At 72.0% G+C, this 54,069-nt stretch carries 60 protein-coding genes (2 of these 60 cut by a window edge); 24 read left to right on the top strand and 36 right to left on the bottom strand.

The annotated features are described in order from the left end of the window. Positions 1-350, top strand: the end of a protein-coding gene (locus FDM97_RS02530; RefSeq protein WP_137988635.1) for an SAM-dependent methyltransferase. The gene continues 637 nt to the left of window position 1, outside the view; the window shows 350 of its 987 coding nt (coding positions 638-987); the start codon falls outside the window, past its left edge; the stop codon is at positions 348-350. Positions 351-444: 94 nt separating this feature from the next. Then, positions 445-1,587: an NADH-quinone oxidoreductase subunit D gene (locus tag FDM97_RS02525; protein WP_137988634.1), complete on the top strand. Its 1,143-nt coding sequence runs from the start codon at positions 445-447 to the stop codon at positions 1,585-1,587. 30 nt (positions 1,588-1,617) lie between these two features. Here the strand turns inward: FDM97_RS02525 and FDM97_RS02520 are convergent, their stop codons facing one another. From FDM97_RS02520 to FDM97_RS02500, 5 genes are all read right to left on the bottom strand, one after another. After that, a complete protein-coding gene (locus tag FDM97_RS02520) occupies positions 1,618-2,097 on the bottom strand; it encodes a GNAT family N-acetyltransferase (protein ID WP_137988633.1) in 480 nt (159 codons plus the stop codon). Further along, on the bottom strand, positions 2,094-3,098 hold the full coding sequence (locus FDM97_RS02515; protein WP_137988632.1) for a hypothetical protein: 1,005 nt from the start codon (positions 3,096-3,098) through the stop codon (positions 2,094-2,096). Before FDM97_RS02515 ends, FDM97_RS02520 begins: the two co-directional genes overlap by 4 nt. 119 nt (positions 3,099-3,217) lie before the next feature. Continuing rightward, positions 3,218-4,198, bottom strand: coding sequence for an ABC transporter substrate-binding protein (locus tag FDM97_RS02510; RefSeq protein WP_137988631.1), 981 nt, complete (start codon positions 4,196-4,198; stop codon positions 3,218-3,220). 21 nt (positions 4,199-4,219) lie between these two features. Next, positions 4,220-4,879 carry an ABC transporter permease gene (locus tag FDM97_RS02505; protein ID WP_137988630.1) on the bottom strand — a complete coding sequence of 220 codons (660 nt, stop codon included), beginning with the start codon at positions 4,877-4,879 and terminating at the stop codon, positions 4,220-4,222. A 30-nt stretch (positions 4,880-4,909) separates the two neighbouring features. Beyond that, positions 4,910-5,596, bottom strand: coding sequence for an ABC transporter permease (locus FDM97_RS02500; protein WP_137988629.1), 687 nt, complete (start codon positions 5,594-5,596; stop codon positions 4,910-4,912). A 142-nt stretch (positions 5,597-5,738) separates the two neighbouring features. Between FDM97_RS02500 and FDM97_RS02495 the strand changes: the two genes are divergently transcribed. Next, a complete protein-coding gene (locus tag FDM97_RS02495) occupies positions 5,739-6,821 on the top strand; it encodes an ABC transporter ATP-binding protein (RefSeq protein ID WP_137988628.1) in 1,083 nt (360 codons plus the stop codon). Here FDM97_RS02495 and FDM97_RS02490 read toward each other — a convergent pair. Further along, on the bottom strand, positions 6,808-7,920 hold the full coding sequence (locus tag FDM97_RS02490) for an alpha/beta hydrolase (RefSeq protein ID WP_137988627.1): 1,113 nt from the start codon (positions 7,918-7,920) through the stop codon (positions 6,808-6,810). The two genes, FDM97_RS02495 and FDM97_RS02490, sit on opposite strands and share 14 nt — an antisense overlap. Positions 7,921-8,084: 164 nt before the next feature. Between FDM97_RS02490 and FDM97_RS02485 the strand changes: the two genes are divergently transcribed. From FDM97_RS02485 to FDM97_RS02460, 6 genes are all read left to right on the top strand, one after another. Further along, entirely contained in the window at positions 8,085-9,917 is a 1,833-nt protein-coding gene (locus FDM97_RS02485; RefSeq protein WP_175439016.1) for a phosphatidylglycerol lysyltransferase domain-containing protein, read from the top strand. Positions 9,918-9,945: 28 nt separating this feature from the next. Continuing rightward, a complete protein-coding gene (gene folP, locus FDM97_RS02480) occupies positions 9,946-10,806 on the top strand; it encodes a dihydropteroate synthase (protein ID WP_137988625.1) in 861 nt (286 codons plus the stop codon). Then, positions 10,803-11,261 (top strand): nuclear transport factor 2 family protein, encoded by a 459-nt coding sequence (locus FDM97_RS02475; RefSeq protein ID WP_137988624.1) that lies wholly within the window; start codon positions 10,803-10,805, stop codon positions 11,259-11,261. The genes folP and FDM97_RS02475 overlap by 4 nt, the downstream gene beginning before the upstream one ends. 201 nt (positions 11,262-11,462) lie before the next feature. Continuing rightward, positions 11,463-11,822 (top strand): dihydroneopterin aldolase, encoded by a 360-nt coding sequence (gene folB, locus FDM97_RS02470; RefSeq protein ID WP_137988623.1) that lies wholly within the window; start codon positions 11,463-11,465, stop codon positions 11,820-11,822. Next, entirely contained in the window at positions 11,819-12,418 is a 600-nt protein-coding gene (gene folK / locus FDM97_RS02465) for a 2-amino-4-hydroxy-6-hydroxymethyldihydropteridine diphosphokinase (RefSeq protein ID WP_137988622.1), read from the top strand. The genes folB and folK overlap by 4 nt, the downstream gene beginning before the upstream one ends. A gap of 50 nt (positions 12,419-12,468) precedes the next feature. Continuing rightward, positions 12,469-12,954, top strand: coding sequence for a DUF3180 domain-containing protein (locus FDM97_RS02460; protein ID WP_137988621.1), 486 nt, complete (start codon positions 12,469-12,471; stop codon positions 12,952-12,954). A gap of 19 nt (positions 12,955-12,973) precedes the next feature. Here FDM97_RS02460 and folE read toward each other — a convergent pair whose 3' ends face one another. The 6 genes from folE to dacB all read right to left on the bottom strand — a co-directional run bounded on the left by folE (position 12,974) and on the right by dacB (position 20,310). Continuing rightward, entirely contained in the window at positions 12,974-13,579 is a 606-nt protein-coding gene (gene folE, locus FDM97_RS02455; protein ID WP_137988620.1) for a GTP cyclohydrolase I FolE, read from the bottom strand. Positions 13,580-13,676: 97 nt separating this feature from the next. After that, positions 13,677-15,710, bottom strand: a complete 2,034-nt coding sequence (gene ftsH, locus FDM97_RS02450) for an ATP-dependent zinc metalloprotease FtsH (protein WP_137988619.1) — start codon at positions 15,708-15,710, stop codon at positions 13,677-13,679. 162 nt (positions 15,711-15,872) lie between these two features. Beyond that, positions 15,873-16,412: a hypoxanthine phosphoribosyltransferase gene (gene hpt / locus FDM97_RS02445; RefSeq protein WP_132917781.1), complete on the bottom strand. Its 540-nt coding sequence runs from the start codon at positions 16,410-16,412 to the stop codon at positions 15,873-15,875. A 41-nt stretch (positions 16,413-16,453) separates the two neighbouring features. Then, positions 16,454-17,521, bottom strand: coding sequence for a tRNA lysidine(34) synthetase TilS (tilS, locus tag FDM97_RS02440; protein WP_137988618.1), 1,068 nt, complete (start codon positions 17,519-17,521; stop codon positions 16,454-16,456). A 196-nt stretch (positions 17,522-17,717) separates the two neighbouring features. Next, the gene (locus tag FDM97_RS02435; protein WP_137988617.1) at positions 17,718-18,848 is read right to left on the bottom strand and encodes a zinc-dependent metalloprotease; all 1,131 of its coding nucleotides are present in this window, start codon (positions 18,846-18,848) and stop codon (positions 17,718-17,720) included. 49 nt (positions 18,849-18,897) lie between these two features. Then, the gene (gene dacB / locus FDM97_RS02430; protein WP_137988616.1) at positions 18,898-20,310 is read right to left on the bottom strand and encodes a D-alanyl-D-alanine carboxypeptidase/D-alanyl-D-alanine endopeptidase; all 1,413 of its coding nucleotides are present in this window, start codon (positions 20,308-20,310) and stop codon (positions 18,898-18,900) included. Between the two features lie 102 nt (positions 20,311-20,412). Here dacB and FDM97_RS02425 point away from each other — a divergent pair, with 102 nt between their 5' ends. Both FDM97_RS02425 and FDM97_RS02420 read left to right on the top strand, forming a co-directional pair. Next, positions 20,413-20,907, top strand: coding sequence for an inorganic diphosphatase (locus FDM97_RS02425; protein WP_019888410.1), 495 nt, complete (start codon positions 20,413-20,415; stop codon positions 20,905-20,907). Between the two features lie 119 nt (positions 20,908-21,026). Continuing rightward, positions 21,027-22,679 (top strand): threonine/serine exporter family protein, encoded by a 1,653-nt coding sequence (locus FDM97_RS02420; RefSeq protein WP_137994616.1) that lies wholly within the window; start codon positions 21,027-21,029, stop codon positions 22,677-22,679. Here the strand turns inward: FDM97_RS02420 and FDM97_RS02415 are convergent. Next, positions 22,676-23,410 (bottom strand): DedA family protein, encoded by a 735-nt coding sequence (locus FDM97_RS02415; RefSeq protein WP_137988615.1) that lies wholly within the window; start codon positions 23,408-23,410, stop codon positions 22,676-22,678. The genes FDM97_RS02420 and FDM97_RS02415 overlap by 4 nt on opposite strands. 148 nt (positions 23,411-23,558) lie before the next feature. Here FDM97_RS02415 and FDM97_RS02410 point away from each other — a divergent pair, with 148 nt between their 5' ends. From FDM97_RS02410 to FDM97_RS02400, 3 genes are read left to right on the top strand one after another with little or no spacing between them, the layout of a single operon-like run. Continuing rightward, positions 23,559-23,927: a YbjQ family protein gene (locus FDM97_RS02410; RefSeq protein WP_137988614.1), complete on the top strand. Its 369-nt coding sequence runs from the start codon at positions 23,559-23,561 to the stop codon at positions 23,925-23,927. 60 nt (positions 23,928-23,987) lie between these two features. Next, on the top strand, positions 23,988-25,280 hold the full coding sequence (locus tag FDM97_RS02405; protein WP_254705470.1) for an ion channel protein: 1,293 nt from the start codon (positions 23,988-23,990) through the stop codon (positions 25,278-25,280). Positions 25,281-25,301: 21 nt separating this feature from the next. Further along, the gene (locus FDM97_RS02400; RefSeq protein WP_137988612.1) at positions 25,302-26,720 is read left to right on the top strand and encodes a glutamate decarboxylase; all 1,419 of its coding nucleotides are present in this window, start codon (positions 25,302-25,304) and stop codon (positions 26,718-26,720) included. Between the two features lie 5 nt (positions 26,721-26,725). Here FDM97_RS02400 and FDM97_RS02395 read toward each other — a convergent pair whose 3' ends face one another. The 7 genes from FDM97_RS02395 to FDM97_RS02365 all read right to left on the bottom strand — a co-directional run bounded on the left by FDM97_RS02395 (position 26,726) and on the right by FDM97_RS02365 (position 33,629). After that, positions 26,726-27,949 (bottom strand): sialidase family protein, encoded by a 1,224-nt coding sequence (locus tag FDM97_RS02395; RefSeq protein WP_254705469.1) that lies wholly within the window; start codon positions 27,947-27,949, stop codon positions 26,726-26,728. Positions 27,950-28,046: 97 nt separating this feature from the next. After that, positions 28,047-28,811, bottom strand: coding sequence for an ABC transporter permease (locus FDM97_RS02390; RefSeq protein ID WP_137988611.1), 765 nt, complete (start codon positions 28,809-28,811; stop codon positions 28,047-28,049). Next, positions 28,808-29,800 carry an ATP-binding cassette domain-containing protein gene (locus FDM97_RS02385; protein ID WP_137988610.1) on the bottom strand — a complete coding sequence of 331 codons (993 nt, stop codon included), beginning with the start codon at positions 29,798-29,800 and terminating at the stop codon, positions 28,808-28,810. Before FDM97_RS02385 ends, FDM97_RS02390 begins: the two co-directional genes overlap by 4 nt. Positions 29,801-29,881: 81 nt before the next feature. Further along, positions 29,882-30,499, bottom strand: a complete 618-nt coding sequence (locus FDM97_RS02380; protein ID WP_137988609.1) for a PadR family transcriptional regulator — start codon at positions 30,497-30,499, stop codon at positions 29,882-29,884. Positions 30,500-30,572: 73 nt separating this feature from the next. Beyond that, positions 30,573-31,130, bottom strand: a complete 558-nt coding sequence (locus FDM97_RS02375; protein ID WP_137988608.1) for a DinB family protein — start codon at positions 31,128-31,130, stop codon at positions 30,573-30,575. Between the two features lie 108 nt (positions 31,131-31,238). After that, a complete protein-coding gene (locus FDM97_RS02370) occupies positions 31,239-32,696 on the bottom strand; it encodes an aldehyde dehydrogenase family protein (RefSeq protein ID WP_137988607.1) in 1,458 nt (485 codons plus the stop codon). A 99-nt stretch (positions 32,697-32,795) separates the two neighbouring features. Then, positions 32,796-33,629: a helix-turn-helix domain-containing protein gene (locus tag FDM97_RS02365; RefSeq protein ID WP_137994614.1), complete on the bottom strand. Its 834-nt coding sequence runs from the start codon at positions 33,627-33,629 to the stop codon at positions 32,796-32,798. A gap of 319 nt (positions 33,630-33,948) precedes the next feature. On the opposite strand from FDM97_RS02365, the gene FDM97_RS02360 reads away from it, so the two are divergent. After that, positions 33,949-34,446, top strand: a complete 498-nt coding sequence (locus FDM97_RS02360; protein WP_137988606.1) for an ATP-binding protein — start codon at positions 33,949-33,951, stop codon at positions 34,444-34,446. A gap of 83 nt (positions 34,447-34,529) precedes the next feature. On the opposite strand, the gene FDM97_RS02355 is transcribed toward FDM97_RS02360, so the two are convergent. The 5 genes from FDM97_RS02355 to rpmG all read right to left on the bottom strand — a co-directional run bounded on the left by FDM97_RS02355 (position 34,530) and on the right by rpmG (position 36,706). Then, the gene (locus tag FDM97_RS02355; protein WP_137988605.1) at positions 34,530-34,772 is read right to left on the bottom strand and encodes a DUF397 domain-containing protein; all 243 of its coding nucleotides are present in this window, start codon (positions 34,770-34,772) and stop codon (positions 34,530-34,532) included. 127 nt (positions 34,773-34,899) lie between these two features. Further along, positions 34,900-35,139 carry a 30S ribosomal protein S18 gene (gene rpsR, locus FDM97_RS02350; protein ID WP_137988604.1) on the bottom strand — a complete coding sequence of 80 codons (240 nt, stop codon included), beginning with the start codon at positions 35,137-35,139 and terminating at the stop codon, positions 34,900-34,902. A gap of 3 nt (positions 35,140-35,142) precedes the next feature. Further along, positions 35,143-36,282: a CobW family GTP-binding protein gene (locus FDM97_RS02345; protein ID WP_137988603.1), complete on the bottom strand. Its 1,140-nt coding sequence runs from the start codon at positions 36,280-36,282 to the stop codon at positions 35,143-35,145. Further along, complete coding sequence (locus FDM97_RS02340) at positions 36,282-36,536, bottom strand: type B 50S ribosomal protein L31 (protein WP_137988602.1); 255 nt, start codon at positions 36,534-36,536, stop codon at positions 36,282-36,284. Before FDM97_RS02340 ends, FDM97_RS02345 begins: the two co-directional genes overlap by 1 nt. A gap of 5 nt (positions 36,537-36,541) precedes the next feature. Then, entirely contained in the window at positions 36,542-36,706 is a 165-nt protein-coding gene (gene rpmG, locus FDM97_RS02335; RefSeq protein WP_017949758.1) for a 50S ribosomal protein L33, read from the bottom strand. Positions 36,707-36,769: 63 nt separating this feature from the next. On the opposite strand from rpmG, the gene rpmB reads away from it, so the two are divergent. Both rpmB and rpsN read left to right on the top strand, forming a co-directional pair. Next, on the top strand, positions 36,770-37,006 hold the full coding sequence (gene rpmB / locus FDM97_RS02330) for a 50S ribosomal protein L28 (RefSeq protein WP_137988601.1): 237 nt from the start codon (positions 36,770-36,772) through the stop codon (positions 37,004-37,006). After that, positions 37,006-37,311 carry a 30S ribosomal protein S14 gene (gene rpsN / locus FDM97_RS02325; RefSeq protein WP_137988600.1) on the top strand — a complete coding sequence of 102 codons (306 nt, stop codon included), beginning with the start codon at positions 37,006-37,008 and terminating at the stop codon, positions 37,309-37,311. Before rpmB ends, rpsN begins: the two co-directional genes overlap by 1 nt. A 54-nt stretch (positions 37,312-37,365) precedes the next feature. Here rpsN and FDM97_RS02320 read toward each other — a convergent pair whose 3' ends face one another. The 5 genes from FDM97_RS02320 to FDM97_RS02300 form a co-directional block, all read right to left on the bottom strand. After that, a complete protein-coding gene (locus FDM97_RS02320; protein ID WP_137988599.1) occupies positions 37,366-38,136 on the bottom strand; it encodes a hypothetical protein in 771 nt (256 codons plus the stop codon). After that, complete coding sequence (locus FDM97_RS02315; protein WP_137988598.1) at positions 38,133-38,681, bottom strand: SigE family RNA polymerase sigma factor; 549 nt, start codon at positions 38,679-38,681, stop codon at positions 38,133-38,135. The genes FDM97_RS02320 and FDM97_RS02315 overlap by 4 nt, the downstream gene beginning before the upstream one ends. Positions 38,682-38,808: 127 nt before the next feature. Next, positions 38,809-39,393 (bottom strand): hypothetical protein, encoded by a 585-nt coding sequence (locus FDM97_RS02310; protein WP_137988597.1) that lies wholly within the window; start codon positions 39,391-39,393, stop codon positions 38,809-38,811. Between the two features lie 97 nt (positions 39,394-39,490). Further along, entirely contained in the window at positions 39,491-40,642 is a 1,152-nt protein-coding gene (locus tag FDM97_RS02305; RefSeq protein WP_137988596.1) for a DUF2786 domain-containing protein, read from the bottom strand. After that, positions 40,621-41,022 carry a winged helix-turn-helix transcriptional regulator gene (locus tag FDM97_RS02300; protein ID WP_137988595.1) on the bottom strand — a complete coding sequence of 134 codons (402 nt, stop codon included), beginning with the start codon at positions 41,020-41,022 and terminating at the stop codon, positions 40,621-40,623. Before FDM97_RS02300 ends, FDM97_RS02305 begins: the two co-directional genes overlap by 22 nt. 85 nt (positions 41,023-41,107) lie before the next feature. On the opposite strand from FDM97_RS02300, the gene FDM97_RS02295 reads away from it, so the two are divergent. The 3 genes from FDM97_RS02295 to FDM97_RS02285 all read left to right on the top strand — a co-directional run bounded on the left by FDM97_RS02295 (position 41,108) and on the right by FDM97_RS02285 (position 44,821). Next, positions 41,108-41,920 carry an NAD(P)H-binding protein gene (locus tag FDM97_RS02295; protein WP_137988594.1) on the top strand — a complete coding sequence of 271 codons (813 nt, stop codon included), beginning with the start codon at positions 41,108-41,110 and terminating at the stop codon, positions 41,918-41,920. Positions 41,921-41,990: 70 nt separating this feature from the next. Further along, positions 41,991-42,725, top strand: a complete 735-nt coding sequence (locus FDM97_RS02290; RefSeq protein ID WP_137988593.1) for an ABC transporter ATP-binding protein — start codon at positions 41,991-41,993, stop codon at positions 42,723-42,725. Continuing rightward, positions 42,719-44,821 carry an ABC transporter permease gene (locus tag FDM97_RS02285; RefSeq protein ID WP_137988592.1) on the top strand — a complete coding sequence of 701 codons (2,103 nt, stop codon included), beginning with the start codon at positions 42,719-42,721 and terminating at the stop codon, positions 44,819-44,821. The genes FDM97_RS02290 and FDM97_RS02285 overlap by 7 nt, the downstream gene beginning before the upstream one ends. 114 nt (positions 44,822-44,935) lie before the next feature. Here FDM97_RS02285 and FDM97_RS02280 read toward each other — a convergent pair whose 3' ends face one another. Then, a complete protein-coding gene (locus FDM97_RS02280; RefSeq protein ID WP_137988591.1) occupies positions 44,936-45,892 on the bottom strand; it encodes an FG-GAP repeat domain-containing protein in 957 nt (318 codons plus the stop codon). A gap of 109 nt (positions 45,893-46,001) precedes the next feature. After that, positions 46,002-46,919 (bottom strand): NADP-dependent oxidoreductase, encoded by a 918-nt coding sequence (locus FDM97_RS02275; RefSeq protein ID WP_137988590.1) that lies wholly within the window; start codon positions 46,917-46,919, stop codon positions 46,002-46,004. 126 nt (positions 46,920-47,045) lie between these two features. Here FDM97_RS02275 and FDM97_RS36800 point away from each other — a divergent pair, with 126 nt between their 5' ends. Both FDM97_RS36800 and FDM97_RS02265 read left to right on the top strand, forming a co-directional pair. After that, complete coding sequence (locus FDM97_RS36800; protein WP_137988589.1) at positions 47,046-48,290, top strand: helix-turn-helix transcriptional regulator; 1,245 nt, start codon at positions 47,046-47,048, stop codon at positions 48,288-48,290. Between the two features lie 40 nt (positions 48,291-48,330). Beyond that, complete coding sequence (locus tag FDM97_RS02265; RefSeq protein ID WP_137988588.1) at positions 48,331-50,028, top strand: bifunctional 3'-5' exonuclease/DNA polymerase; 1,698 nt, start codon at positions 48,331-48,333, stop codon at positions 50,026-50,028. A gap of 88 nt (positions 50,029-50,116) precedes the next feature. On the opposite strand, the gene FDM97_RS02260 is transcribed toward FDM97_RS02265, so the two are convergent. Both FDM97_RS02260 and FDM97_RS02255 read right to left on the bottom strand, forming a co-directional pair. Further along, on the bottom strand, positions 50,117-51,418 hold the full coding sequence (locus FDM97_RS02260; RefSeq protein ID WP_137988587.1) for a hypothetical protein: 1,302 nt from the start codon (positions 51,416-51,418) through the stop codon (positions 50,117-50,119). 48 nt (positions 51,419-51,466) lie between these two features. Further along, positions 51,467-51,976 carry a SigE family RNA polymerase sigma factor gene (locus FDM97_RS02255; RefSeq protein WP_137988586.1) on the bottom strand — a complete coding sequence of 170 codons (510 nt, stop codon included), beginning with the start codon at positions 51,974-51,976 and terminating at the stop codon, positions 51,467-51,469. A 128-nt stretch (positions 51,977-52,104) separates the two neighbouring features. Between FDM97_RS02255 and FDM97_RS02250 the strand changes: the two genes are divergently transcribed. Further along, positions 52,105-52,506: a DUF6479 family protein gene (locus FDM97_RS02250; protein WP_137988585.1), complete on the top strand. Its 402-nt coding sequence runs from the start codon at positions 52,105-52,107 to the stop codon at positions 52,504-52,506. Between the two features lie 122 nt (positions 52,507-52,628). Further along, the gene (locus FDM97_RS02245; protein ID WP_254705468.1) at positions 52,629-53,528 is read left to right on the top strand and encodes a sigma factor-like helix-turn-helix DNA-binding protein; all 900 of its coding nucleotides are present in this window, start codon (positions 52,629-52,631) and stop codon (positions 53,526-53,528) included. 21 nt (positions 53,529-53,549) lie between these two features. Here FDM97_RS02245 and FDM97_RS02240 read toward each other — a convergent pair whose 3' ends face one another. After that, positions 53,550-53,804: a hypothetical protein gene (locus tag FDM97_RS02240; RefSeq protein ID WP_137988584.1), complete on the bottom strand. Its 255-nt coding sequence runs from the start codon at positions 53,802-53,804 to the stop codon at positions 53,550-53,552. After that, positions 53,801-54,069: the 3' portion of a cation:proton antiporter gene (locus tag FDM97_RS02235; RefSeq protein WP_137988583.1), read on the bottom strand. The gene runs 1,054 nt beyond the window's last position; only the last 269 of its 1,323 coding nucleotides appear in the window; the start codon falls outside the window, past its right edge; the stop codon is at positions 53,801-53,803. The genes FDM97_RS02240 and FDM97_RS02235 overlap by 4 nt, the downstream gene beginning before the upstream one ends.

Genomic DNA, 54,069 nt, shown 5'->3' with positions numbered 1-54,069 from the left:
GGCATGTACGGGGGTCCAGGCCGCCGTTCGGAACGCTGACGGGGTTCCGGGCGGGGCGGGAGGTGGAGCCTGTGCCGGACGGGTCGTGCGATGTGACGGCGCACGTGGCGATGGACGCGTGCGCCTCGGCCGGCGGGGGTGGCGAGCTGCTGACGCAGCGGGAGGCGTTGCGGGGGCTGGGGGTGAGCGGGGAGCGGCCGCCGCTCTCGCTGGCGAGCGGTGATCCGGGGGCGTATGTGCGGGCGCTCGCCGCGGCGGGCGAGGCGGCGGAGCTGACCGCGCGCGGTGGGCTCGGGGACTTTCTGTGGCTCACGCACACGGTGCCGGGGCCCCGGGGTGAACGGGCCTGACTGGGCGCCGCCTCCGTGGGGTGTGCCCACCCCTTCCGCCCCAGCGGAACAGCTGCCCACAGGGGTCTCGGGATGACGGGGGATACTGAGTCCCATGACGGAGACGACGGTCGGAATCGGCGGGGCGGCGGAGAGCACCGACATGGTGCTGAACATCGGGCCGCAGCATCCCTCGACCCATGGCGTGCTCCGGCTCCGGCTCGTCCTGGACGGTGAGGTCATCCAGAGTGCCGAGCCGGTCATCGGGTACATGCACCGCGGCGCCGAGAAGCTCTTCGAGGCGCGCGACTACCGGCAGATCATCATGCTCGCCAACCGCCACGACTGGCTGTCGGCCTTCTCCAACGAACTCGGTGTCGTCATGGCCGTCGAGCGCATGCTCGGCATGGAGGTCCCCGAGCGCGCCGTCTGGACCCGCACCCTGCTCGCCGAGCTGAACCGGGTGCTCAACCACCTCATGTTCCTCGGGTCGTACCCGCTCGAACTGGGAGGTATCACCCCGGTCTTCTACGCGTTCCGGGAGCGCGAGGAGCTCCAGGCCGTGATGGAGGAGGTCTCCGGCGGCCGGATGCACTACATGTTCAACCGGGTCGGCGGGCTCAAGGAGGACCTCCCCGCCGGGTGGCTCGAGCGGGCCCGCGCGGCCGTCGCCGACGTGCGCTCGCGCATGGACGTGTACGACAAGCTGGTCCTCGGCAACGAGATCTTCCGGGGGCGCACCCGGAACGTCGGCGTCCTGACCCCGCAGACGGCGCACGCGTACGGCGTCTCCGGGCCCATCGCCCGCGCCTCAGGCGTCGACTTCGATCTGCGTCGCGACGAGCCGTACCTGGCCTACGGAGAGCTGCGGGACACCCTCAAGGTCGTGACCCGTGAGGAGGGCGACTGTCTCGCCCGCTTCGAGTGCCTGCTCGACCAGACCCACAACTCCCTGGACCTCGCCGACGCCTGCCTCGACCGGCTCGCCGACCTGCCGCCGGGGCCGATCAACCAGCGGCTGCCGAAGGTGCTCAAGGCGCCCGAGGGCCACACGTACGCCTGGACCGAGAACCCGCTCGGCATCAACGGCTACTACCTGGTCTCCAAGGGCGAGAAGACGCCGTACCGGCTCAAGCTCCGCTCGGCGTCGTTCAACAACATCCAGGCGCTGACGGAGTTGCTGCCCGGCACGCTCGTCGCCGACATGGTGGCGATCCTGGGCTCGCTCTTCTTCGTCGTCGGCGACATCGACAAGTAAGCGCCCCTGGCCAATCGCCCCTGGCCGCCGTCAGGCGTGGCGCATCACGACGAGGCCCCTCGGGTCCTTCTCCGGGCGCTGCCGCTCCACCACGCTCCAGCCCCAGCGCTCGTAGCGCTCGCGCAGCTCCGGCACGTCGAGCGTCATCAGCAGGCGCGGCGCGGCCGCCCTCGCGAGGAGGGCGTCGTGGAGGATGCGGCCGAGGCCGCGGCCCTGGTGGGCGGGGGCGACGACGAGTTCGGCGAGTTCGAAGGTCTCCTCCTCGCCGCCGGAGAGTGCGGTGTCGACCCAGCCGGCCGCGAAGCCGGTCAGCGCCCCTTCGGCGTCGCGGGTGGCCACCATACGGAAGTCCGGCTGCCCGGTACGGCCGAGGAGCCGGTCGACGGTCCGTACCGCCCCACGGGGCGGGTCGTGCCAGGGCGGCCCGCAGAAGGCCTGCGCGCACAGCGCGATCAACTCGTCCCGCGACCCGGCCGCTTCACCACCCGTGAGGGCGGAGGCGGAGGTCACGAGCTGACCGCTCCGCGCAGCTCGGCCACATCGATCTGCTCGGTCTCGTCGTGCGCGGTCAGGTCGATGACCTGGCCGATGGCCCGCTGCTCGGGGGTGCGGCGCGTGACGGCGGCCAGGACCTCCTCGCCCACCACGTCCGCGAGGTCGGCGTCCTGCACGGCCTCCAGGGCGGCCGCCGCCTTCTGCGTACCGAAGAAGTCGAAGCCTCCCTCGGGGCGCGGGGCGGGGCGGCGCGCGGCGTAGGGGACGATCGCGGTCGCGGCGGGGACGGCCCGGACCGCGGGCACGGCGGAGACTGCGGGCACCACGGCGGTCGACGGACGAGCGTGCTGCTCGGTCCCGGCGGCCGCCGCGTGCTTCCCCTGCGGCTCCTCCGTCTCCCGTGCGCGCTCGGCGAGATCGCGGCTGCGGGCGGCCTCGGCCGTACGGCGGGCCTCCTGGGCGGCGGCGTTGCGCGCGAGGTTGCGCAGGGCCTCGGCGGCCTGGCGGTAGGCGGCCGGCGTCGGCGTGGACCCGGCGGCCGGCAGCTCCCTGGCGGGAGCGGTCGCCTCCAGGGCGAGCTGCCTGCGGCCCTCCAGGGCGCTGGCCCGCTCGGTCTCGGCGGTGGCGTACCGGCGCAGGAGCGCCGCGTGCTCGCCCCGCAGCCCGGCGAGCTCGACCCGCTTGGCGCGCAGCTTCGCGTCCAGCTTGGCCCGCAGTTCGCGGGACTCCTCGAGGTCGGCCTCGAGCTCGGCTATCCGCTCCTCGTTCTTCCACTGGTCCGCGGCCCGCGCCCGGGTGAGCTCGGCGACCCGCCGCCCGGCGCTCCGGTCCCAGCCGCGCATGACGACGCCACCGGTGACCGCTGCCGCCGCGGCGGCCGCCACGAGCAGGCGCAGCGCCACGGGATCGGCGAGCAGCCAGGCGCCCGCGGCACAGACAACTGAAGCTCCGGCGACCGCGGAGGGCGGAAGGAGCTTGTGCAGGGGAGGGGAATGGCGGTGGCGTCCACGTGGCATGGCCTGAAATTTACCGTGCGTAGGCGCCCTATGGGGTGTCGGCCGGGCAATCTCTTGGCCACTTCTCGCCGTCGCGGCGGAGCACCCCTCGGACCCGGCCGACTCCCCTTGCCCGGCCGTTACTTCCTGAGCAGGCCCTTCGACTCCAGATAGGCCTTCGCCACGTCCTCGGGCTTCGCCCGCTCGGCGTCCACCTTGCGGTTCAGTTCGGCGAGATCGGCGGTGGTCAGCACCTTTGTGATCTTGTCGAGGGCGGCGGCTATCTCCGGCGATCCGGCGTCCTTCGCATTGACGACCGGCAGCACATTGTCGGCGTTCTGGAGCTTCTTGTCGTCGGTCAGGAAGACAAGGCCGAAGCTGTCGATCGTCGCGTCCGTCGTGGTCGTCAGGACCAGCTGGTCCACACCGTCCTTGACCGCCTGCTTGGACTGCGGCGTCCCGACACCCTTGGGGTCGATCCCGGTCACGTCGATGCCGTACGTCTTCTTCAGGCCCGGCGCGCAGAACGGCCGTATCTCGCATTCGTCGCCGGCCGCGATCTTCACCCCGATCTTGGCGCGGCCGAGATCGGAAAGCGTCGTCAGCTTGTTCTTCTCGGCGAATTCCCTGCTCACCGCGAAGGCGTTCTGGTCGACGGCCTCGCCGACCGCGAGGACCTTCAGTCCGCGCGGCTCCGCGAGCTTCTTCAGAGCCTCCACCGTGGCGGCCGCGTCCCCGGACGCGACCGGCTTCTCCTCGGGCGCCTTCGGGCCGTTCACCTTCGCATTGAGGAATTCCGCGATCGTCGCCGCGTATTCCGGTACGACGTCGATCTCGCCCTTCTCCAGCGAGGGTTCGTACAGCTCGCGGTTCTTCACCGTGGTGACGGTCGCGGAGTATCCGGCGTCGTTCAGCACCTGCGCGTAGAGCTCCGCGAGCACCTTGGACTCCGTGAACGCCGCGGCGCCGACGACCAGGGAGCCCTTGCCCGAGCCCCCCGACCGCCCGTCGCTCTTCTCCAGGCTGTCGCCGCCGCACGCGGCGAGGGAGACGGTCAGCGCCGCCGTGCCCAGTACCGCACCCGCGATACGCCAGGTCCTGCTGCTCACGAGATCACCCATCCCAGTCGTCGTTCCGTCGTCTCAAGCGCGCCGGCCGAGCAGCCGGTCCGCCCCCACCAGCACGGCCTCCACCAGGAGGGCGAGCAGCGCCACGAGCAGGGCGCCCGCGACCACCTGGGGGGTGTTGTACGTGTTGAACCCGGCGGTGATGATCCGGCCGAGGCCCCCCTGGCCGACCATCGCCGCGATGGTCGCCGTGGCGACCACCTGCACGGCGGCCGACCGCAGCCCGGTCATGACCAGCGGGCGGGCCAGGGGCAGTTCGACCTTCAAGAAGAGCTGTCCGCCCGACATGCCCATCCCCCGCGCGGCCTCGACCACCGCCCGGTCCACTTCCCGCATCCCCACGTACGCGTTGGTGAGCAGCGGGGGCACCGCGAAGAGCACCAGCGCGATCACGGTCGGGACATAGCCGGCGTTGCGCAGCGGCGACACCATGAACAGGGCCAGGACCGCGAAGACGGGGATCGCCCGCCCCGCGTTGGAGACGTTGACGGCGACCGTGCCGCCCCGGCCGAGGTGCCCGAGCCCGAGCCCCAGCGGCAGCGCGACGGCGCAGGCGAGGAGCAGCGCGAGCCCGCTCACGTACACGTGCTCGCCGAGGCGGTGCCAGACCCCGCCGTCGCCCGCCCAGTTGGCGCCGGTGGTCAGCCAGCTCCAGGCGTCCGTCACGATCCCCATGCCACGACCCCCATGTCACGCGCCCCCATGTCACGCGCCCCCGGCCGCGGTACGTATACGGGTCCATGGCGTGAGCAGCCGCTGGAGGCCCAGGAGCAGCAGGTCGGCGCTCACCGCGAGGAGCACGCACAGCACGGAGGCGGCGAGCACCTGCGCCTTGAAGAAGGTCGGCAGCGCGTCCTCGATCAGATTGCCGAGCCCGCCCCGTCCGACGATCGCGCCGACCGTCGTCAGGGCGATCGTCGAGACCGTCGCCATCCGTATGCCCGCCATCAACGCGGGCAGCGCGAGAGGCAGTTCGACCTCCCACAGCAGCCGCCCCGAGCCGTAGCCCATGCCGCGCGCGGCCTCCCGCGTCTCGGCCGGCACCGCTTCCAGGCCCGCCAGGATGTTCCGTACGAGGATCGTCAGCGAGTACAGCACGAGGCCGGTCACCACGAGCGCCGCGGACAGTCCGAAGAAGGGCAGCAGCAGGGAGAACATCGCAAGCGACGGGATCGTGTAGAGCAGCGTCGTCAGACCGAGGACCGGTCCGGCCAGCCGGGGCCGCGCCCGCACGAGCAGTGCCAGCGGAAAGGCGACGGCGAGCCCGATCAGCACGGAGACGGCCGTGATTCCCGCGTGCTGGAGCACGGCGTCGGTCAACTCCTGGCTCCGGGTGCGCAGATACTCCCCGCAGATCCAGTCGTTCGTCACCAGACAGTTCGACGCGCTCATGTGCCCTCCCCCCGGTCACCCGCCGTTGCCGAACGTACGTCTGACGACCCTAACCTCCGCCACTGACAATCGCCGAGGCCGCCACCACGCGGCAACAGGCCCTTCACACACGCCCGGTGGCAAGACGTAAGAATGGGGAACCATGATCCGGTTCGAGCAGGTGACCAAGCGGTACGCGGACGGCACGACCGCCGTCGACGGACTCTCCTTCGAGGTCGCCGAGGGGGAACTGGTGACGCTCGTCGGCCCGTCCGGCTGCGGCAAGACCACCACGATGAAGATGGTGAACCGGCTCGTCGAGCCGACCGAGGGCCGGATCCTCCTCGACGGCGAGGACATATCCACGATGGACCCGGTCCGGCTGCGCCGCCGGATCGGGTACGTCATCCAGCAGGTCGGGCTCTTCCCGCACCGGACGATCCTGGAGAACACCGCGACCGTCCCGGCGCTGCTCGGCTGGAAGAAGGCCAGGGCCCGCGCCCGCGCCGCCGAACTCCTCGACCTGGTCGGCCTCGACCCGGCCGTCTACGGCGACCGCTACCCCGAGCAGCTCTCCGGCGGCCAGCGCCAGCGCGTCGGCGTCGCCCGCGCCCTGGCCGCCGATCCGCCCGTACTGCTCATGGACGAACCCTTCGGCGCCGTCGACCCGGTCGTCCGCGAACGCCTCCAGAACGAGTTCCTCAAGCTCCAGTCGCAGGTCCGCAAGACCGTGCTGCTCGTCACCCACGACCTGGAGGAGGCGGTCCGCCTCGGCGACCGTATCGCCGTCTACGGACAGGGCCGCATCGAGCAGTTCGCCACACCGGCCACGGTGCTCGGCGCCCCCGCCACCCCGTACGTCGCCGATTTCGTCGGCGCGGACCGCAGTCTCAAGCGCCTCTCGGTCACCGCGGTGGACGCCTCCGCCCTGGAGGAGGTCCCGGTCGCGCGAACGGGCCACGCAGCGCCGAACGCCCCCTGGTCCGTCGTCCTCGACGCCGACGGACGCGTCGAAGGCTGGCTGTCGGCGGACGAACCGGACCGCACCCGTCCCGCACCCGAGCCGATCCCGCTCGGTGCCTCCCTCCGGGAGGCCCTGGCCGCGCTCCTCCAGAACGACGCCGGCTGGCTCCCCGTCACCGACCCCGCCGACGGCGGCCGGTACGTCGGCGTCCTCACCCCGGCGGGCGTCCACCGGGCGCTGCGGGCAGCGGCCTCCGGGGAGACCACGCTCAGTTCGCGCTGAGCCGCCCGCTCATCCACACCAGGCCCGGCGGGATCTCCCGGTTCCAGGTGTTGAAGTTGTGCCCGCCGCTGTCGAGTGTGATCGAGGAGACCCGCGCCGGGGCCTTCACCTTCTTGATGAAGTCCAGGGTCCCGCGCAGGTTCCCCTCGCCCTGCTTCGACGTGGTCACCAGGAACGACGACTTCCCCTGCGGCGCGTGGTCCAGGCTCCAGAGCAGATCGGCCCGCTTGCGCGCCGCGCCGTCGCCGTGGAACAGGTCACCGGTGGTGACGTCCTCCGCCGCCTTGTAGTACGCCGAGAAGCCCGCGCCCGCCGCGAACCGGTCCGGGTGGTGCAGCGCGATCTTCAGCGCGCAGTACCCGCCGGTCGAGTTCCCCATGAACCCCCAGTTCCGCGCCTTGGTCCCCACCCGGTACGTCTCCGAGACCGCCTTCGGCAGGTCCTCGGCGAAGAAGGTCTCCGTCTGCGGCCCGCCGGGGACGTTCACGCACTCGGTGTCCCGGGGAGGCGCCACGGTCGGGCGCATCATCACCAGGATCATCGGCCGCATCTTCTTCTCCTTGGCCTGCAGATAGGCCGTCTTCGGGTACTTCAGCCCCTTGAGGAGGTTCTCGGCCGTGCCCGGGTAGCCGGTCAGGACCACCGCGGCCGGAAAGGTGCTCTTCGCGTACTCCTTCTGGAAGTACTCCGGCGGCAGATAGACGTACGCCGGGGAGTCGATCTTCGACTTCTCGCCGGCGATGACGACCTTCTGTATCTGGCCGCCGATCGTGGGACGGCCGGCGCCGGGCACGTCCAGCGCCTGCGTGCCGACGACCTTGATGTCCTTGGAGTCGGCCGAGTGGTCGACGACGACCCCCATGTCCTGCTCCTGACCGAAGAGGTCCGCCCAGGAGCCGTAGAAGAGGAAGGAGTTGTTCGCCGCGAGGCCGACCGAGGCGAACAGCGCCAGCTGGGTCGCGAGCAGCAGCCCGACCCTTCCCGTGACGGACCGCCAGCCGCCACGGGCCAGCCGTGGCCACAGCCAGACCGTGGCCACGAACAGCACCACCGCCAGCGTGACGGCCAGCGCCAGAACCTTGTTGCTGGTGAGCCCCATGAGACGCCCGAGCCTTCTTCCTGAGAATTTCCTGTGCCTGAGTGAACCCGCCTCCCCGAGCGGCCGTCCTAGAGGGCGCAAAACCTCCGGTACGGCCCGCCGACCTCGCGCACGGCCCTCCGGACGACCAATCTCTCGCGGAGCCAGGGGAAGCACGGGAAGCGATGTCTGTCACGGTAGATGGGGACAAATCAGGATTGGTTCCGGATCGGGTGCGCCGGATTCTGCGCGGACCTCGCCCCGAAAAGGTTCCCGCACTCGTCGGTACGGCCTGCACCCTCATCGGCCTGATCGACATCGCCGCGGGCGTCTTCCCGCGCTTCCGGGCCAGCCGGATGCACGCCGTCGCCGAGGTCCTGCCCGGCACACTCGGACCGCTCTCCGCGGCCCTCTCCCTCAGCGCGGGCGTCCTGCTCCTGCTGCTCGCCCACGGCCTCAAGCGCCACAAGCGCCGCGCCTGGCGAGCCGCCGTCGTCCTGCTGCCCGCCGGCGCGGTCGCCCAGTTCGTCTGGCGCCACTCCGTCATCGGCGCCCTGCTCTCCCTCGCACTGCTGGCCCTGCTGCTGCGCCACCGCGGCGAGTTCGCCGCCCTGCCCGACCCCCGCAGCCGCTGGAAGGCCCTCGCCAACTTCGTCCTCATGGGCGCCGGATCGATCCTCCTCGGCCTGGTCATCGTCAGCGCCCACCCCCGCCGCGTCATCGGCAACCCCAGCCTCACCGACCGTCTCGAACACGTCCTGTACGGACTTTTCGGCATCGAAGGCCCCGTCGGCTACACCCGCGGCGTCGACTGGACCGTCGGCTACTCCCTCGGCGCCCTCGGCATGCTGACCGCCCTCACCACCATCTACCTGGCCTTCCGCCCCGAACACCCCGCCGCCCGCCTCACCGAGGACGACGAGACCCGGCTGCGCGCCCTGCTCGACAAGCACGGCGGCCGCGACTCGCTCGGCCACTTCGCCCTGCGCCGCGACAAGGGCGTCGTCTTCTCCCCCAGCGGCAAGGCCGCCGTCTGCTACCGCGTCGTCTCCGGCGTCATGCTCGCCAGCGGCGACCCCATCGGCGACGTCGAGGCCTGGCCCGGCGCCATCGAACGCTTCATGGACGAGGCCAAGGCCCACTCCTGGACCCCCGCCGTCATGGGCTGCTCCGAGACCGGCGGCGAGGTCTGGACCCGCGAGACCGGCCTCGACGCCCTCGAACTGGGCGACGAGGCGGTGGTCGACGTCGCGGATTTCTCCCTCTCCGGGCGCGCCATGCGTAACGTGCGCCAGATGGTGAAGCGGATCGAACGCAACGGCTACACCACCAAGGTCCGCCGCGTCCGTGACCTCACCGACGGCGAACTCGCCCGGATCCGCCGCGCCGCCGCCGACTGGCGCGGCACCGACACCGAGCGCGGCTTCTCCATGGCGCTGGGCCGGATCGGGGACCCCGGCGACGGCGACGCCGTCATAGCGACCGCCCACAAGGACGACGGCACCTCCCCCTACGGCGACCTCAAGGCGATCATCCACTTCGTGCCCTGGGGCACGGACGGCATGTCCCTCGAACTGATGCGCCGCGACCGCTCCGCCGACCCCGGCATGAACGAGCTGCTCATCGTCGCCGCCCTCCAGGAGTCCCCCCGGCTGGGCATCGAGCGCGTCTCACTCAACTTCGCCATGTTCCGCGCCGCCCTCGCCCGCGGCGAGAAGATCGGCGCCGGCCCGGTCCTGCGGCTCTGGCGCGGACTGCTCGTCTTCCTCTCCCGCTGGTTCCAGATCGAGTCCCTGTACAAGTTCAACGCCAAGTTCCGGCCCCGCTGGGAACCGCGCTTCGTCGTCTACCGCAAGAGCCGTGACCTGCCCCGTATCGGCTTCGCCGCGATGCAGGCCGAAGGATTCGTGAACCTCGAACTGCCCCGCCCCTTCGCCCGCCGCCGGTCCGCCGCCGAGCCCCGCCCCTGCGCCCACATCGTCGCCCCGCAGGCCGACCGCGAGGTCCGCGCGGCCTGACCGGCCCCCCGGGCCCTACGCTGGTCATATGAGTACGTTGAGCGGACGGGGCACGGCCTGGGGCCTGCCGGAGTGGGATCGCTGCGCGGTCATGGGCGTCGTCAACGTGACGCCGGACTCCTTCTCCGACGGCGGCCGCTGGTTCGACACCACGGCCGCCGTCAAACACGGACTCGACCTGGTCGCCGAGGGCGCCGACCTCGTCGACGTCGGCGGCGAATCGACCCGCCCCGGCGCCACCCGCGTCGACGAGGACGAAGAGCTGCGCCGCGTCGTCCCCGTCGTCCGCGGCCTCGCCGCCGAAGGCGTCACCGTCTCCGTCGACACCATGCGCGCCTCCGTCGCCCACGCGGCCGTCGCAGCCGGCGCCGCACTGGTCAACGACGTCAGCGGCGGCCTCGCCGACCCCGGAATGGTCCCCGCCGTCGCCGCCGCCGAGGTCCCCTTCGTCGTCATGCACTGGCGCGGCTTCAGCCAGAACATGAACAGCCTCGCCGTGTACGACGACGTCGTCGGCGAGGTCCTCACCGAACTGCGCCACCGCATGGAGGCCGTCGTCGAGGGCGGCATCCCGCCCGAGCGGATCGTCATCGACCCCGGCCTCGGCTTCGCCAAACTCGCCCCCCACGACCTCGCCCTCGTCGCCCACCTCCGCGAACTGCACGCCCTCGGCCGACCGCTCCTCGTCGCCGCCTCCCGCAAGCGCTTCCTCGGCCACGTCCTGGCCCGCGAGGGCGCCGCACCGCCGCCCGCCCGCGAGCGGGACGCCGCCACCGCCGCCGTCTCCGCCATCGCCGCCCACGAGGGCGCCTGGGCCGTCCGCGTCCACGAAGTCAGGGCCACCGCCGACGCCGTCCGGGTCGCCAGAGCCGTCGAGGGAGCCGCGTGACCCGCCGGACCGACACCGAGGCGGTCGAAGCCGCCAACACCGCCTTCTACGAGGCGATGGAACGCGGCGACTTCGAGGGGATCTCCGAGCTCTGGCTCGACGACGGCGCCACCCCCGTCAGCTGCGTCCACCCCGGCTGGCCCGTGCTCGCCGGCCGCGGCGAGGTCCTCCGCTCGTACGCCCTGATCATGGCGAACACCGAGTACATCCAGTTCTTCCTGACAGATGTCCAGGTCTCCCTCGCCGGAGATGTGGCCGTCGTCACCTGCACCGAGAACATCCTCAGCGGCGGACCGGCCGAGGACGGAGCCGAGCTCGGGCCCCTCGTGGGCCAGCTCGTGGTCGCCACCAATGTGTTCCGCCGCACATTCGAGGGCTGGAAGGTCTGGTCCCACCACGGCTCCCCCGTACTCGCCGAATCGGACGAGGACGAGGACGGGGAACCCGGCGCCTGAGCGGGTTCCCTGGGCTTTTCGGGTGTCCACGGGGATTGGAATCCGGCGCTCTGGGTAGGGGCCGCACCCAGCCCCTGTGCCCCTCGCCTCAGCCCCCGTGGGCAAGCGCTGTCGATGCCCGCGGGTAGATTCGATGCTGGACACCCGGCCGTCCGCACCCGGCTGCGTGGCCCAAGAACTACGACAGCAGGAGTGATTCGCGTGGATCGTGTCGCGCTGCGCGGCCTCAAGGCCCGAGGACACCACGGCGTCTTCCCCAAGGAGCGCGAGGAAGGCCAGACCTTCATCGTGGACCTCGTCCTCGGCCTGGACACCCGCCCCGCGGCCGCCGACGACGACCTGACGAAGACCGTGCACTACGGCGTCGTCGCGGAGGAAGTCGTCGATGTCGTCCAGGGCGAGCCCGTGGACCTGATCGAGACCCTCGCCGAGCGGATCGCCGAGCAGTGCCTCAAGCACGCCGGCGTCCAGGAGGTCGAGGTCGTCGTCCACAAGCCGGACGCGCCGATCACGGTCCCCTTCGACGACGTGACCATCACCATCACCCGGAGCCGAGTATGAAAGCCACGCACAGCGACCCCACCGTGCAGCCCGTACCGGCCTCCGTCGTCGAGACGGTCGACGCCGCCGACGTGACGCTCTCCAACCCCAAGTGGGCCGTCATCGCGCTCGGCGCCAACCTCGGCAACCGCCTGGAGAACCTCCAGGGCGCCGTCGACGCCCTGGAGGACACCCCGGGCCTGCGGGTCAAGGCCGTCTCCCCCGTCTACGAGACGGAGCCCTGGGGCGTCGAGCCCGGCTCCCAGCCCTCGTACCTCAACGCCGTCGCCCTGGTGAAGACCACGCTGCCGCCCAGCTCCCTCCTGGAGCGGGCCCACGCGATCGAGGAGGCCTTCCACCGGGTCCGCGACGAGCGCTGGGGCGCGCGCACCATCGACGTCGACATCGTGACGTACGCCGACGTGGTCTCCGACGACCCCGTCCTCACGCTCCCCCACCCCCGCGCCCACCAGCGCGCCTTCGTCCTCGCCCCCTGGCACGACGTCGACCCCGAGGCCCAGCTGCCCGGCCGCGGCCCGGTCTCGGACCTGCTGGCGGCGGTCGGCCACGACGGCGTCGTGCCGCGTGTCGACCTGGAACTCCGTCTGCCCGAGTAGTCGTTACGCTCGTGGGGACGGCCCCCCCGAGACGAAACGAAGGACACCCGGTGAAACAACTGCGGCTCAAGGTGCTCGCCGGACTGTTCATCGTGGCCGGAATCCTGTCCTGGGGCGGCGCACGCCTCTGGGACGCGGTGGGCACCCTGCCCAGCGTGCCGCTCGCCGCACCGATCGTTCTCGCGGCGATCGCGGCCGTCCTGACCGCGACGGCCCTCTCCATCCGCTCCCGCCTCAAGGCCCAGCGCGAGCGCCGCCCCGGCGCGAAGGGCGTGGAACCACTGATGGCGGCCCGCGCGGTGGTCTTCGGCCAGGCCAGCGCCCTGGTCGCCGCCCTCGTCGCCGGCATGTACGGCGGCGTGGGCGTCTTCCTGCTCGGCTCCCTCGACGTCCCGGCCCGCCGGGACCAGGCGATCTACGCCGGCTTCTCGGTCCTGGCGGGCATCGGCGTCATCGCCGCGGCCCTCTTCCTGGAGCGGGTCTGCAAACTCCCGGAGGACGAGGAAAACGGCAAGGGCACGGCCCCGGTGGCCTGACCTGCCGGACGGCTGGCTCCTAACGAGCCAATATCAGGGACATGGCCTCGGCGCGTGTCGTAGCGTCACGCAGTTGGCCACGTACCGCCGAGGTCGTCGTCTTCGCGCCCGGCTTGCGGATGCCGCGCAGCGACATGCACATGTGCTCGGCCTCGATGACGACGATCGCGCCACGGGCCTCAAGAATTTTCATGAGCGAATCCGCGATCTGAGTCGTCAGCCGCTCCTGCACCTGCGGACGACGAGCGAAGACGTCGACAAGTCGAGCCAGCTTCGACAGGCCGGTAATCTTGCCCGTTTCGGCCGGAATGTAACCAACGTGAGCTACGCCATGAAATGGGAGCAAATGATGCTCACAGAAGGACACCAGTTCGATGTCCTTCACGAGGACCATCTCGTCGTGCCCTAGGTCGAACGTCGTCGTCAGGACGTCCTCGGGCTCCTGCCGCATCCCCGACAGAAGCTCCCTGTACGCCCGCGCAACGCGCGCCGGCGTCTCCCGTAGCCCCTCGCGGTCAGGATCCTCGCCGACCGCGATGAGGAGCTCTCGTACGGCGTTCTCGGCGCGCTTCTCGTCGAACTCGCCGATCGTGCCCTCGCCGTCCAGCGTCACCGGGTCGGTCATCTGTGCCTCGTTCCGTCTGACTCATGGCGCGAAAAAATGCCGCGCCCCCACAGGCTAAAACCTGTCGGGGCGCGGCATCCATTCCGGGTCGGTCCGGTCAGGCCTCCGGGGCCTCCTCCGGGGCGACCTCGATGCCCTTGGTGGTGTCCACCGTGGGCGTCGTGGCCGACGAGCCGTTCGCGCCGTTGGTCAGTGCGAGCTCCTTGGGGGAGAGCACCGGCGGGCGCGTGGAGGGCGTGCGGCGGGCCGAGCCGGTCCAGGCCGGGCGGGCCGGGCGCTTGACGATCGGGGCGAAGATCTCGGCGATCTCCTCCTTGCCCAGCGTCTCCTTCTCGAGGAGCTGCAGGACCAGGTTGTCGAGGACGTCGCGGTTCTCGACGAGGATCTCCCACGCCTCGTTGTGCGCGGTCTCGATGAGCTTCTTGACCTCTTCGTCGACCAGCGCGGCGACCTCTTCCGAGTAGTCGCGCTGGTGCGCCATCTCACGGCCGAGGAACGGTTCGGTGTTGTCGCCGCCGAACTTGATCGCGCCGAGCCGCTCGGTCATGCCGTACTGCGTGACCATCGCGCGTGCGGTGGCCGTGGCCTTCTCGATGTCGTTCGCCGCGCCCGTGGTCGGGTCGTGGAAGACGAGCTCCTCGGCCGCGCGCCCGCCCAGCATGTAGGCCAGCTGGTCGAGCATCTCGTTGCGCGTGGTCGAGTACTTGTCCTCGTCCGGGAGCACCATCGTGTAGCCGAGGGCCCGGCCGCGGGACAGGATCGTGATCTTGTGGACCGGGTCGGAGTTCGGCGAGGCCGCCGCGACCAGGGCGTGACCGCCCTCGTGGTACGCGGTGATCTTCTTCTCCTTGTCCGACATGATCCGGGTCCGCTTCTGCGGGCCCGCGACCACGCGGTCGATCGCCTCGTCCAGGGAGTGGTTGTCGATCAGCTTCTTGTCCGAGCGGGCGGTGAGGAGCGCCGCCTCGTTCAGGACGTTGGAGAGATCGGCACCGGTGAAGCCCGGGGTCCGGCGGGCGACGGCGCCCAGGTCGACGTCCGGGGCGACCGGCTTGCCCTTCTGGTGGACCTTGAGGATCTCCAGTCGGCCCTGCATGTCCGGGCGGTCGACGGCGATCTGCCGGTCGAAGCGGCCGGGGCGCAGGAGCGCCGGGTCGAGGATGTCGGGCCGGTTGGTGGCGGCGATCAGGATGACGCCGCCCTTCACGTCGAAGCCGTCCATCTCGACGAGGAGCTGGTTGAGGGTCTGCTCGCGCTCGTCGTGGCCGCCGCCGAGTCCGGCGCCGCGGTGTCGGCCGACGGCGTCGATCTCGTCGACGAAGACGATCGCCGGGGCGTTCGCCTTGGCCTGCTCGAAGAGGTCGCGGACACGGGAGGCGCCGACACCGACGAACATCTCGACGAAGTCGGATCCGGAGATCGAGTAGAACGGCACGCCGGCCTCGCCCGCGACGGCGCGTGCGAGGAGGGTCTTGCCGGTTCCGGGCGGGCCGTAGAGCAGCACGCCCTTGGGGATCTTGGCGCCGACGGCCTGGAACTTCGCGGGCTCCTGGAGGAACTCCTTGATCTCGTGGAGCTCCTCGACGGCCTCGTCGGAGCCCGCCACGTCGGCGAAGGTGGTCTTCGGGGTGTCCTTGGTGATCAGCTTGGCCTTGGACTTCCCGAAGTTCATGACTCGGGAGCCGCCGCCCTGCATCTGGTTCATCAGGAACAGGAAGACGACCACGATGAGGACGAAGGGGAGCAGCGAGAACAGCACCGACAGGAACGGGCTCTGGCGCTCCGGGGAGACGGTGTAGCCCTTGTCCAGGGCGCCGGAGGCGGCCTGGTCCTGGAGCGTGGTGGTCAGGTTGGCGCCCTGGTCACCGATGTAGCTGGCCTGGATCTTGGTGCTGCCGCCGTACTTGTTCTTGTCGGCGCCCTTCTTGAGCTCGACCTTGATGACCTGCTCGTCGCCGGTCGTCAGCTTGACCTGGTCGGCCTGCTTGTCATTGATCGCCTGGACGACCTTGCTGGTGTCCACCGTCTTGTAGCCCTCGGACGAGCCGACGACCTGCATCAGCACGACCACGGCGAGGACGGCCAGCACGATCCACATGACCGGCCCACGGAAGTATCGCTTCACGTCCATCCATACGGAGCGAGAACGCTCCGTCCCTCCTGCCCGTAGGTAAATGCTGCTGTGAGAGCTGCTATGAGAAAAAGCTGTTCTTCGGACGGTACCTCAGCATGGTGGCCCGTGACCGCCTTCCCTTGCTCCAACGGCGGGAGGGCGGTCCGGGTTCCCCGGGCGTCAGCCTCCGTACACGTGCGGCGCCAGGGTGCCGACGAAGGGGAGGTTGCGGTACTTCTCCGCGTAGTCCAGGCCGTAGCCGACGACGAACTCGTTGGGGATGTCGAAGCCGATCCACTTCACGTCGATCGCGACCTTGGCGGCGTCCGGCTTGCGCAGCAGGGTGCAGACCTCGAGGGAGGCCGGCTCGCGCGAGCCGAGGTTGGACAGCAGCCAGGACAGCGTCAGACCGGAGTCGATGATGTCCTCGACGATCAGGACGTGCTTGCCCTTGATGTCGGTGTCCAGGTCCTTGAGGATCCGGACGACGCCGGAGGACTGGGTGCCGGCGCCGTAGGAGGAGACGGCCATCCAGTCCATGGTGACGGGGGTGGACAGCGCGCGCGCCAGGTCCGCCATCACCATCACGGCGCCCTTGAGGACTCCGACGATGAGCAGGTCCTTGCCCGCGTACTCCGCGTCGATCTTCGCGGCCAGCTCGGCCAGTTTCGCGTCGATCTCTTCCTTGGTGATGAGCACCGACTTGAGGTCGGTGCCCATGTCCTTCTCGTTCACCCGGGTCACTTTCGTTGCAGCTTGCGTCAGCCTTGCCGGATGACCAGTCTGCCACCCTGCCGTCGTGCCTCGACGCGGCCGGGCAGATTGATGGCCCCTTGGCCGCGCCATCCGGTGATCAGCCGGTCGACCTCTTCGATGTGGCGGGCGAAGAGGGAGCCGGCGGGTGCGCCTTCGGCGATCATGGCGCGGCGCAGGACGCGGCGGCGGACGGCGGGCGGAAGTCCGAAGAGCTTGGCGCATTCGAGCCGGCCGGCCTCGTCCCGTACGGACGCCTCGGCGTCGGCGGCCCAGGAGTCGAGGGCGTCGGCGTCGTCGCGGGAGAGTTGCGCCGTCCGGGCGAGGGCTTCGACGACGCCCTTGCCGAGGGCTTTCTCCAGGGCGGGCAGGCCTTCGTGGCGGAGCCGGGAGCGGGTGTAGGCGGGGTCGGCGTTGTGGGGGTCGTCCCAGACGGCGAGTTCCTGGGCGACGCAGGCCTTGCGGACGGTCTGCCGGTCGAGCTCCAGGAAGGGGCGGCGGTAGCGTCCGGCGGCGCCGGAGACGGCGGCCATGCCGGACAGGGAGCGGATGCCGGAGCCGCGGGCGAGGCCGAGCAAAACGGTTTCCGCCTGGTCGTCGCGGGTGTGGCCGAGCAGGACGGCGGCGGCGCCGTGGCGCTGGGCGGCCTCGTCGAGGGCGGCGTAGCGGGCGTCGCGGGCGGCGGCCTCCGGTCCGCCCGCCCGTCGCCCGCCACCCCCCCTGATCGAGGCGCTGTGCGCCACCCTTGTTTCCCGGCCGACGGTGACGGCGACGGCTTCGACGGGGTCGAGGCCGAGCGCGGCCATGCGTCCGGCGACCTCGGTGGCGCGCAGGTCGGAGCCGTCCTGGAGGCCGTGGTCGACGGTGATGCCGCCGGCGCGGACGGCGAGTTTGCGGGCCTCGAAGGCGAGTGCGGAGGCGAGCGCCATGGAGTCGGCGCCGCCGGAGCAGGCGACCAGCACCAGGGGGTGCTCGCCGGGTGGCGCGGCGGGGTCGGTGTGGTGCTCGGTGAGAACGTCGTGGAGTACGCGGCGGACCGCCAGGCGTATCGCCGCGACCGCAGGATGGGGACCCATGTCCGGTGCCCTTCGTGAATGAGTGGGGTGCCTCGGTCGGAGTCTTAACGGTCGGAAGAGGGGTTTCGGTCACTCAGAGTGCGTCGATGGTGACAGAACCTGGCCGTTACCCGAGCATTGCACGCCTCACCCTTTGCCTAGGGTCCCTCGGACGGGTGATTGGAGGCGGGTTCTTCCGTCGTACGTCGCATCCGTCTCACGAGTCTGCCTTACGGTGCACCCTCGCGATCCAGTCGGCCGGTGTGGCGATCTCCGCCTTGGTGGGGAGCGTGTTCGGTGAGGTCCAGACGCGGTTGAAGCCGTCCATGCCGACCTGGTCGACGACGGCCCGGACGAAGCGCTCTCCGTCGCGGTACTGGCGCAGCTTGGCGTCGAGGCCGAGGAGTTTGCGCAGGGCGAGGTCGAGGCGGGAGGCGCCGCGGGCGCGCCGTTGCTGGAACTTCTCGCGGATCTCGGCGACCGAGGGGACGATCTGGGGGCCGACGCCGTCCATGACGTAGTCGGCGTGGCCTTCGAGGAGGGACATGACGGCCGTGAGGCGGCCGAGGATCTCGCGCTGTTCCGGGGTCTGCACGAGTTCGACGAGGGAGGGGGCGGGTTCGCCCTCCTCGCCTTCGGGGCGGCCGCCGGCGAAGGCCTGGGCGGCCTCGCGCAGCCGCTCGACGACGGTGGAGGGGTCGACCTCGGTGGCGCCGAGGAATGACTGGATCTCGCCCTGGAGGTGGTCACGGAGCCAGGGGACGGCGGTGAACTGGGTGCGGTGGGTCTCCTCGTGGAGGCAGACCCAGAGCCTGAAGTCGTGGGGGGCGACGGCGAGTTCGCGCTCGACGTGGACGATGTTGGGGGCGACGAGCAGGAGTCGTCCGCCGCCGTTGTCGCCGGCGGGCAGTTCGCGGGTGGCGGGGGCGAAGGTCTCGTACTGGCCGAGGATGCGGGAGGCGAGGAAGGACAGCAGCATGCCGAGTTCGACGCCGGTGACCTTGCCGCCGACCGCGCCGAGCATGGTGCCGCCGGGGGTGCCCGAGCGGCGTTCCTGCATCTTGTCGAGGAGCGGGGAGAGCAGTTCGCGGAAGCCCGCGACGTTGGCCCTGACCCAGCCGGCCCGGTCCACGACGAGGACGGGGGTGTCCCGTGGTTCGTGGCCCTCGGGGATCATCCGGGTGAAGGCCCTGACGTGCTCCTCGGACGCCTTGGCGTGCCGGCGTAGTTCCGCGACGACCTCGCGGGCCTCCTCGCGGCTCACTTCGGGACCCGGCCTCAGCAGGCGGGTCGCGGTCGCGACCGCGAGATTCCAGTCGACCATCTCGGCACCACCGATGCTCGTCATGCGTCAACCGTACGTTCTCGGCGCCCGTTCGGTGAGGCTTCGGACCTGTTCAGCCCTGGGAGGCGAGGGCGGCGGAGAGGCGGTCGAGGGCGGGCTGTGCCGTGTAGGGGGAGGGGGTGCGGCCGGCGAGGAACGCGAAGGCGAGCAGCCGGCCGTCGGCGGTGACGACGGTTCCGGCGAGCGTGTTGACCCCTGTGAGGGTGCCGGTCTTGGCGCGGACGAGGCCTGCGCCGCTCAGGGCGGGGCCGGAGTCGAAGCGGCCTTTGAGGGTGCCGCTGAAGCCGCCGACGGGCAGGCCGGTGAGGACGGGGCGCAGGGCGGGGCGGGCGGGGTCGGCCGCGCGGGTGAGGAGGCCGGTGAGGAGGGCGGCGGAGAGCCGGTTGTCGCGGGACAGGCCGCTGCCGTCGGCGAACCTCGCACCGGCGGTCGGCAGTCCGAGGGTGGTGAGCTCGGTTCGGACGGCTTTGCCGGCGCCGGTGAAGCTCGCGGGCTGCTTGCGGGCGAGGGCGGTCTGTCGGGCGAGGGCCTCGGCGAGGTCGTTGTCGCTGTGGGTGAGGGTGCGCTCGACGAGGGCGGAGAGCGGCGCGGAGTACGTGCGGGCCAGGGGGGCGGCCTTGGCCTCCTGGGGGGCGCGGCCGGGGGCGGGGGCGCCCTGGACGGTCGTCCCGGCCTTGGCGAGGAGCTCGGCGAAGGCGGTGGCGGTGTCCCCGGCCGGGTCGGCGGTGCGCGGGGCGGGGCCGCTGTCGGAGCGGTCGAGGCGGCCCTCGTCGAGCATGAGGGGGCTGACGGGGGCGAGGTTGTCGTTCGGGCCGATGGGGTGGCGGGTGGGGCCCTGGTAGAGGCTCGTGTCGTAGGTGAGGCGTACGGAGGCGACGCCGCGGCCCTTCAGGGCGCGGGCGGTGTCGGTGGCCAGTGCCTTGAGGCGGGCGTGGTCGAGGGTGGGGTCGCCGCCGCCGACCAGGGTGAGCGTGCGGCCGTCCGGGGAGGCCGCGACGGTGGTGGGGATGCGGTGGTCGGGCCCGAGGGCGGACAGGGCGGCCGCCGAGGTGGCGATCTTGATGGTGGAGGCCGGGGTCATGGGGGTCGTGGCGCCCTCCCCGTACAGCTGCTTCCCGGTGGTCAGGTCGACGACCGAGGCGGTGCGCAGCGGGCCGAGGCCGGGGTCGGCGAGGAGCGGGACGAGGGTGGCGGCGAGGTCACCCGGGCGGGTGGCGTCCGGGGCACCGAGCGCGCGGAGCACGCCGGCGGCGCTGGGGGCCGGGGCGGGGCGGGAGGGGGCCGCCGGGGGCCCGGCGGGCGCGTGATGTGCGCCACCTGTGGGGGCCGTGGCGGCCGCCCGGGCCCGCTCGGCCTTACGCTGGCCGGAGTCCCACGGGCCGGCGGTGGCCACCGCTCCGGCGGCGAGGGCCAGACCGAGTACGGCAGAACACGCCGTGAGCTGCCACGTCCTCGGCTCCGGCATTGCTGACCAGCCCCTTTCGCGATCACACACAGGCGTGAGGGACACTTAATCACTGCGCGTTGCCGCAAGCATTCACATGTGTTGATTCAGGAGGAGCCACCCGTGGAGTTCGACGTCACCATCGAGATCCCGAAGGGGTCGCGGAACAAGTACGAGGTCGACCACGAGACGGGTCGCATCCGCCTGGACCGTCGCCTCTTCACCTCGACCAGCTACCCGGCCGACTACGGCTTCGTCGAGAACACCCTCGGCGAGGACGGCGACCCGCTGGACGCGCTGGTCATCCTGGACGAGCCGACGTTCCCCGGCTGCCTGATCAAGTGCCGCGCCATCGGCATGTTCCGCATGACGGACGAGGCCGGCGGCGACGACAAGCTGCTGTGCGTCCCCGCCTCGGACCCGCGCGTCGAGCACCTGCGCGACATCCACCACGTGTCGGAGTTCGACCGCCTGGAGATCCAGCACTTCTTCGAGGTCTACAAGGACCTGGAGCCGGGCAAGTCGGTCGAGGGCGCCAACTGGGTCGGCCGCGCCGAGGCCGAGGCCGAGATCGAGGCCTCCTACAAGCGCCTGGAGGCGCAGGGCGGCGCCCACTGAGTGGGTTCCCCGTGATCGTGTGACGGGCGGTACACCTTTTCGGAGGTGTACCGCCTTTCGCACATCCATACTGGAACCCACGATTCCAGAGGGAGCCAGAGGGAGTGAGGGCGGACAGAGTGGTGGCGGAGCCGGACGCAGGCGCGGGGTCGGAAGACCGCAAGCCGCAGTCGGACGAGGCGCGCAGCGCCTTCACCCCGCCGGCCGGGGTGGAGCAGCCGGCTCCTCCGGAGGAGGAGCATCCGACCTCCGAGTTCGCCGTTCCCGAGGGGCTCGCGACCGAGCCTCCCGCCGAGCAGGAGGGTTCGGCGTTCGCGGTGCCCTCCACGTACTCCGCGAAGCAGTCGCCGCCCGCGTTCACGCCCGCGCACGGCATGCCGATGGTGCGGCTGCCGGCGGACGCGCCCTGGCAGGACCGGATGCGGACGATGCTGCGGCTGCCGGTCGGGGACCGGCCGGTGCCGGAGACGCGCAAGGAGGACGAGGGCGGTCCCGCGGTGCCGCGCGTGCTCGACCTGACGCTCCGTATCGGCGAGCTGCTGCTCGCGGGCGGGGAGGGCGCGGAGGACGTCGAGGCGGCGATGTTCGCGATCTGCCGCTCGTACGGTCTGGACCGGTGCGAGCCGACGGTGACGTTCACCCTCCTGTCGATCACGTACCAGCCGTCGCTGGTGGACGACCCTGTCACGGCGAACCGGACGGTACGGCGCCGGGGCACCGACTACACCCGGCTGGCGGCGGTCTACCAGCTGCTCGCGGACATCAACGCGGACGAGCACGACGTCTCGACGGAGGAGGCGTACCGGCGGCTCGCGGAGATCCGGCGCAACCGGCACCCGTACCCCGGCTGGGTGCTGACGACGGCGGCGGGTGTCCTGGCGGGGGCGGCGTCGGTGCTGCTCGGCGGTGACCTCACGGTCTTCCTGGTGGCGGCGCTCGGCGCGGTGCTCGGGGACCGGCTGGCGTGGCTGTGCGCGGGGCGCGGGCTGCCGGAGTTCTACCAGTTCCTGGTGGCGGCGATGCCGCCGGCCGCGATGGGGGTGCTGCTGACGCTGCTGCACGCGGATCTGCGGCCCTCGGCGGTGATCACGGGTGGTCTGTTCGCGCTGATCCCGGGGCGGGCGCTGGTGGCGGCCGTGCAGGACGGGCTGACCGGCTTCTACATCACGGCCTCGGCCCGGCTCCTGGAGGTCGGGTACTTCTTCGTGGCGATCGTGGTGGGCGTGCTGTCGGTGCTGTACGTGGCCGTGCAGTTCGACGCGGAGCTCAATCCGGAGGGCGCGCTCAGTCCGGTCGAACGGCCGGTGGTGCAGATCCTGGCGGCGATGGTGCTGTGCGCGACGTTCGCGATCCTGCTGCAGCAGTCGCGGGGGACGGTGCTGTTCGCGACGCTGAACGGCGGTGTGGCGTGGGTGGTCTACGCGTCGATCGCGGTGACGGCGGACGGCTCCGCGGTGATGGCGACGGCGGTGGCGGCGGGCCTGGTGGGTCTGTTCGGGCAGCTGATCGCGCGCTACCACCACACGTCGTCACTGCCGTACGTGACGGCGGCGATCGGGCCGCTGCTGCCGGGTTCGGCGACGTACTTCGGTGTGCTCGCGATCGCCCAGAACAACCTGGACCAGGGCTTCACCTCCTTGGCGAAGGCGGCGGCCCTGGCCCTGGCGATCGCGATCGGCGTGAACCTGGGAAGCGAGCTGGCCCGCCTCTTCATGCAGGCCCCGGGCGCGGCGGCGGCCCGCCGCGCGGCGAAGCGCACGCGCGGTTTCTAGCTCTTGGCGTGGCGGCGGCGCCGGCCGGTGGCCGGGGCCGGGGTGTCCTGGTCGCCGGGGGTCTGGGCGGCGGGGGTCTGGGCGGCGGGGGTCTGGGCGGCGGCGGCCTTCTTGGACTGGGAGCGGGCGCGGAGGAACTCGATCGCGATCGGGACCACCGAGATGGCGACGATCAGGATGAGGATCGCCTCGATGTGCTTGTGCACGAAGTCGATCTTGCCGAGCATGGCGCCGAGCAGCGTCACGCCCACGCCCCACAGGATGCCGCCGAGGATGTTGAACGTGATGAACGAGCGGTAGTTCATCCGGCTCACACCGGCGATGATCGGCGTGAACGTCCGCACGATCGGCACGAAGCGGGCCAGGACCAGCGACTTCGGGCCGTACTTCTCGAAGAACTCGTGCGCCTTCTCCACGTTCTCCTGCTTGAAGAACTTGGAGTCGGGGCGCTTGAAGAGGGCCGGGCCGACCTTGCGTCCGAAGAGGTAGCCGACCTGGTCGCCGATGATCGCGGCGAGCGCGACCAGGGTGCACACCAGCCACAGCGGGGTGTCCAGCTTCCCGGTGGTGACCAGCAGGCCGGTGGTGAAGAGCAGCGAGTCGCCGGGCAGGAAGAACCCGATGAGCAGGCCGGACTCGGCGAAGACGATGACGAGGACACCGATCAGACCGAAGGTCTGAATCAGATAGTCCGGGTCCAGCCAGCTCGGTCCGAGGGCAAGCGTGTTCACGGGATTCCGGGCTCCTGCGGTCGGTGGGGGCGGGGGACGGCCGCCCCAAGGTATCAACGCTTTCTTACGGTGCCAGGTTCCACCGGCCCCCTCCAGGGTGCGGGGACGGTCCGCCGGGCCGAGGCTGGGTGGCTGGAGGTGGATGCGCATGGGCATCGAGGAGTACGGAGGCGGTCAGGGACCGCAGTCCGATGTGCTGGTCGTCACGACGAACGACGTTCCCGGCTACGACGTCCGGCAGGTGATCGGCGAGGTCTTCGGACTGACCGTGCGCTCCCGGCATCTGGGCAGCCAGATCGGGGCGGGCCTGAAGTCGATGATCGGCGGGGAGCTCAAGGGTCTGACGAAGACTCTGGTGGAGACCCGCAACCAGGCGATGGAGCGGCTGGTGGAGCAGGCGCGGGCCCGGGGCGCCAACGCCGTGCTGATGTTCCGGTTCGACGTGACGGAGGCGGCGGACGTGGGGACGGAGGTGTGCGCGTACGGCACGGCAGCGGTGATCGCTCCACGGACGTGACCGTGGAACACGCCCGGATCTTGGGGTGTTATGCGGCATTTGGACACTTATGGTGAGCCGGTGGCCACTGATACCCCGTCGTCCGCGCCTCCGCCCGCCGCCCCCGCGGCACCGCTCCAGGTCCTTGTGCCGCAGATCCTGCCCGCCCTCGTGATCGGGGTGGGGGCGAGCCTGCTCTACATCGGGATCAGCGAGGCCGCCGATCAGCTCAAGGACGTGGTGTGGGACACCCTTCCGGACGCACTGGGCATCGGCGGCTACTCCTCCCTCTGGATGATCGCCGTGCTGACCACGACCGGTGTCGCGGTGGGGCTCGTCGTCTGGAAGGTGCCCGGGCACGCGGGTCCCGACCCGGCCACCACCGGGCTCGAAGGCCCCCCACTGGCCCCGGCAGTCGTCCCCGGGCTGCTCCTCGCGAGCACGCTCGCACTGGCCGGCGGGGTCAGCCTCGGCCCGGAGAACCCGATCATCGCGGCCAACATCGCGCTCGCCTACGGGCTCGGCAGCAAGGTGGCGCCTGCCGCGCCCGGAGCGCTGTGGGTCGTGCTCGCCTCCTCCGCCACCATCGGCGCCCTCTTCGGCACTCCGGTGGCCGCCGCCTTGGTCATCTCCGAGGCCCTCACCCACCGGCCGAGCGGCCGAGGCTCGCTGTGGGACCGGCTCTTCGCCCCGCTGGTGGCCGCCGGGGCCGGAGCGATGACCGCTTCGCTGCTCACGGACTTCACCTTCAACCTGTCGCTGCCTCAGGTGACCGACCCCGGGTGGGGCGACCTGCTCGCGGCGATGGCCGTGGCCACCGCCGCGGCCCTGTTCGGCCTCCTCTCCTGCTACGGCTTTCCCTACCTCCACACCGCCTTCAAGCGGCTGCGCCACCCGATGCTGATGCTGCCCCTCGGCGGCCTGATCCTCGGCCTCCTCGGCGCGCTCGGCGGGCCGCTGACGCTCTTCAAGGGCCTGGATCAGATCAAGGAACTGACCTCGAACCTCGGCGGCTGGTCCTCCGGCGAGATGGCGAAGATGGCGGTGGTCAAGCTCGTTGCCCTGCTCATCGCCGCCTCGTGCGGCTTCCGGGGCGGACGGATCTTCCCTGCCGTGTTCATCGGCGTCGCCTTCGGTCTGTTCGCCCAGGCGCTCGTGCCGGAGATCCCCCCTGCCGTCGCCGTCGCCTCCGGTGTGCTCGGCGTGCTGCTCGCGACCACCCGGCAGGGCTGGGTGAGCCTCTTCACCGCCGCCGTCCTCGCCCCCCAGCCCTCGATGGTCGCCGTGCTCTGTCTTGCCTCACTGCCCGCCTGGCTGGTCGTCACCGGCCGCCCCCAGCTCGAACTGGACACGTCCGGCGCCTCCCTGCGCTGAGCGCCCTCGAAAGGAGTCCCCATGCCACTGCACAAGGGTCCCGTCACGCCCGAGCCCGAGCACGACCGGCACCTCGCCCTCAACCCCTTCTACGGCCTGGCCAACCCCATCGGCGGCATGACCGACGCGCCGCCGCGGCACCGCCTCCCCGACGGCCCGCTGCCGCCCATGAGCGCCTATCAGCTGGTCCACGACGAGCTGATGCTCGACGGCAACTCGCGGCTCAACCTGGCCACCTTCGTCACTACCTGGATGGAGCCCCAGGCCGGTGTCCTCATGGCCGAGTGCCGCGACAAGAACATGATCGACAAGGACGAGTACCCGCGCACCGCCGAACTGGAGCGACGCTGCGTGGCCATGCTCGCCGACCTGTGGAACGCGCCGGACCCCTCGGCCGCCGTCGGCTGCTCCACCACCGGTTCCAGCGAGGCCTGCATGCTCGCCGGCATGGCCCTCAAGCGCCGCTGGGCCAAGCGGAACGCCGACCGCTATCCGGGCAGCGCCCGGCCCAATCTGGTGATGGGCGTCAACGTCCAGGTCTGCTGGGACAAGTTCTGCAACTTCTGGGAGGTCGAGCCCCGGCTCGTGCCCATGGAGGGCGACCGATTCCATCTGGACCCGCAGGCGGCCGCCGCGCTCTGCGACGAGAACACCATCGGGGTGGTCGCCGTGCTCGGCTCGACCTTCGACGGCTCCTACGAACCCGTCGCAGAGGTCTGCGCCGCCCTGGACGCCCTCCAGGAACGGACCGGCCTCGACATCCCCGTCCATGTGGACGGCGCCTCCGGCGCGATGGTCGCCCCCTTCCTGGACGAAGACCTGGTCTGGGACTTCCGGCTGCCCCGGGTCTCCTCGATCAACACCTCCGGTCACAAGTACGGCCTGGTCTATCCGGGCGTGGGCTGGGCGCTGTGGCCCTCGGCCGCCGAACTCCCCGAGGAGCTCGTCTTCCGGGTCAACTACCTGGGTGGCGACATGCCCACCTTCGCCCTCAACTTCTCCCGGCCGGGCGCCCAGGTCGTCGCGCAGTACTACACGTTCCTGCGGCTGGGCCGGGAAGGCTACCGGGCGGTCCAGCAGACCACCCGGGACGTCGCCCGGGGCGTCGCCGAACGGATCGAGGAATTGGGCGACTTCCGCCTTCTGACCCGGGGTGACCAGCTACCCGTCTTCGCGTTCACCACAGCCCCCGACATCACCTCCTACGACGTCTTCGACGTCTCGCGCCGGCTGCGCGAACACGGCTGGCTCGTGCCGGCGTACACCTTCCCCGCCAACCGGGAGGACCTGTCGGTGCTGCGCGTGGTCTGCCGCAACGGCTTCTCCACGGACCTCGCCGAGCTGTTCGTGGAGGACCTGAGGCGCCTGCTGCCCGAACTGCGCAGCCAGCCGCATCCGTTGAGCCATGACAAGGCGGCAGCCACCTCCTTCCACCACTGAGCCCGTCAGGGAGTCTCGTCCTCGCACGCCAGGCTGAACTCCGCCCAGCGCACCCCGTCGACCGATATGCCGTACACGCACGTGGTGCCCTGGCGGAGCAGCCCGATCGGGCTGCGCCGGGTGAAGCGCGTGCCTTCGCCCGTGGGGCGGAAGCTGCGCCCGCCGTCGGTGCTGACGTACTCCCCCCGCTCGGCGCTGATCACCACCCGGCCGCCCGGGCCCGGCACCGGGAGCCCCTGGAGCGTGCGCGGCTCCAGCGTCGTCCCGGTCGTCCACATCCGCTCCCAGGTACGGCCGCCGTCCAGCGAGCGGTGCAGCGCCCGCAGGGGGTTCTTGACGGGCTCGCCGCCCTTCAACTCCCCCATCTCCGCCGCGTAGACGGCGTCCGGTCCAACCACGACCGCCGTGTGCCAGCCGGGGTCGGTGGTCGGGCTCGGCAGCCGGATCGGCGTCCAGCTGCGGCCCGCGTCCCGCGACACGGCGACCGCCGCACGCCCCGTGACCGGGTCCGTGCCCGAGACCCACCAGGAGCCGTCGGGCTCCGCCGCCGCGGCCGGCCTCGGGTGCGGACCGAGCAGCGGCCCGCGCGCCAGGAACCGCCTCCGCCCGTCCTGCGGGGAGACCACGACCAGGCCCTCGCGGGCGCAGTCGTCGCCCTGGGCCCCGGCGGGCTGCGTGCAGCCGGTGGTGAGGACGGCCCCGGCCGGTATCTCCGGGGTCGTGCCGACCGTCCGCGGATCGCCCTTGCGCCACGTCGAGCCGCCGTCCCGGGTGAACCAGGTCGTGGGCTTCGCGTCGGCGCTCCACTCCTCGATCAGGGCGCGCCCCGGACCGAGCACCAGCAGGTTCGCCGAGATGCCGTCCGTCCCCCGGACCTCGGGCAGCGGGGACTTCCGCAGCACCCAGCTCTCGGCGCCCCGGTCAAGGACGGCCACATGCTGCCTGCACAACCCGTTCTCCGGCACCTTCGCGTCCTCCACGCAGTCGGCCAGCAGGACGAACCCGCTGCCGTCGGAGGCGAATCCCGGGCTGTGGGCCGTCCCGGGGAGCCGCGCCGCGGACGGTATCCGCGGCGGCGGGGCGACCCGAGCACCCGAACCGGCCGCCCCCGAGGGCCGGGCAGACGGCCCCGAAGCCCCCGCACCGGCACCCGTCCCCGCACCCGCCCCCGTACAAGCCGTCAACACCAGCGCCACGACGGCGCCGGCCACTCCACCGAGCCTGCGCATCGCCCGTCCCCCTGTCCCTTCGGCCGGTCCGCGGTGAACCGTCTGCTTCTGTTACACCGCTCGACGCCGATGGGTTCCCACTCCCCCGCGCCGGGTTCTACGCGCTCAGCCTCCTGAACCTCCGTACCGCCAGCGGGAAGAAGACCGCGAGCAGCACCAGCGGCCACACCACCGCCGCCATCACGTGCCCGGGCTCCCCGCCCGGGTTGCCGAAGAGGTCCCGTACGGCGGTCGCGGTCGCCGACATCGGGTTCCACTCCACGACCGGGCCGAGCCACCCCGGCATGGACTCGGGCGCGGCGAAGGCGTTGGAGAGGAAGCCGATCGGCCAGACCAGGATCTGCACGGCCTGCACCAGCTCCGCACGCCCCGCGACCAGGGCCAGGTGGATCCCGATCCACAGCATCGCGAAGCGCAGCGACAGCAGCAGGCCCAGGGCGCCGAGGAAGGCGCCGGGGCCGCCGTGGGTCCGCCAGCCGATCGCGTACCCGACGCCGACCATCAGCAGCAGCCCGACGGTCGACTGGAGCATGTCGGCGACCGAACGCCCCACCAGCACGGCCCCGTCGGCCATCGGCATCGAGCGGAAGCGGTCGATCACCCCCTTGTCGAGGTCCTGGGTGACGGCCGTCATCGTGCCTTCGAGACCGAAGACCATCGTCAGCGTGAGCATGCCCGGCACGAGGAAGTCGACGTACGCCCCCTCGATCTCCCGCCCGCCGCCGACGAGATAGCCGAACATCAGCAGCATCATGATCGGGAAGACCAGCCCGACCAGGAGCTGCACCGGCTGCCGCGCCCAGTGGGCCAGTTCGCGCCGGGTCATGGTCCAGCAGTCGCTCACCACGTACGCCGCGCTCATGCCACGGCCTCCTTCTCGCGATCGGTCAGGTGCAGGAAGGCCTCGTCGAGCGTCGGGCGGCGCAGGGCGATGTCCTCCGCCTCGATCCCGGCCGCCTCCAGGGCTCGTACGGTCTCGGCCAGCGCGGCCATCCGGTCCGTCACCGGCGCGCTGATCCGCCGCCGGTGGGGATCGATCCCCACATCGGAGATCCCCGCACCGGAGATCCCCGCACCGGAGATCCCCGCACCGGAGACGGCAAGCAGCCGCGCCGCCTCCTCCAGCCGCCGCCCGTCCCGCAGGACGACGTCGATGCGGTCGCCGCCCACCTTCGCCTTCAGCTCGTCGGCCGTGCCGTCGGCGACGACCCGCCCGCGGTCGACGACCGAGATCCGGTCGGCGAGCTGGTCGGCCTCCTCCAGGTACTGCGTGGTGAGCAGGACGGTCGTCCCTCCCCCGCGGCCCACCAGGGAGCGCACCGACTCCCACACCTCGCCCCGCCCGCGCGGGTCGAGCCCGGTCGTGGGCTCGTCGAGGAAGAGCACCTCCGGCTCCGTGATCAGCGAGGCCGCGAGGTCGAGGCGGCGCCGCATGCCGCCGCTGTACTGCTTGACGGGCTTGCGCCCGGTGTCCGCGAGCCCGAAGCGCTCCAGGAGCTCGTCGGCCCGCGCCCCGGCCCGCCGGGCGCCCAGGTGGTGGAGCCGCCCGAACATCTCCAGGTTCTGCCGGCCGCCGAGCTCCTCGTCGACGGCCGCGTACTGCCCGAGGAGCCCGATCCGGCGGCGGACCTCGCCCGCCTGCGTACGGACGTCGAAGCCCGCGACCCGGACCACGCCCTCGTCGTGCCGCAGCAGCGTCGCGAGGATCCGCACCGCCGTCGTCTTGCCCGCGCCGTTGGGGCCGAGCAGCCCGTGGACCGTGCCGCGGCGGACGGCGAGGTCGAGTCCGTCGAGCGCCTGCTTGTCGCCGTACCGTTTCCGCGCGCCGTGGACGACGATCGCGTCGGTCATTCCAGCCCTCCAGATCACTCAGTAGTCAAACTTGACCACTCGATCGAAGGTATGCCCGCCGATTCAATTAGTCAAACTTGATTAGCTTGCGTACGGGTTCTCCTGGCCGTCCGCCAGGACCCCCTTGAAGGGCTCCCCACCCTCGCCCGCGAAGGTGTACGCCCCGCCCTCGATCCGCTCGATCAGACCGAGCGTCCACTCCTTGCCCGCGTCCGCCGAGTGGACCCAGAGGTGCATGATCTCGCCGATGTGCCCGAGCTGCTCGGGCCCGCCCTCGGGGGTGTAGTACTCCGTGACCGAGGTCCGCCACGCGTCGAGCGCCCGCACCCGCTTCCGCAGCAGCTCCACGACCTCACCCCGGGGGAGGTCCACGATGAACCCGATGCCCGCGGACAGCACGTCCATCTTCTGGTCGTACGTGGTCAGCGCCTCGCGCAGCAGCGCGAAGTACTCCTCCGTGCCCTTGTCCGTCACCTCGTACTCGACGCGCGGCGGACCGCCCGCCGTGCTCGGCGCGATCTCGTACGCGTGCAGCAGGCCCTGCTTCGCCATCTGCTTGAGCGCGTGGTAGATCGAGCCGGGCTTGGCGTTGGACCACTCGTGGGCGCCCCAGAACTCCAGGTCGTTGCGGACCTGGTAGCCGTGGGCGCGGCCGTGCTGCCGCACCGCGCCCAGGACGAGGAGTCGGATCGCCGACATCCCCACCACCTCCTCTCATCAACTTTGACTAGAGTACGAGGTCGGGCTGGGGCCGCTCCCCCTGCTACTCCCCCTACTGCTCCGTCTGCTGCTCCGTCTGCTGCTCCATCGCGATCAGCGTGAAGGAGTCCTTGCCGTCCAGGGACTCCCGGATGATGTCCGCGTGCCCGGCGTGCCGGCCCATCTCCTGGACCAGGTGGAGCAGCATCCAGCGCATCGAGACCCGCCCGTCCTTGGGGAACCAGGGGGCCGGGGGCAGCGGGAAGGTGTCGTCCAGGCTCGGCAGGGACCGTACGAACTCCTCGGTCTCCTTGGCCACGCCGTCCCAGAAGTCCAGCATCCGTGGGACGGTCTCGCCGTCCAGGAGCCGGAAGGCCTCGTCCCAGGTCTCCTTGGAGCGCTGCTTCTCGTTCGGGCGCTGCTGGGCGAGGCGCAGCCAGTTCAGCTCGACCTCGGCGACGTGCTTGATCAGGCCGGACAGGCTGAGCGCGCTGGCGCTGGGGCGGCTCGCCGCCTGCGCCTCGGTCAGGCCGAGGGCTGCCCGGCGGATCGCGGCGCGCTGGGCCTCGACGAAGTTGAGGAACGCTCCGTACTCGTCGCCCTGGGCCTCCGCGGGAACGAGAGCAACCATGATGTCCGCCTTCCGTGATTCCGTGCGTGAACAAGATGAGGGTGCCGGGGGGAGTTCTCCTCCTCCCGACACCCACCACGCTACGGATCCTTGCGGACAGATACGGTCCTAGAAGGGGAATCGGCTCCGGCCGTGCTGGACCGAGATCCACTTCTGGGTGGTGAAGGCCTCGATCATCGCGTCGCCGTTCAGCCGGCCGATGCCCGAGTGCTTCTCGCCGCCGAACGGCACGATCGGCTCGTCGTGCACGGTGCCGTCGTTGATGTGGATCATGCCGGTGTGGATGCGCTTGGCGACCCGTACACCCCGCTCGATGTCGCCGGTGTGGACGGCGCCGCTCAGCCCGTACGGCGTGTCGTTGGCGATCCGTACCGCCTCCTCCTCGCCGTCGAAGGGGATGACCAGCGCCACCGGGCCGAAGATCTCCTGGCTCAGCACGGGCGCGTCGGCCGCGAGGCCGCTCAGGACCGACGGGGAGACGACGTTGCCCTCCACCGCGCCGTGCAGCAGGGCCGTGGCGCCGCCCGCCACCGCCTGCTCGACGACCGAGGAAACCGACTCCGCCTGCTGGGAGTTGATGAGCGGACCGATGTGGGTGGCGGGGTCGGCGGGGTCGCCGACGCGCAGCGTCCGCACCTTCGCGACGAACTTCTCGGTGAACTCCGCCTCCAGAGTGCGGTCCACCAGGATCCGGTTGGCGGCCATGCAGACCTGGCCCTGGTGCACGAAGCGGCTGAAGACCGCCGCGTCCACGGCGTAGTCGACGTCGGCGTCGTCGAGGACGATCAGCGCGCTGTTGCCGCCGAGTTCGAGGACGGCGTGCTTGAAGTTCTGCGCGCAGACCGTGGCGACATGGCGGCCGACCTTGTCGGAGCCGGTGAAGGAGATGACCTTCGGGACGGGGTGCGTAAGGAGCGCGTCGCCGATCTCGGCGATGTCGGTGACGACGACGTTCAGCAGGCCGGCGGGCAGACCGGCGTCCTCCAGGACCTTGGCGACGAGCGTGCCGCCGCAGATCGGGGTGTTCTGGTGCGGCTTGAGGACGACCGCGTTGCCGAGCGCGAGCGCCGGCGCGACCGACTTGAGCGACAGCAGGAAGGGGAAGTTGAAGGGGGAGATGACGCCGACGACACCGACCGGGAGGCGGTAGACGCGGTTCTCCTTGCCGTCGACCGGGGAGGGCAGGATCTTGCCCTCGGGCCGCAGCGCCAGCTGGATCGCCTCGCGCAGGAACTCCTTGGCGAGGTGCAGCTCGAAGCCGGCCTTCAGGCGCGTCCCGCCGAGCTCGGCGACGATCATGTCGCCGAGCTCCTGCTCGCGCTCCTCGATGATCCGCAGGGCGCGCTCGAAGACGAGCCGGCGCGTGTACGGGTTGGTCTCGGCCCACTCGGCCTGCGCGCGCTCGGCGGCGCGGTAGGCGCGGTCGACCTCGTCCACGGTGGCGATGGTGATCGAGGCGAGCTTCTCCCCGGTGTACGGGTTGAAGTCGATGATGTCCCACGACCCGCTGCCGGGCTTCCACTCGCCGTCTATGTACTGGTGGGCCAGGTCGGTGAAGTAGGACATGTAACGAGACCCCTTAACCCGCGGTGGCGGACACTGTGGCGACGACACTGATGGCACGTCATCGTACTGACGTCCTACGAGAGTTGAAGGGCGTACGGGCTACGAGAGTTGGAGGAGTCCCCGAAGGAGGTCACGGCTCTCGGCCGGGTCGGGACTGTCCTCGCGCAGCCGCTCCATCACGCGCGCGTACTGGGCGACCTCCTCGCGCTTGTCGAGGTACAGGGCGCTGGTGAGCTGCTCCAGGTAGACGACGTCGGAGAGATCGGACTCCGGGAAGCTCAGCATGGTGAACGCGCCGCTCTCGCCGGCGTGACCGCCATAGCTGAAGGGCATGACCTGGAGCGTGACGTTCGGGTGCTCGGAGATCTCGATGAGATGCCTCAACTGGCCCTGCATCACGGCTCGGTCGCCGTAGGGGCGGCGCAGCGAGGCCTCGTCGAGGACGGCGTGGAACTGCGGAGCGCGCTCGGAGACGAGGACCTTCTGGCGCTCCAGGCGCAGGGCGACCCGGCGCTCGATCTCGGCGCCGGAGGCGTCGGGCATGCCGCGGGTGACGACGGCGTGTGCATACGCCTCGGTCTGCAACAGGCCGTGCACGAACTGGACTTCGTAGACGCGGATGAGGGAGGCGGCGCCCTCCAGGCCGATGTACGTCTGGAACCAGCCGGGCAGTACGTCGCCGAAGCTGTGCCACCACCCGGCGACGTTGGCCTCGCGGGCGAGTCCGAGGAGCGAGCCGCGCTCCGTCTCGTCGCTGACGCCGTAGAGCGTGAGGAGGTCCTCGACGTCCCTGGCCTTGAAGCTCACCCTTCCCAACTCCATACGGCTGATCTTGGATTCGGACGCGCGGATCGAATAGCCGGCCGCCTCACGGGTGATGCCGCGCGATTCGCGCAACCGCCTCAGCTGCGAGCCCAGCAGGATGCGCCGCACCACGCTCCCGCTCGTTCCGCTCGATTCGACTGCGGTCACCGGTCCAGCCTCTCCTTCGCGGTCTCGGGCCCCCGGATTCTGCCACTAAACGCTTCAGCCCGTACACATTCGATTACGGAAAGGCGGCAAGTTCAGGGCGACTTCTTGATCAAGACGAAAGTAGTCGGCAGAAGATATGCACAAAATCGGCACGGGGGTGGACAGGTCCGGCGCGTGCACGTGCATCTGCCCTTGCATCACGTGGTCCCTTTCGGAACCATGGACCCCGCGCAACCCGCACCACATCCGCGATTCGCCGCGATTCCCGGGAGTGCCTCGCATGGGGACGAATGGATCGACCATGCTCGAGCCGTTACGGCAGGGGCTTCCGCCGATCGATCCCACCGCCGTCTCCACCTCCGCCTCCTGCGCCCTGCCACCCCGCTACGAAGCGGTGCGCGGCGCACGGAAGTTCACGCAGTCGACCCTCGCGCAGTGGGGTCTCGCGGAGCGCTTCGACGACGTCGCCCTGGTGGTCTCCGAGCTCGTCACGAACGCCCTGCGCCATGCGCTGCCGTCGGACGCGCCCCAGGAGGAAGGCCAGAATCCGCCGGTCCGCCTGCACCTGATGCGCTGGACGAGCCGTCTGGTGTGCGCGGTGCGCGACCCGAGCCACAAGAGCCCGGAGACGCGCGAGGGGGACGAGGACGGCGCGGCGGAGTCGGGGCGGGGACTGTTCCTCGTCGACTCCTTCAGCGACAGCTGGGGCTGGCACCCGCTGGCCGGGACGCTCCAGGGCAAGGTGGTGTGGGCGCTGTTCCGGATCGGACCGGAGTGAGGCCCGCACACGAGCACGCGCATGAGGAAGGGCCCCGGCGGATGCCGGGGCCCTTCCTCATGCGCACGTGCATCCGATCGGGCTCACACCAGGTGGTCGAACTCCCCGTCCTTGACGCCCAGCAGCAGTGCCTCTATCTCGGCGGGCGTGTACACCAGAGCGGGGCCGTCCGGGTGGCGCGAGTTGCGGACGGCGACGTCGCCGCCCGGCAGCTTGGCGAACTCCACGCAGGATCCCTGGGAGTTGCTGTGCCGGCTCTTCTGCCACACGACACCGCGAAGCTCCGTGGCCGCCATGCCGTTGTACGCACGATGCGCATGATGCATTGGTAGCTCCCCGAGATTGCTTGGTGCAGGTGTCAACTTCCTCGGATCATAGCTGTGTTCATATGCCAATGCATGAGCAGATGCACGTGCACGCGGGGTGGCGTAGTGACTACGCGACTCCGTGCACTCAGCGCGCTACCGACGAGTAGGGCAAGAGTGCCATCTCCCGCGCGTTCTTGACGGCACGGGCGATCTGCCGCTGCTGCTGCGCACTCACCCGCGTCACCCTACGGCTTCGGATCTTCCCCCGGTCGGAGATGAACTTCCGCAGCAGGTCGGTGTCCTTGTAGTCGATGTACGTGATGCCGTCGCGGTCCAGCGGGTTCGGGCGCGGCTTGGCGGGCTTGCGGGGGGACTTGGGGGGCACGGGTCAGACCTCCAGGAGGGTGTCGAAGGCGGGCGGGAGCCGCTTCCAGGCGTCGCGCCCGGCGGCGTACTCGGCGTCGGTGAGCAGGCAGGAGTCCAGGACCTCGGCCAGACCCTCGCGGTCCAGGCCGGGCGAGGTGAAGACCAGGTGCTGGCAGCGGTCGCCGTGCTCGGCGTGCCAGTCCAGGGCGGCGGCGGCCCGGCGGACGGGCGGGACCATCTCCCAGGCGGCGTCCGGCAGCGAGGCCAGCCACGGGCCGGCGCTCTCGACGCAGAGCGCGCCGCCCGCCGCGTCCCAGGCGAGCAGGGTGTCGGGCTTGTCGGCGAGCCAGAACCGGCCCCGGCTGCGGGCCGCGGCGCAGGTCAGGTCCTCCAGCGCCGCGTAGAGCCGCTCGGGGTGGAAGGGGCGGTGGTGGTGCCAGACGTACGTGGCCACCCCGCTCGCGTCCGCCTCCTGCGGGAGCAGCGCACAGGCCGGGTGCTGGGCGGCCGCGGCGGCCTCGACGTCGAAACCGGCGAGCGCGGCCGCGGCCAGCTCCGTACCGGTCTCCACGGGGATCTGCCGGGCGGTGGGGTGGAGCTGGGCGAGGAGCGCGCGGTCCGTTCCGTCGGCGTCGGGGCTGTCGACGACGGCCAGGACGGGCGCGTACTCCAGCTGGCGCGCCCAGGTGTCGGCGACGGTCCGCTGGTCGGTGGCGGCGGCCGCGAGGCCGGCGTCCATGAGGTCGTCGCCGTTGCCGAGGTAGGGCAGGACCAGGGCCGGGTCGACGGCGGTGATCACGGCGGTGAGCCGGAGACCGGCCGCGGCGACGACCTCGGCCATCGCCTTGGGCTCGACCGAGTCCCAGAGCTCGACGACCGCGAGGCGCGTGAGTCCGGCGTCGGCGAGCCGTCGCAGCTCGGGGACGAGGTCCTCGCGCAGGGCGCAGCAGGCGCAGTCGTTGACGAGCGGGGTCTCGTCGGTGGACAGCAGCCCGGTGGTGTCGCGGACGGTACGGGCGACCGTGCCGGTCTCCGGGGCCGTCGCGAGGTCGTGGTGGAGCGCGACGCTGCCGGGGACGGTGGCGAGGAGCCGGTCCACGGCGGCGCGGCGGGCGTCGGAGTGGAGTCCGCCGACGAGGGCGACGGAGAGGCCTGCGGACATCAGCGAGCCTCGCGCCGTCCGTAACGCCGCTCGAAGCGCTCCACACGGCCGGCCGTGTCGAGGACGCGCGCGGTGCCGGTGTAGAAGGGGTGGCTCGCCGAGGAGATCTCGACGTCGACGACGGGGTAGGTGTTGCCGTCCTCCCAGACCACGGTCTTGTCGCTGGTCAGCGTGGAGCGGGTGAGGAAGGCGAAGTCGCCGGCCTTGTCGCGGAAGACGATCGGGCCGTACGGGGGGTGGATGCCGTGCCGCATGGGGATCAGCGCTCCTCTCGGAAGTCGACGTGACGGCCGGCGACCGGGTCGTACTTGCGCAGGGTGAGGCGGTCGGGGTCGTTCCGGCGGTTCTTGCGGGTGACGTAGGTGTAGCCGGTGCCGGCGGTGGACCGGAGCTTGATGATCGGGCGGAGTTCGTTGCGGGCCATGGTGTGTAGAGTAAATGAACATGGTTCCCATTACCAATAGTCGCTCGGAGAGGTAGGTCACCCTTGTCCGCCCACTGCCAGCTGACCGGCGCACAGCCCGGCTTCGGCAACCGCATCTCGCACTCCCACCGCCGTACGTCACGGCGCTTCGACCCGAACATCCAGAAGAAGCGGTACTGGCTGCCCAGCGAGGGCCGGTACGTCCGGCTGACGCTGAGCGCCCGCGCCATCAAGACCGTCGACACGATCGGGATCGAGGCCGCGGTGGCCCGGATCCGCGCGCGGGGGGTCACGGTCTGATGGCGAAGAAGAGCAAGATCGCGCGCAACGAGCGGCGCAAGGCCGTCGTGGAGCGGTACGCCGGGCGGCGGGCCGAGCTGAAGGAGATCATCCGCCGCCCGTCGACCCCGGAGGCCGAACGCGAGGCGGCGCTGCGGGAGTTGCAGCGCCAGCCGCGCGACGCGAGCGCGACGCGGGTCCGCAACCGGGACGCCGTGGACGGCAGGCCGCGCGGGCACCTGAGGAAGTTCGGCATCTCGCGGGTACGGCTGCGGGAGCAGGCGCACGCGGGGTTCCTGCCGGGGGTGCGCAAGGCGTCCTGGTGACCGACCGACCCACCCGGCCCGGGCTCTCGGCGGAGGGCCCGGGCCGGCGGCGGTTCACGGCGTGCGCGGCATGGCCGGGAGCTCCGCGAGGGCCTTGCCCGTACGGTCGTACAGCGTGACGCCGGGGTCGCCGTTCATGGGACCGGTACGGACGTACCAGACACCCCACCCCGGCGCGCCCGGAAGTTCCAGGAGGGCGGCGACGGCCTTCTTGCCGTCCACGTCGGCCACCTCGACCCGGCCGACCGTCCGGGTCCCGTAGTAGAGGCCCGAGCGGAAGGCCCCCTTCGCGTCGCCCTCCGACTGGTGGCTCACGCCCGGCTCGGACACGGCGACGTTGCCGTCGACGACGCTGCGGAAGTTCTCGTAACCGTCGGGCCCCGACCAGAACTTGCCCTGCTCCGTCAGCCACAGCTTCCAGCCCCCGTCCGCGTTCACCTTCTCCCCCGGCGACACGACCCGCGGCGGGGTGGTGAGCGGCGGCCGGGCGGCGGAGGGGGACGGGGAGAGGGAGGGCGGGGCGGCGACCGAGGCGCGGGTCGGCGGGGGTACGGGGAGGGGGGAGGGCCCCGGCGAGGGGGCCAGGCTGACGGCCGCCGCCGTGACGGTCGCGATGCCCGCCACCGAGAGCACCGTCAGCGCGACCGTACGGCGGCGACGGCGCGCACGCCCCTCGCGCCGGACGGCCGCGAGCGGCACCGGGCCGGGGGTGATGTCGTGGGCGGCGCGTGCGAACACCGCGCGGACCTCGGCCTCCGTGTCGGCCTCGGTGCCGGCCTCCGTGTCGGCCTCCGCTTCGGATTCCGGGTCGGGCTCGGGGATCATGGGCGTACTCCGGTGGGGGCGTGGGGGTGCGGGACGGGTGCCGTGCCGAGTCGGGGGTGCGCACGCAGGGCCGCCAGTCCGCGCCGGGCATGGGTCTTGACCGTGCCGATCGAGCAGTTGAGCACGCTCGCGATTTCCTGCTCGCTCAGGTCCTCCCAGTAACGGAGCACCATCACGGCGCGTTGACGTGCCGTCAGATCCGCTAAGGCCTCCAGGAGCGCGGTGCGCTGTTCGACGGCCTCGGCGTGGCCCGCGTACGCGTGCCGGACCGAGTCCGGCAGCACCGGCGTCAGCAGGTGGACGACCCGTTTACGGCGCAGCCGGCTGAGGTTGTTGTTGATCAGGGCGCGGCGCACGTACACGTCGATCTCGTCCCGGGGGACCCTTCGCCACCTGCCGTAGACCTTGGCGAGCGTCGTCTGCACCAGGTCCTCGGCCTCGTGGAAGTCGCCAGTCAGGAGCTGGGCCGTGCGCACAAGACGGGGCCACGCGGCGACGGCGAACCCGGCGAAGCCGTCGTCCTCGGAGGCGGACTCGTGCGACATGGTGGGTGACCTCGCGATCGGTCGGGGGGCGAGCGGAGAGGAAGGGGCCCGCCCCGTGGTCGGGCCCCTTCCCCTGGTCGGCTGCGGGTCAGCCGCGGGTCAGCCGCGGGTCAGCCGCGGCCCGCCGTCAGAACTCCCACCCGGGCAGCTCGGCCAGGAGCCGGCCCTGACGGTCGTACAGCGCCACGCTCGGGCCGCCCTCGGCGGGCCCGGTGTGGGCGTACCAGACACCCCAGCCCGGCTTGCCGGGGAGCTGCAGCAGCGCGGCGACGGTCTTCTTGCCGGTCGAGTCGGTCAGTTCCACCCGGCCGGCCTTGTGGGTCCCGTAGTACAGGCCCGAGTGGAAGGCTCCGTTCGCGTCGCCCTCCGACTGGTGGCTGACGCCCGGCTGGGAGAGGTCGATGTTGCCGTCGACGACGCTGCGGAAGTTCTCGTACCCGTCGGGCCCCGACCAGAACTTGCCCTCCTCCGTCAGCCAGATCGTCCAGCCGCCACCCGCGTCCACGCGCTCGCCGGGCTGCACGGTACGGATCGGGGTCGCGGGGGTGGTCGAGTTCGCGGTCGAGTTCGCGGACGTGGTCGTGGACGCGGACGCGGACGCGGACGTGGACGTGGACGTGGCGAGCTGTGCGGCGGGCGCGCCCATGGCCGTCGGCGCCGCGGTCACGACGGCGGCCATGACGACGGCCGCGGCCAGCAGGTACTTCTTCATGCGAACGCTCCTGGGTTGTGTGCGGTCTCCACTCCTTCCAACTCCTCCTGGGGCACTACCGGATGACATACCCGGGAAAGAAATGCGCGTGACGCGGCTAGGGGGTGTCGGGGAGCTCGGGGCGGCCCCGGCCCAGGCCCGCCGCGTTCGCTGCCGTCGTGCCGTGGGCCCAGCCCGCCTCGTCCCACATCGCGCGGACGCGGGTCGTGCGCGTCTCGGGGAACATCTCGTCCGTGCGGGAGGTGACCGCGACCTCGCGGGAGGCCAGGGCGGGGAGCAGGGTCGGGGTCTCGGCGGCGACCCGGCGGGACGTGGTCGCGAGGCGGGCGCCCAGGCGGTTCGCGTAGGCCAGCAGGAACGACTGGCGGAAGGACTTCGTACGCTTGCGGCCGCCCGCCCGCTGCTCCGCCTCCGCCCGCGTCATCGCCGCCGTGCCCTGCACCAGGAGCGAGGTGTAGAGCAGCTCCACCGGGTCCAGGTCCGCCTCGAAGCCGACCACCGTCGAGAAGCCGTACGGCTCGTTCCACACCGCCCGGCAGTGGTTCGCCGTCGCGACCGCGTCCAGCAGGATCGCCTTGGCCTGCTCGTACGGCGGCTCCACCCCGATCCGGATCGCCCCCGGCGCCTCCCCCGTCTCCGTACGCGACGCCAGCGCCGCCTCGTCCAGGCTGTGGCGGGCCATCAGCTCCTGGGCCTTGGCGGTCAGCGCCTCCGCCTCCTCCGGGTAGCCCGTCGCCTCCGCCTTCGCGAGCAGGGCCCGCACGCGGGTCAGCATCCGGGGCTCCCCGGCCGTCGGCGGCGGCAGCGGCGAGTCCCCCGGCACCGGACCCACCGGTTCCAGGGACGGGAGCCTGACCAGCAGGCGGTACAGCTCGAGGACCGCCGTCGCGTACGAGAAGCGGTCGGCGCGCCACACCCGCGCGTCCGGCCCGGCCGACTCGGCCAGCTGGGCGGCCCAGCGTGGCGGGAGCGTCGCGTACGTCGCCGTCTGCGCGGCGATCAGGGCGGCCAGGAGCCGGACATGGTGATCCTCCAGGTCCCGCCGCGCCAGCCGTAGGACATCCGCCGGCTGCCAGCCCCGCTGCCATGCCTGCCGGACGAACTCCTCGCCCCGGCGCGCCAGTTCCGCGTCCGCCGCCTTGTCGGCGGCGAGCAGCGAAGCCGCCGTGTCCAGGGCCGTGTCGTCGTCCGTGTAGAGGGCCTCGAAGGCCCGCTCGACCGTCGTGCTCACGACTGCTTCGCGTCCCATTCCTCGCGCGACCGGGCGATCACCGCACGGTGGTCGAGCGACCAGTCGATCAGCTGCTTGATCAGGTGCGTCATGCTGTGCCCCGTCTCCGTCAGCTCGTACTCCACCTGCGGCGGCGTCGTCGGATACACCGTGCGCGTGACCAGTCCGTCCCGCTCCAGGCGGCGCAACGTCAGCGTGAGCATCCGCTGCGAGATGCCGGTGACGAGCCGCTGGAGTTCCTTGAACCGCCGCGCCCCCGCCGCCAGTTCGACCACCACGTGCACGGTCCACTTGTCGCCGAGCCGGTCCTGGACGTCCCGTACCCCGCACTCCTCCGCGCAGCTCACCAGAGGGTCGGTGGTGACCTCGGTGGTTACCTCGGTGTGCCCCACTGACATGAATGTGCCTCCTTACGCGATCGGGTCCGCCTCACCAGAATGATCCTCACCGAACACGATCGCGATCACGAAATCAGGGGGAATCATGCTGCTCGTCACCGGTGTCTCCGGCGGTCTCGGCACGCTTGTCGCGGAGCGCCTCGCCGGCCGTGACGACGTCGTTCTCGGCACCCGCGCCGGACTGCCCGGCACCCGCCTCGTCGACTTCGACGACCCGGCCACCCTGCCGGACGCCTTCGCCGGGGTGGACACGCTGCTGCTGATCTCCGCCGGTTACGGGGAGGACGACACGGTCATCGCCCGCCACGAGGCCGCCATCTCCGCCGCCGAGCGGGCCGGGGTCGGCCACATCGTCTACACCAGCCTCTCCGGCGACGGCGACCACCTCACGTACGCCCTCGCCCACCGCTGGACCGAGCGGCGGCTCCGGCGGTCGACCGTCGCGTGGACCGTCCTGCGCAACGGCCTCTACGCCGAGTTCCTGACCTGGATCGCCACACCCGACGCCGACAACCGCATCACCGGCCCCCTCGGCGAGGGCCGTCTCGCCGCCGTCGCCCGCGAGGACCTCGCCGAGATCGCGGTGACCGTCGCCACCGACCCGGCCGCGCACGCGGGCCGCACGTACGAGCTCGTCGGCGAACGCCCCGTCGGCGGTGCCGACCTGGCGGCCGCGCTCGGCGCCGCGTACGCACCCGGCACGCTCGCCGAGGCGCGTACCGCGATCGCCGCGTCCGGGGCCGTGGCCTTCCAGGTGCCGATGCTGACGGGGACGTACTCGGCCATCGCCCACGGCTTCATGGACGGGAGTGGGGTGAAGAGCGACCTGCGGGATCTCCTTGGCCGTGAGCCGCTGGACGCGGTCGAGGTGTTCGTGGCGGCCGTACGCCAGGGGTAGGGCCAGGCATACCCCGCAGACGCCCGCCAGCGGTCGTGATCGGCGGGCGGGCGGACGGTTGGCTTGAGGCATGACTTCGACGACCGCCGTACGACTCACCCGCCTCCGCCGCCATCACCGCGACGTCCGCGCCCTCGACGGCGTCGACCTCGCCTTCCGTACCGGCACCTTCACGGCCGTCATGGGGCCCTCCGGTTCCGGCAAGTCCACGCTGCTGCAGTGCGCGGCGGGTCTCGACCGGCCCACCGGCGGGACGGTCGAGGTGGGCGGGGTCGCCCTGGAGGGGCTGAGCGAGCGGCGGCTCACGCTGCTGCGGCGGGACCGGATCGGATTCGTCTTCCAGTCGTTCAACCTGCTGCCCTCGCTCACGGCCGCGCAGAACGTGGCCCTGCCGCTGCGGCTGGCGGGGCGCCGCCCGTCCCGTACCGAGGTGCGGGAGGCGCTGGAACGGGTCGGGCTCGGCGGGCGGGAGAGGCACCGGCCCGGGGAGCTGTCCGGTGGCCAGCAGCAACGGGTCGCGATCGCCCGGGCGTTGATCACCCGGCCGGCCGTCCTCTTCGGGGACGAGCCGACGGGCGCCCTGGACTCCACCACCAGCCGTGAGGTGCTGACGATGCTGCGGGAGCTGGTGGACCGGGACGGCCAGACGATCGTCATGGTGACGCACGACCCGGTGGCGGCGGCGCGGGCGGACCGGGTGGTGTTCCTCGTCGACGGGCGGGTGGAGGGGGAGCTGTACGAGCCCACGGTCGAGGCGGTCGCGGCCCGCATGGCCGGTCTGGAGACGGGGGTCCGCGCATGCTGACCGTCGTCCTCTCCGGGCTGCGGGCCCGCTGGGCCGCCTTCCTCGGCAGCTTCGTCGCCCTCGCCCTCGGCGTGGGGCTCCTCACCACCATGGGCCTCGGCCTCGCCTCGACCTTCGACGCCCCGGAGCGTGCACCGCAGCGGTTCGCGTCCGCGCCGGTGGTCGTGAAGGGGCGGGACGCGGTCACCGTCGACGTACGGCGGGGTCCGGGCACGGCCTCCGTCTCGCAGCGGCTCGACCGTCCACAGCCTGTGGATATCGAACTGCTGCGCGAGCTTCGGGCCCGCTGGACCGTCACCACCGCCGGTGGTCCCGACGCCGTCGGCGTCCACGGCCCCGCCGCCGAGATCCGTACCCTCGTCGGCGACCGCGCCCAGGTGCTCACCGGGGACGACCGGCGGCTCGCCGACCCCGAGCCGGAGCGGGACGCCGAGGCGCTCGTCGCCCTCAACTCCCTCCTCGGCACCGCCGGTGGCGTCACCACCTTCGTCTCCGTCTTCGTCGTCGCCTCCACCTTCGCGTTCGCGGTCGCCCTGCGGCGGCGCGAGTTCGGGCTGCTGCGCACCGCCGGGACGACCCCCGGGCAGGTGCGGCGGATGCTGCTCGCCGAGGCGGCGGGCGTCGGGGTCCTCGCCTCGGCCGCCGGGTGCGCGCTCGGCGCGTGGGGGGCGCCGTGGCTGGCGCGGGTGCTCGTCGACGGCGATCTCGCTCCCGACTGGTTCGCGATCGGCGCCGCCGGCCGGCCGCTGCACGCCGCCTTCTGGACGGGGGTGAGCGTCGCCCTGGCCGGAGCGGTCGCCGCCTCCCGCCGGGCCGGGAAGGTCGGCCCGACGGCCGCGCTGCGGGAGGCGGACGTCGACACCGACGTCCTGCCGCTCGGGCGCGCCCTGCTCGGGGGAGGGCTGCTGGTGGCGGGCGTCGGGCTGCTCGTGTGGACGGGCGTCACCGAGCCGTCGCAGCTGCTCAAGCGCAAGACGTACACGACCCTGCCGATGCTCCTGATCACGGGAGTCGCGCTGCTCGCCCCGCTCCTCGTCCGGCCGGTGGCGCGTGCGGTTCGGCTGCCAGGGGCGACCGGGACGCTCGTACGGGAGAACAGCGCGGCGGCCGTACGCCGTACCGCCGCCGTCGCCGCGCCCGTCCTCGTCACGGTCGCGCTGGCCGGCTCGCTGCTGGGCTCGGCGACGACGGTGACGAGCGCGAAGGCGGCGGAGGCGCGGGAGCAGACGCGCGCGGAGTGGGTGGTGAGCGGCGAGGACCTGCGGCTGCCGGTGCCCGCCGTGGCCGGTGCGTCGGCGACGGGCGCCACCTCCGTCTTCGTACGGGACGGGGCCGAGGCGCTCGTGAAGTACGGGGCGCGGGCGGTGGCCGACCCGGCGGCCTTCGCGGACCTGGCGCGGCTGCCGGTGGTGGCCGGGGACGTACGGGACCTCGACGACCGCTCGATCGTCGTCAACGAGGAGTGGGAGCGGCGGACGGTCGGCGATGCCGTCGAGGTGTGGCTCGCGGACGGGAGCGGGCCGGTGAAGCTGCGGGTCGTGGCGGTCCTGGCGCTCGGGACGGGCGACAACGGGCCGTACGTGACGCGGGCGAACGCGCCGGGCGCGACGGTGGACCGGATCGAGGCGGCGGCGGGCACGGCGCCGGAGGCCCTCGCGGCGGCGGGCGGGACGGTGCGCACGGTGGAGCAGTGGGCGGCCGCCAGCCACCCGGCGACCAGCCGGCAGACCCGGCTGGGACTGCTCCTGGTCCTCGGCATCGCGCTCGTCTACACGGTGATCGCGCTGGGCAACACGCTGCTGATGGCGACGTCCGTACGGGGCGGGGAGCTGGCCTCGCTCCGGCTGGCCGGGGCCACGCGGGCGCAGATCCTGCGGGTCGTGACGGGCGAGGCGGGCCTGGCGGTGGCGATCGGGGCGGTCCTGGGCCTGGCCGTGACCGCGGTCGTCCTGGCGGGTGCGGGTGCGGCGCTCGCCGCCCTGTCGGCACCGGTCGCCCTGTCCGTCCCCTGGGGCACGGTGGCGGCGACGGCGGGCCTGTGCGGGGCGGTCGCGATCACCGCCGCGGCCCTCCCCGCGTGGCGCCTGACGCGCTGAGCGGGGAAGGTGGGTGGGAACGGGGCGGTGACCGGGGTCGGAGCCGGGTCACCGCCCCGCCCTCGTTCCGGGCGGCGCGGGTGAGGTCGAGGCCCGTCCTGTCGCCGCGTACCGCTACAGCAGGTTGTAGATCTGGAACCCCCAGCCGATCTTGACCGGCTGCTGGTAGACGGCCTGGGCGTCGCCCGTGCCCGAGTACCGGTACAGGTCACCGTTCGGCTTGCGCGCGATCAGGTCCGACCTGCCGTCGGCGTCGAGGTCGCCGACCGACAGCAGCCGGTCGTACACGTTCCAGCCGGCGCCGATCCTCGTGCGGGGCGCGAAGGGGGCCTTGTAGTCGCCCGTGCCCTTGTAGAGCCACAGGACGCCGGACGTGTCCCGGGCGACGATGTCGGCCTTGCCGTCGCCGGTCAGATCACCCTGGCCGGCGAGCTGGGTGTACTGGCCCCAGCCTCCGCCGATGCGCACGCGCGGGGTGAGGGAGCCGTCCGGGTAGGCGAGGTATCCCCACAGAACACCGGCCTTGTCGAGGCCGATGAGGTCGGCCTCCTGGGCTCCGCCGAGGCTGCCCGGGGAGAGGACCGTGGTGTAGATGTTCCAGCTCGTGCCGACCTGCTTGCTGTGGTACTTGAGGTCGTCGTCGATGTAGCTGTAGGTCAGCCTGCCGTCCTTGTAGACGCTCCAGGTGCCGTCGCTGTACCCGTCCTTGTCGTTGTCGACGTTGATCGAGTCGGCGAAGCCCTCGAAGCTGACGCCCACGTCGTACCGGGGATCGAAGCCGCCCGCGCGGTCCGGGTAGTAGTGGTACAGCCGGAAGTTCTGCTTGTGGACGGCCGTCATGGCGAAGCTGGGCGTTTCCACCGGAGCGGCCGCGTCCGCGCCCGCCGCCCCGGCGGCGCGCGGCTCCGGGCTCCGGACGTCCTGGGCCTGCTGCTCGGTGGCGGCAGCGGCCTCGGCCTCGGCCGGGTCGCCGGAGGCGAAGGCCGTACCGGCGGTGGTGGCGAGGGCGGCCGTGACGGCCGCGGCGACGAGCGCGCCCCGGAGCGCCCGCTTGCGTCGAGTGATGATCATGGAAATTCCCCCCTGTTCCGTACGCGGCGGCACGGGTCCCCTGCCGCCGCCGGTCAGCAGCTTCTCACGAGTGCCTCACCCGAGGAGGCCGGCCGGGTGCCGCGCAGCGCTACGGGAGCAGGATCAACTTGCCCCGGGCGTGGCCCGATTCGCTCAGTTCCTGGGCCCTTGGGGCCTCCTTCAGGGGGAGGGTCTCCGCCAGGCGGATCGAGAGGCGGCCCTGTGTCATGAGGGTGGTCTGGGTGGTCAGCGAGGCGCGCACCACGTCGGGGGGCGCGGTGGCGCCCGTGAAGGTGATGCCGTGGGTCGCCGCGTCCGTCGCCGCGATCGTGACGATGCGGTCCGTGCGGCCCGCCATCAGCTCGATCGACACCGGCAGCGTGTCGTGGCCCGCCGCGTCGAAGACCGCGTCCACGCCCGCCGGCGCCGCCGACCGGACGCGGTCCGCAAGGCCGTCGCCGTACGTCAGCGGGATCGCGCCCAGGTCGCGCAGGTACGCGTGGTTGGACTCCGAGGCCGTGCCGATCACCGTGGCGCCCGCCGCGACCGCCAGCTGGACGGCGACCGAGCCGACCGCGCCCGCCGCGCCGTGCAGGAGCAGGGTCTCGCCCTCCTTCAGGTCCAGCAGGGCGAGGACACGGGCGGCCGTCTCGCCGGCCACCGGGAGGCTCGCCGCCTGTTCCCAGGACAGGGCGGCCGGCTTGGGGACGAACACCTCGGCCAGGGCGTACTCGGCGTACGCGCCCGTCGTCGTCCAGCCGAGCACCTCGTCGCCGACCTCGACACCGGTCACGTCCGGACCCAGCGCGTCCACCGTCCCGGCGAACTCCAGGCCGGGCACGGCCGGGAACGTCGTCGGGTAGAACTCCTCCACCCAGCCGTAACGGCGCTTGTGGTCCACCGGGTTGACGCCGACCGCCGCCACCTTCACCCGGACCTCGCCGCGGCCCGGCTCGGGGACGGCCACCCCCGTCTGGTGGCGCAGCACGCCCGGGCCGCCGAACTCCTCGTACACGATCGCTTCCATCGCATCCTCCTCAGGTCGGCCTCCAGCTTCCGGCGACGGCCCCGCCCCTCCGGCCAGTCGAACGGCCGGTCCCGCCTGGCCGAAAGACCAGCCTGCTCCTCAAGTCCCCTGGCTACGCTGCCTCGTATGGACGCGACCACCCTGACCACCGCGTACGAGATCATCCGGCAGCCGCTCGGCCAGATCCTGCCCCGGCTCTCGCAGGCCCTGGCGCCGCTCGTCCCGCACCGGACCGCCGCCGAACTCTCCACGCACTGCGCCCACTCCCCCTTCAAGGCGGTCGGCGACACCGACCTCCTCACCGCCGCCGAGCTCACCCCGCTGCTGGCCTCCGGCACCCCCGGCAGCCCCTGGCAGGGCAGGGCGACGGTCGGCGGCGCCGAGCGCGAGGTCCTCGCCGTCACCAGCGACGCCACCGCGCGCCGGTCGGTCCTCGTGCTCGTACGGGAGGACGGCGCCGTGGCCGTGCCAGGCGAGGTCCTCGGGGTCGTCCAGGCCCTGTGGGACCTGGTGACCAGCCACTTCGACCGGTTCGCGGTGGAGGCGCTGCCCGGCGCCCTGGCCCGTTCGCGCTCGGCCGCCGACACGCGCGCGCGGGTGATCGCCGAGCTGACGACGGCCCACGCGGCGGCGCTCTCCGGGATCCTCGGGGTGCTGCGCAGCCGGGCCGTGGACGACGGGGCGGCCCGGGTGACCGCCACCGATCTGGCCGTCAACGCGCTGATCGAGATGCGGGCGGAGGCGAAGCGGGACCGCGAGGTCGCCGAGGAACCGGCCCGTGAGGCGTTCGACCGGCTCGCGGACGGGCTGCGGACGATGATGCGGCACAGCCCCGTACAGCTCGAACTCGGCCCGCCGGACACCCCGCGCTCGCTCGCGGCGGACGTGGCGCACGGCGCGCGGGCGATCGTCCGGGCGCTACTGCTCGTGGTCCTGGAACAGGACTCGGTGCGCCGGGTCCACGTCGGCTGGCAGGTCACGGAGCACGAGCTGCGGGCGGCGGTACGGGACGACGGCGCGGGCGCCCTGGACGCGTGCCCCCTGGGCGCGGGCAGCGTCACCGACCGCCTGGAGGTCCTGGGCGGGCGCCTGGAGATGGACGCGGTCCCCGGCTGGGGGACGACGATCACGGCCGTGATCCCGCTGTCCGCGCCGGACGCTCCGGTCGCGGCCGTGGACCCGCTCACCGGGCTGGGCGGCCGCGAACTGGAGGTCCTGACCCACCTGGCGCTCGGCCACCGCAACCGGCAGATCGCGCAGGAGCTCCACATCAGCGAGTCCACGGTGAAGTTCCACGTCGCCAACATCCTGACGAAGCTGGGGGTGGGCTCCAGGGGCGAGGCCGCCGCGCTGTTCCACGCGGCGGCGTAGCGGCGCGCCGCTGTCAGTGGCGAGTGCCAGACTCGCACCCATGAGCGAGAGGTGGGCGCTGGCCGGCGAGCCGGAGGGTGGCGGGGCGTGGCTGGCCCCCCTCCGGTCCGACGGGCTGCCCGCCGGGGACGTGCGGTACGAGCCGGACCTGGTGGAGGCGGTCCGTTCCCGGCCGGGTGTCGCCCGCTGGGTGTGGCGGTCCACCGCCGAGGTCTATCCGCGCCTCCTCGCCGCCAGGGTGCGCGTCGAGCGGTGCTACGACATCGAGGACGCCGAGCAGCTGCTCCTCGGCCACGAGGGACGGCTCGGGGAGCCCCGGTCCGCGGCGGCCGCCCTCGCGCGGCTGCGGAACGCACCCGTGCCGCCCGACCCGCCGCAGCGCGCGGCCGAGCCCGGCTCCCAGGACTCGCTGTTCGAGCCGGTGCCGACGTCCGGCGTGCCCTTCGAGGGTCTCCTGGAGGTGTACGCCGAGCAGCAGCGCCGCCACGACCGCGCCGAGCACCCGGGGCGGATGCGGCTGCTCACGGCCGCCGAGTCCGCCGGCATGCTCGTCGCCGCCGAGATGCACCGGGCCGGGCTCCCCTGGCGGGCCGACGTGCACCGGGAGCTGCTTCACGAGCTGCTGGGCGAGCGGTATGCGGGCGGGGGCGAGCCGCGCAGGCTGGCCGAGCTCGCCGACGAGGTCTCCGCCGCCTTCGGGCGGCGCGTCCGGCCCGACCTGCCGGCCGACGTGGTGAAGGCCTTCGCCCAGGCGGGGATCCGGGTGAAGTCCACCCGCCGCTGGGAGCTGGAGGAGCTCGACCACCCGGCGGTGAAGCCGCTCGTCGCGTACAAGAAGCTGTACCGGATCTGGACCGCCCACGGCTGGTCGTGGCTCCAGGACTGGGTGCGCGGGGGCCGCTTCCGCCCCGAGTACCTGCCCGGGGGCACGGTCAGCGGCCGCTGGACCACGAACGGCGGCGGCGCGCTGCAGATCCCCAAGGTCATACGGCAGGCGGTCGTCGCCGACCCGGGCTGGCGGCTCGTCGTGGCCGACGCCGACCAGATGGAGCCCCGGGTCCTGGCCGCGATCTCCCGCGACCCCGGCCTGATGGAGGTCGCCGGACACCCCGACGACCTCTACACCCGGCTGTCGGACCGCGCGTTCTCGGGCGACCGCGACCACGCCAAGCTCGCGCTGCTCGGAGCGATCTACGGGCAGACCAGCGGGGACGGCCTGAAGAACCTGGCCGCGCTGCGCCGCCGCTTCCCGCGGGCGGTGGCCTATGTCGACGACGCGGCGAAGGCCGGCGAGGAGGGCCGGCTCGTCCGGACCTGGCTCGGCCGGACCAGCCCGCGGGCGGTCGGCGCGGGGGACGACGAGGAGGCGGGCCTTCCGCAGGAGGGTGGCGAGCCTCCTGCCGGCGCGCAGGAGGGCGAGTTCACGCCCGGATACGCGTCCAGCAACGCGCGGGCGCGCGGGCGCTTCACCCGTAACTTCGTCGTCCAGGGCAGCGCCGCGGACTGGGCGCTGCTGATGCTCGCCGCGCTGCGCCGCGCCACCGCGGGGATGCGGGCCGAGCTGGTCTTCTTCCAGCACGACGAGGTGATCGTGCACTGCCCTGCCGAGGAGGCGGAGGCGGTCACGGAGGCGATCCGCGCGGCCGGGGACGAGGCGGGACGGATCACGTTCGGCCCGACGCCGGTGCGTTTTCCGTTCACGACGGCGACGGTGGAGCGGTACGCGGACGCGAAGTGACGGGGAGCGGGCGGGGCCGGGTCTGGGGGCGGGCGCGGCAGTGGGCCGGCCTTCGTCGGGGCCGGCCCACCTGGTGCTCCCGCGGTCGCTACTTCTCCGCGAACGTCGCCCACCTCGCGCTGAGCGCGATCGACTTGAGCTGCTCCATCGTCAGCGCCGGCTCGGCGCGCGTCGCGTCGTCGTGCTGGGCGCCCGTGTTGAACGCGGAGACCACGACCCGGAAGCCGTCCTTGGTGAGGGTGTCGGCCGTCCACCAGACCACGCCCTCGCCGCCCTTCTCGCCGGGCTGCTGGGTGGTCTTCACGAGACGTCCGTCCGGCAGCTTGGTGGAGCCGCTGCGGAAGAGCTCGTCGGCCACGTCGCCCATGCGGTTCTGCACGTTGATCTGGACGAGGCTCTTGCCCTTGCCGTCGTTCACGACCACGTACGCGAACTCGCCGTCACCGCCCTTGGAGACCACCGTCAGGCCCTTGGGGAGCAGCGAGCGGAGGGTCGCCTGGACGGAGGCGCCGTTGGGCTCCGGCGGCGGTGCGGTGTCGCCGCCCGGCTTGGCCTGCACGGGCTCGGGCACCGGCAGCCGCTTGAGCAACGGACGCCATCCTTCGGCCGTGACCAGGCTCTTCAGCTGGGCGGCGGTGAAGGGCGGGTTCGTACGGGAGATCTCGGCGCCCTTCTCGGCGGGTGCGTTGTACTCGCTCGCGTCGATCAGGAAGCCGTCCTTGGTGAGCAGGACCGCCCGCCAGTTCTTGGTCTCCACGCGCTTGTCCGGGTACTCGTACCCCTGGAAGATCATCAGGCGGTCGCCGCCCGGCAGGTTCTCGGTCGTGCAGGCGTCGTGCGGGGTGAAGGTCTGGTCCGGGCACGTCACCTGGCCCTCGCCGGCCTCCTTGCCCTCGCCCGCCCGGTTGAGGCCGACGGAGACGCCCGCCGCGCCCTTGCCGTCGTCGTAGACGCCCGTGACGAACTGGCCCATGTCGTTCTCGTCGGCGATGGTCCACTGCCCGGCGGGGGTGTTCGCCTTGAGAACGGCCGCCATGTCCTTGACCGGGATCTGGGCCCGGGGCGCCACCTTGTCGGTCGTTACGGGCGTGTCCTTGGCACTGTGCCCCTGGCCGTCGCCGCCCGGCTTCGGCGCCGCGACCGACGAGCCCTTGGCCTCGCCCGAGCCGAGCAGGTCCCCGCCGTACAGCCCGCCGACGCCGACCACCGCGAACGCCAGCACGCTGCTGGTCACCGCGGCGGCGCGGCGGCGCTTCAGGCGGCGCCGGCCGCGGGTCAGCCCGCCGGCGACCAGGCCGCGGCTGTCGTCCGCGGCGAAACCGTCGCCGGTACGGCGCAGGGCCGCACCGAGCTCCTCCTCGAATCCTTCGTGTCCCTCGTGCAGAGGCATGCCGAATCACCGTCTCCGGTCCGTGTGTCAAAGAAAGGTTTCTGAAGGTCAGCGGGGTGCGAACTCGACGATGCTGCCGCCGAGCCGTTCCCGGAGCTTGCCGAGCGCCCGCACCGACCGGGTGCGGACCGCCGCGGAGCTCACGTGCATCGCGTCGGCGGTCTCCTCGACGCTGCGGTCCTCCCAGTACCGCAGCACGATGACGGCCCGGTCCTTGGGCGCCAGCGCGGCCAGCGCGTCGAGCAGGGCGATCCGCAGCGCCGGGTCGTCGCCGGTGGCCGGGGCGCGGTCGGGCAGCTCCCCGAGCGGGCGCTCGGTCGCGGAGGCCCGCCGCCGGTGGCTGAGGAACGTACGCACCAGGACGGTCTGCGCGTACGCGGCCGGGTTGCCGATCCGCTGGACGCGCCCCCACAGCGCGTACATCCGGCCCAGCGTCTCCTGCACCAGGTCCTCGGCGAGATGGGTGTCGCCGCTGGTCAGCAGGCATGCCGACCGGAACAGATGCCCTGTTCTCGCGGAGGCGAACTCCTGGAACTCGTCCGCGCGGGACTTCCTCATGCCCCTCCCTTCCCTCGCGGCGTGGTCGCCGTACACCTCATTGACGCGATGGGGGCGGGGAAATGTTTCACACGAGTTCGGGGCGGTTGAAATGTCCCATCCTGCTCAGGAATGGGTACTCCTGGGATATGAACACTTTCCTCGTGGAATCCCCGCAGCTCACCACGGCGGCCGGTGTCTGGCAGTCCGGGTTGGCCCAGGTGCTCGGCGGTCTGATCGTCGTCGCCGTGCTGATCGGCGCGGTCTGGCTCGGGTTCAGGATCAGGGACAAGGAAAGTCCGACGCCCAAGCCCGAGGAGCAGCCGCACCGGCCGGAGACGGACGAGCTGCCCGGCGAGATGTCCGAGTACCGCAGGCCCGCCGAGATGCCCCGCACCGACGGTGAGCACCGGCTCATGCCGTACCAGCTGAAGGACGGCGGCACGTCGGGCACCGAGACCTCGCCCGACCCGCCGAGCGAGGAGAAGCGCAAGTGGGGCGGGATCTCCAGCGGCGGCTTCGGCAGTGGTGGACCGGGGCACGGCGACTGACGGCTCCGGTTCACGCATCCGCCGCCGCATCCGCCTCCACCGGATCGGGGTGTTTTCGGAGGACACTCCGATGACAGTGGAGCCATGCCTCACGGAGGTTGCGAGCGGTGGTGGATCACGCGGTGGATCATGAGTTCCTGGCCGGCCGTTTCGAGGAACACAGGCCTCGGCTGAGGGCGGTCGCCTACCGGATGCTCGGCTCCTCGGGCGAGGCCGACGAGGCGGTACGGGAGGCGTGGGGGCGGCTGAGCCGTGCCGGCGCGGGTGGCGGCGCCGGGGAGATCGATGATCTCGGCGGCCGGCTGACGACGGCCGTCGCGCGCGTCTGTCTGAACACGCTGCGTGCGCGCGAGGCGCGGCGCGAGGACCCGTGGGACCCGTGGGACCCGTGGGGCGCGGGCGAGCCGGGCAAGGCGGGTGAGCCGGGTGAGCCGGGTGAGCCGGGTGCCGACGACCCCGAGCAGCGGGCGCTCCTGGCCGTCCTGGACACGCTGACGCCGGCCGAGCGGCTGGCATTCGTGCTGCACGACCTGTTCGACGTGCCGGTCGAGGAGATCGCGCCGATCGTGGAACGCACGCCGGCCGCCACCCGGCAGCTGGCCGCCCGTGCCAGGCGGCGCGTGCAGGGCACGGAGGAGATGCCGGAGCCGGACCTGCCGCGCCAGCGGGAGGTGGTGACGGCGTTCCTGGCCGCCACGCAGAGCGACGACGTCGAGGGGCTGCTCGCGCTGCTCGACCCGGACGTGGTGCTGCGGGCGGACACGGAGGCGCTCCGCACCGGCACGACGACGGCCCACGGCGCCCGGGCGGTGGCGGAGGCGGTTGCCGAGAGCCTCACCGAACGCGTCCGCGAAGCCCGGGTCGCCCTGGTGGACGGGGCGGCGGGCCTGGTGTGGGCGCCGGACGGCAAACCGAGGTCGGTGATCGGCTTCACCGTCATCGACGGCCGCATCACGGCCGTCGACATCCTGATGGACCCGAGCCACCTCAGCCGACTGGACGTGGAACTGCCGCAGGAGTGAGGTCCCCAGACGGGCCGCCGGTCAGGCGGGGTCGTCAGGGGTCGCCCGGGGCCTGGCGGAACGGCCGGGGGTCGTCGTGAGGTGGCCCCCGTTGCCTGCCGCAGGGTGGATCACCCAGCGGGCCAGCACCTCCTGCGGGTGTCCTTCCGCCATGTCGTCGAGGAACCGCAGGACCTGGGCGTCGCCGCGTACGACGCCGACCATGCGGCAGCCGCGGGTGATGACGACCGTGCCGTTGGCCCGGTGCTCGTATCCGAAGTGCCGTGCGGGCTTCATCCCTTGGCTCCGATCGTTTCCTTGCGGTCGGTCGCGGACTGATCCGGTACGGGCGCCACGCGCGTCACGTCCTCCCCCACGCCGAGCAGACGCAGCAGAGGGCCGGCCATCGCCGTCGTCACGAGGGCCATCACAACCATGCCGGTGAACAACTCGGGCCCGATCAGGCCCATCTGACGGCCGATCCCCAGGATCACGATCTCGGTGAGACCGCGGGTGTTCATCAGCGTCCCGAACGCCCCGGCGTCCCGCCAGCTCATCCCCG

Origin of the sequence: Streptomyces vilmorinianum (genome assembly GCF_005517195.1) — a bacterium.
In the GTDB taxonomy this organism is placed as follows: domain Bacteria; phylum Actinomycetota; class Actinomycetes; order Streptomycetales; family Streptomycetaceae; genus Streptomyces; species Streptomyces vilmorinianum.
This window is presented reverse-complemented; position numbering and strand designations above follow the sequence as displayed.

Coding starts and splice junctions, on each gene's coding strand:
- FDM97_RS02525 (WP_137988634.1), top strand. CDS start 445: ATGACGGAGACGACGGTCGGAATCGGCGGGGCGGCGGAGAGCACCGAC.
- FDM97_RS02515 (WP_137988632.1), bottom strand. CDS start 3,098: ATGCCACGTGGACGCCACCGCCATTCCCCTCCCCTGCACAAGCTCCTT.
- FDM97_RS02510 (WP_137988631.1), bottom strand. CDS start 4,198: ATGGGTGATCTCGTGAGCAGCAGGACCTGGCGTATCGCGGGTGCGGTA.
- FDM97_RS02505 (WP_137988630.1), bottom strand. CDS start 4,879: ATGGGGATCGTGACGGACGCCTGGAGCTGGCTGACCACCGGCGCCAAC.
- FDM97_RS02500 (WP_137988629.1), bottom strand. CDS start 5,596: ATGAGCGCGTCGAACTGTCTGGTGACGAACGACTGGATCTGCGGGGAG.
- FDM97_RS02495 (WP_137988628.1), top strand. CDS start 5,739: ATGATCCGGTTCGAGCAGGTGACCAAGCGGTACGCGGACGGCACGACC.
- FDM97_RS02490 (WP_137988627.1), bottom strand. CDS start 7,920: ATGGGGCTCACCAGCAACAAGGTTCTGGCGCTGGCCGTCACGCTGGCG.
- FDM97_RS02485 (WP_175439016.1), top strand. CDS start 8,085: ATGTCTGTCACGGTAGATGGGGACAAATCAGGATTGGTTCCGGATCGG.
- folP (WP_137988625.1), top strand. CDS start 9,946: ATGAGTACGTTGAGCGGACGGGGCACGGCCTGGGGCCTGCCGGAGTGG.
- folK (WP_137988622.1), top strand. CDS start 11,819: ATGAAAGCCACGCACAGCGACCCCACCGTGCAGCCCGTACCGGCCTCC.
- folE (WP_137988620.1), bottom strand. CDS start 13,579: ATGACCGACCCGGTGACGCTGGACGGCGAGGGCACGATCGGCGAGTTC.
- ftsH (WP_137988619.1), bottom strand. CDS start 15,710: ATGGACGTGAAGCGATACTTCCGTGGGCCGGTCATGTGGATCGTGCTG.
- hpt (WP_132917781.1), bottom strand. CDS start 16,412: ATGGGCACCGACCTCAAGTCGGTGCTCATCACCAAGGAAGAGATCGAC.
- tilS (WP_137988618.1), bottom strand. CDS start 17,521: ATGGGTCCCCATCCTGCGGTCGCGGCGATACGCCTGGCGGTCCGCCGC.
- FDM97_RS02435 (WP_137988617.1), bottom strand. CDS start 18,848: ATGACGAGCATCGGTGGTGCCGAGATGGTCGACTGGAATCTCGCGGTC.
- dacB (WP_137988616.1), bottom strand. CDS start 20,310: ATGCCGGAGCCGAGGACGTGGCAGCTCACGGCGTGTTCTGCCGTACTC.
- FDM97_RS02410 (WP_137988614.1), top strand. CDS start 23,559: ATGGGCATCGAGGAGTACGGAGGCGGTCAGGGACCGCAGTCCGATGTG.
- FDM97_RS02400 (WP_137988612.1), top strand. CDS start 25,302: ATGCCACTGCACAAGGGTCCCGTCACGCCCGAGCCCGAGCACGACCGG.
- FDM97_RS02395 (WP_254705469.1), bottom strand. CDS start 27,949: ATGCGCAGGCTCGGTGGAGTGGCCGGCGCCGTCGTGGCGCTGGTGTTG.
- FDM97_RS02390 (WP_137988611.1), bottom strand. CDS start 28,811: ATGAGCGCGGCGTACGTGGTGAGCGACTGCTGGACCATGACCCGGCGC.
- FDM97_RS02385 (WP_137988610.1), bottom strand. CDS start 29,800: ATGACCGACGCGATCGTCGTCCACGGCGCGCGGAAACGGTACGGCGAC.
- FDM97_RS02380 (WP_137988609.1), bottom strand. CDS start 30,499: ATGTCGGCGATCCGACTCCTCGTCCTGGGCGCGGTGCGGCAGCACGGC.
- FDM97_RS02375 (WP_137988608.1), bottom strand. CDS start 31,130: ATGGTTGCTCTCGTTCCCGCGGAGGCCCAGGGCGACGAGTACGGAGCG.
- FDM97_RS02370 (WP_137988607.1), bottom strand. CDS start 32,696: ATGTCCTACTTCACCGACCTGGCCCACCAGTACATAGACGGCGAGTGG.
- FDM97_RS02360 (WP_137988606.1), top strand. CDS start 33,949: ATGGGGACGAATGGATCGACCATGCTCGAGCCGTTACGGCAGGGGCTT.
- FDM97_RS02355 (WP_137988605.1), bottom strand. CDS start 34,772: ATGCATCATGCGCATCGTGCGTACAACGGCATGGCGGCCACGGAGCTT.
- FDM97_RS02345 (WP_137988603.1), bottom strand. CDS start 36,282: ATGTCCGCAGGCCTCTCCGTCGCCCTCGTCGGCGGACTCCACTCCGAC.
- FDM97_RS02340 (WP_137988602.1), bottom strand. CDS start 36,536: ATGCGGCACGGCATCCACCCCCCGTACGGCCCGATCGTCTTCCGCGAC.
- rpmG (WP_017949758.1), bottom strand. CDS start 36,706: ATGGCCCGCAACGAACTCCGCCCGATCATCAAGCTCCGGTCCACCGCC.
- rpsN (WP_137988600.1), top strand. CDS start 37,006: ATGGCGAAGAAGAGCAAGATCGCGCGCAACGAGCGGCGCAAGGCCGTC.
- FDM97_RS02320 (WP_137988599.1), bottom strand. CDS start 38,136: ATGATCCCCGAGCCCGACCCGGAATCCGAAGCGGAGGCCGACACGGAG.
- FDM97_RS02315 (WP_137988598.1), bottom strand. CDS start 38,681: ATGTCGCACGAGTCCGCCTCCGAGGACGACGGCTTCGCCGGGTTCGCC.
- FDM97_RS02310 (WP_137988597.1), bottom strand. CDS start 39,393: ATGAAGAAGTACCTGCTGGCCGCGGCCGTCGTCATGGCCGCCGTCGTG.
- FDM97_RS02305 (WP_137988596.1), bottom strand. CDS start 40,642: ATGGGACGCGAAGCAGTCGTGAGCACGACGGTCGAGCGGGCCTTCGAG.
- FDM97_RS02300 (WP_137988595.1), bottom strand. CDS start 41,022: ATGTCAGTGGGGCACACCGAGGTAACCACCGAGGTCACCACCGACCCT.
- FDM97_RS02295 (WP_137988594.1), top strand. CDS start 41,108: ATGCTGCTCGTCACCGGTGTCTCCGGCGGTCTCGGCACGCTTGTCGCG.
- FDM97_RS02290 (WP_137988593.1), top strand. CDS start 41,991: ATGACTTCGACGACCGCCGTACGACTCACCCGCCTCCGCCGCCATCAC.
- FDM97_RS02285 (WP_137988592.1), top strand. CDS start 42,719: ATGCTGACCGTCGTCCTCTCCGGGCTGCGGGCCCGCTGGGCCGCCTTC.
- FDM97_RS02280 (WP_137988591.1), bottom strand. CDS start 45,892: ATGATCATCACTCGACGCAAGCGGGCGCTCCGGGGCGCGCTCGTCGCC.
- FDM97_RS02275 (WP_137988590.1), bottom strand. CDS start 46,919: ATGGAAGCGATCGTGTACGAGGAGTTCGGCGGCCCGGGCGTGCTGCGC.
- FDM97_RS36800 (WP_137988589.1), top strand. CDS start 47,046: ATGGACGCGACCACCCTGACCACCGCGTACGAGATCATCCGGCAGCCG.
- FDM97_RS02265 (WP_137988588.1), top strand. CDS start 48,331: ATGAGCGAGAGGTGGGCGCTGGCCGGCGAGCCGGAGGGTGGCGGGGCG.
- FDM97_RS02260 (WP_137988587.1), bottom strand. CDS start 51,418: ATGCCTCTGCACGAGGGACACGAAGGATTCGAGGAGGAGCTCGGTGCG.
- FDM97_RS02255 (WP_137988586.1), bottom strand. CDS start 51,976: ATGAGGAAGTCCCGCGCGGACGAGTTCCAGGAGTTCGCCTCCGCGAGA.
- FDM97_RS02250 (WP_137988585.1), top strand. CDS start 52,105: ATGAACACTTTCCTCGTGGAATCCCCGCAGCTCACCACGGCGGCCGGT.
- FDM97_RS02240 (WP_137988584.1), bottom strand. CDS start 53,804: ATGAAGCCCGCACGGCACTTCGGATACGAGCACCGGGCCAACGGCACG.